Genomic DNA, 57,671 nt, shown 5'->3' on the forward strand with positions numbered 1-57,671 from the left:
GACGCAAGCTGTCCACCGTGCCTAGCGCGGGGGCGCCGCATTTTTCAGCGCTTTTTACCATAAAAAAAGACCCGGCATGCCGGGTCTGTTGCTTTTATCGACAGATTAAAACGAGGTGCGTTTGTAACTGCGGTACTGCGGGCGCCAGAAGTTGTGTTCGATGGCTTTGGACAGCGCCTCTTCGGAGGTGACTACCGCCACGCCCTGCAATTGTGCCGCCTTGCCCACTTCCATGGCGATGCACTTGGAGACGCCTTGAATATCATCGATATCCGGCAGCAATGCGCCATGGCCATCGGTGGCCAGCGGTGAACAATCAGCCAATGCCCGGCTGGCGGCCATCAGCATGGCGTCGGTGACGCGCGCCGCGCCGGATGCCAGCACGCCCAGGCCAATGCCAGGGAAGATATAGGAGTTGTTGCACTGGGCAATCGGGAACTGCCGTTCCTTGTAATTCACCGGGGCGAACGGGCTGCCGGTAGCCACCAGTGCGGCGCCGTCGGTCCAGTGGATAATGTCTTCCGGACGAGCTTCCACGCGCGACGTCGGGTTGGACAGCGGCATCACTATCGGCCGTGGGCAATGCCGATGCATTTCGCGGATCAACTCTTCGGTGAACAGGCCTGGCTGGCCGGAAACGCCGATCAGAATGCTTGGCTTGGCGTTGCGTACCACGTCCAGCAGCGAAATCGCATCGTTGGAGACGTCCCACGCGGTCAGGTTTTCGCTTTTTTGCACCAGCTTGCTCTGGAAATCGAGCAGGTTCGGCAGCTTGTCGGTCAGCAGACCGAAACGGTCAACCATAAAGACGCGGGCGCGGGCTTCGTCTTCGCTCAGGCCTTCCGACTTCATTTGCGCGATGATCTGCTCTGCGATACCGCAACCGGCGGAGCCGGCGCCGAGGAAGGTGACGGTCTGGTCGCGCAATTGACTGCCGGCGGCGCGGCTGGCGGCGATCAGGCTGCCGAGCGTGACTGCAGCGGTGCCCTGGATGTCGTCGTTAAAGCAGCAGATTTCGTCACGGTAGCGGTTTAACAGCGGCGTAGCGTTGTTTTGCGCAAAGTCTTCGAACTGCAACAGTACATTTGGCCAGCGACGCTTGACCGCCTGAATGAATTCTTCGACAAACGCGTGATATTCGTCACCGGAGATACGCGGATGACGCCAGCCCATGTACAGCGGATCGTTCAGGCGTTGCGGGTTGTTGGTGCCGACGTCCAGCACTACCGGCAGCGTATAGGCCGGGCTGATACCGCCGCAGGCGGTGTACAGCGACAGCTTGCCGATAGGGATCCCCATGCCGCCAATGCCCTGATCGCCCAGGCCGAGAATGCGCTCGCCGTCGGTAACCACAATCACCTTAACGTTCTGCTTGGTGGCGTTTTGCAGCATATCGTCGATGCGGTCGCGATTCGGATAGGAAATGAACAGACCGCGTGCCCGGCGATAAATGTCCGAGAAGTGCTCGCAGGCTTCACCGACCGTCGGCGTGTAGATGATCGGCATCATTTCGCTCAGGTGGGCATCGAGCAGGCGGTAGAACAGCGTTTCGTTGGTGTCCTGAATGTTGCGCAGATAAATATGCTTGTCGTTGTCGTTTTTGAAGTCCTGGTATTGACGATAGGCACGTTCAACCTGTTCTTCAATGGTTTCTACCGCCTCCGGCAGCAGGCCGTGCAGATTGAAATGGCTACGCTCGTCTTCTGTAAATGCACTGCCTTTGTTGAGCAGCGGGAATTCCAACAGAATTGGACCGGCATAGGGGATATACAGCGGGCGTTTGCTTTCGTATTCAAGTTCCATCAGTTTACTCTTAACGTATCAGATAATTTTTATAACTGGTGATCCTAAAAGATAAGGAAAATATGTACAGCAATTGTTATCGGATCATGAGGCAAATTGATGAAATTATCGACGTTCAAATCATTTTTTAACTAAAAAAAGTGTTTTAGAAGATGAATGGCATTGTATTTGGCCGGCGGGACTGGTAGCTGCGGAGCCGAACGGCCCCGCGTCCAAGGCGTCAGAAGGTGATACGGCTGACCGCGTCGCAACCCAATGCCGCCAGCGTGGCGCGGGTGGCATCCCATTGGCTGAGTATGGCGCTCTGCGGCTCCGCCAACACCGCGCGGCGGATTTGCCGGCAATCGCCGCCGGAGAGGTTTAACAGTACCAGTGCCGCTTGCAACGGCGGCAGGCTTGGGTTGAAGGCGGCGTTTTCGGCATAGCGACCCGCATGGATTTTACCTTCGGCGGTTTCCAGCGCTACGCCGCTGTGGGCGTTGCTGTAGGGCGCATGGCTGCGGTTGGCGGCGTTCAGCGCCGCCTGGTCCAGTGGGTCGTTCAGCGGCAGTTGGAAACCATGATCCACCGGGTCCATCAACAGGGTGCTGATAGCCAGATCGCGCGGGCCAAATGCATCCGGCAGATAATCTGCCAGCGTGGCCGCGTCGCGCCCCGGCAGGCGAATTTGCAGTTCACCACCGCTGTTCAACTCGTTCATAAACTGGCGGCAGTGGCCGCACGGCGTGTAGTTGACGGTGATGGAGGCCAGTGAGCGTTCGCCACGCAGCCAGGCGTGGGTCACTGCACATTGTTCGGCATGGATGGTTTGTTGCATCGGCGCGCCGTGAAATTCCATATTGGCGCCAAAATACAGATTGCCGCTGACGCCGCGGGCGATGGCACCGACGTTGAAATGTGAGATCGGGGTTAAGGAACAGGTTGCCGCCAGCGGCAGCAGGGCAAATGCCAGGGCATCATCATCCAGCCCGCAGCGCTGCTTGATTGCCTCAACCTGGCTGAGGTCGAACATCGCCGGGAAATCAGGTGTGTCCATATAAGGCTGCAGGGCGCTTTGCAAGGAAGCGGGCAATTGGCTGAAAGCGGTGTGAAAACGCGTATGCATGGTAGGTCTCTCTATTGATTAACGGGGAGGCCGCTGTTACCGATTCACATCGTTGGCGGTTTGCGCCACGCCTGACGTATCAGGCTTTTGCAGGCAGCCGCCGCAATGCAATCTCGAATTAATTGGATAGGGCATTCTAGGCAGCCCGCCATCAATAAAGTGTGATTAAGATCTCCTTATTGGTGAAATTCATGTAATAGAAATCATTATTGCGAGATGTATCGCAAGTTTTGGCCTTAGGCAAACAGATGCAACAGCAGCGGGAACAATAACGGCGCCAATAACGAGGTAATAATCCCGCAGACAACCAGAGCCAGTGAGCTGAATGCGCCCTCCTGATAGTCCAGTTCTACGCTACGCGCGGTCCCCAGGGCGTGTGATGCGCTGCCCATCGCCAGACCACGTGCAGATTTGGTGTTTATCCTCATCAGGTTGAAGAGGGGGTGGGCGAAAATAGCGCCGAAAATCCCGACAAAAATCACGCAGACGGCGCTGATGGCCGGAATGCCGCCGATCGATTCCGCCGTTGCCATGGCGATCGGCGTGGTGACCGATTTTGGCAGGATTGACGCGACGATTTCTGGCGTAGCGCCCATCCACAGCGCGATGGCGCCGCCGCTGATCATCGCGGTCAGACTGCCAATAAAGCACACGGTAATGATCGACTTCCAGCGTGCGCGGATCTGGTGTATCTGTTCATACAGCGGAAAGGCCAGCGCCACCACCGCAGGTTGTAAAAAGTCGTTCAGTATCTTGCTGCCCTGGAAGTAGCGTTGGTAAGGAATACCGGTGAACAGCAGAAAAGGAATGATGATGGCCATCGACACCAGCAGCGGGTTGAGCAGTGGCATTTTCAGTCGCTGCGACAACGCCCGTGCCGCGTAAAACACCACCAGCGTTAACGGTAACGACCACCAGATGTTATCCATCATTTGTCCTCCTTGGCATCGCGCTTGCCAGCGGCCAGGCTACGGTCGCGGTGAAAATAGTGGGAGGAATAACCCACCACCACCAGTACCAGCACGGTACTGACCAGGCAGGACACCAGCAGCGGCGCCAGATGATCGACAATCTGCCGATAATATTGCATGACACCGACGCCAATCGGCACAAACAGCAATACCATGTAACGGATGAAGACGTTGCAGCCCGGACGCACCCATTTGGCTGGCAGCAGTTGCGATGACAGCAGCGCAAACAGCAGCAACATGCCGATGATGCTGCCGGGGATGGTGATGGGTAAAAGGGCGGAAATCGCATTGCCGGCAAACAGGCAGAGATAAATTAAAGCGAAGGCCCGCAGGTATTTCCAACACAGTGCGAATAGGTTGGTCATGATTCTTTCCTGTTTAACTGATGTATTCATCATACAATTAAACTGTGAGCTTGGCCACAAAACACGCCATGAATCCTGTCTATGCATACGATGCCATTAGGCGCTATTGACGGCATGGAACAAGTGTAGGTTACGCCTCCTGTGCCAGCCGCTGTCGTTGCGCCAGCCGATGTCCGAGAAAGAAAAACAGCAGGCTGAACAGTGCGGCAGCAATCAGCATGACGAACATCAGCGCCGGTGCGGCATAGCTCAGCAACAGGCCGCACAGTACCGGATTGATGGCCCCTCCCAGATTGCTGAGGTTTTGCACGCCATAGTAACTGCCTTTTAAATGCCCGGGAGCAATGAAATCGATGAACATGTATTCCACCGGGATGACAATGATTTCGCCGAGGGTGAAAACCGCCATGGCCGTCGCCCACAGCCACAGCGACTGGCCGGCAAACAGAAAGCCCAGCAGGCCGATAATGAAAAACAGCGTGCCCAGCGTCAGCCAGCGCAGAATGTTGTCCTGCCGCATGCCGCGGCTCAGCAGATACTGTAACGCAATCACGATACAGGCGTTGACGATCATCACCAGCCCAATCACCCGGTAGGCGAAGTCGGCACTGGAGACGGTGATCAGGTACTGCGACAGATAACCGGTGAACTGGCCGAACACTACCGCGCCCAGCGTGCTGCCCAGGGTAAAGTAGATCAGCCGGCGATCCTGACGCAGGATTTTTGCCGTCTGGCGGAAGCTGGGCATCACCGTGGGCGCGTCCGATTGGCGGGTAACCTGCGGCTGCGCCTGTTGCTGGCGCAGCCGCAGGTTCACCATCACTACCGTCAGCAGTGCCAGGCCGCCGGAAAGGTAGAACGGCAGCAAGGGGCTAAAGCCGGCCACCAGTACGCCGAGCGATGAGCCGATCGCCCAGCCGACGTTCACCAGGGTGTAATTGATCGAAAACGCCTTGATGCGCTGCGCTACCGGCAGCCATTCGGCGAAACAGGCTTTAATGGTAATGCCAAGCACGGCATATGCGGTATGCAGCACCGCCAGCACGATGACTATGCTGCCCGGTTGCGCAATCCAGGGAATAATGAAAAAGCTCAGCGCGAACAACAGTATGGAAAGCGCAATCAGGGTGGTTTTGTTGAACTTGTCCACCAGATAGCCGCCATACAGGCTGCTGAGAATGCCGATCGTCAGGCTGAGACCAAGGATGATGCCGACGCTTTTAGGCAACAGATGGAAATGTTCGGTGAGATAAATGGTAATGAATGGCAGCGTAACGCCGCGGCCAATGGTCAGCAGTAACGAACTGGCCAACAAGGTATTGATTTGCGCCGGGAATCCCTTCATGACAATGCCTGTCTATGCATACAGTTATTAACACAGTGTTGATAACATAGCGCATTTTGGCAAACAGGAAAGGGGCTGATGGAAAATAAGCACAAAAAAGGGGCAACCGCTGTCGCCCCCGCTTAAAACAGCTTATTTGCCTGCCTGTGACTGTAGCGTGGCAAACCATGGCTGGACGAAATCGTCACTGCTGCCCCAGCCGGGAATGATTTTGCCCAGGCTGGCCACGTTTACCGGCCCCGGTTGGCTGACCAGTAGCGCCTGCGGAATGGCGGCGGCCTTGAATTGGTAGCTTGCCGGCGTAGTTTCACCGGCAATTTTGTTGGCGATAAGCCGCAGGTTTACCGCGCCGATCAGTTTGGTGTCTACCGCGACGCTGACTTTCCATGGGCTGCCGGCTTCACGCATCAGCTGCAGGTCCTGATTGGAGATATCAATGCTGTACAGCTTGATTTCGCTGCGACCATTTTCCTGCAATGCCTTATAGGCACCTTGCGTAAAGGCATCCCAGGTTCCCCAAATGGCGTCAATCTTGCCTTTCGGGTATTTGGCCAGTACCGCGCCGACTTTGTTGGCGGTATCGCCCTGCACGTCGGAAGACACCGCGCCGATCGATTCCAGCTCATGGATGCCGGGGTGTTGCTTGAGCAATTGTTGATAGGCGGCCTGACGCCGTTCCATCGGCGGAAAACCGGCCACCCACAGTTTGATGATGTTGGCACGTCCGTTGAAGTCTTTCACCAACTGGCCGAAGGATTCATTGGCCAGCGAGGCGTCATCCTGCTGGGAAACGGTCACGCCGGGAATAATGCCGCTGACGTCGGTATCAAAGGCGGACACGGCAATACCCGCGGCGGCAATACGCTTCACCAGATCGGTGGAGTAGGGGGCACGCCCCTGCGAAAGAATAATGCCATCGTATTTCTGGCTGATGGCCTGATTGACGAAATCCTGGAAGCGGGCATCGTCGCCATTGCTGAGGAACGTATCCACCTTGAACCCCAGTTTGCGGCCTTCCTGAATGGCGCCGGCCAGGAACTGAGTGGTGTTGTCATCGGACCCCAGATTGCGGATCACCGCCACGCGGATTGGCCCCTGATGATTGGCGATGGCGGCCGGTACCGCTGCCAGCGTTGCGTCTGGCGCGGCGTATAACGGCAGCGCGCTAAACAGGCCCAGCGCAAGCAAAGAGATTTTTATCGTTTTCATTATCAACTCCGAAGCAGGTAAGTCTGGCCGATTAAAAGGTAAATAGCAGTCTTGCTATCCAGACGTCTATTTTGTCTGGCTAGCATCATAACCAGAAGGGTTTTGATAGGGAATTGTCTTCGTTATGACTTTTTGGCTGGCGTTATAGCGAAATGTTTGACTGGCAGGCGACGGGCATAAAAAAGCCGGGCAAGCCCGGCTCTCACTAGCACGTTGATGATTATTTTACTTGCATACCCGGCTGGGCGCCGCTGTCAGGGCTCAGCAGGAAGATTTCCTTTCCGCCAGGACCGGCGGCCATCACCATGCCCTCGGAAATACCAAAGCGCATCTTACGTGGTGCCAGGTTAGCCACCATGATGGTCAGCCGGCCTTCGAGCAACTTGGGATCCGGATAGGCGGAACGGATGCCGGAGAAAATCTGCCGGCTCTCACCGCCCAGATCCAGCTGCAGCTTCAGCAACTTGTCGGAACCGTCGACCAAATCGGCGCTTTTGATCAGCGCGATACGCATGTCCACTTTGGCAAAATCATCAAAGGTAATGGTTTCCTGAATCGGATCGTCCGCCAGCGGGCCGCTAACCGGGGCCTGGCTGGCAGCCATGTCTTCCTTGGATGCGTTGACCATGTCATTTACCTTGTCGAGATCGATACGATTGAACAGCGCCTTGAACGGGTTGACCGTGTGATCCAGCAGCGGTTGCTGGATGCCTTCCCAGCTCAGTTCACCGTTGAGGAACGCTTCGGCGCGCTCGGTCAGTGACGGCAGCACCGGCTTCAGGTAGGTCATCAGTACGCGGAACAGGTTGATGCCCATCGAGCAGATGGCTTGCAGATCGGCGTCGCGGCCTTCCTGCTTGGCCACCACCCACGGTGCCTGCTCGTCCACATAACGGTTGGCCAGATCCGCCAGCGCCATGATTTCACGGATGGCGCGGCCGGATTCACGGCTGGCGTAAGCCTCGGCAATACTGTCTGCGGCATCGGTGAAGGTTTGGTACAGCGCCGGATCGGCCAGGCTGGCTGCCAGCTTGCCGCCAAAGCGCTTGTTGATAAAGCCGGCGTTGCGCGAGGCCAGGTTCACCACTTTGTTGACGATATCGGCATTGACGCGCTGCACGAAGTCTTCCAGATTCAGGTCGATGTCATCGATGCGCGAGGACAGCTTGGCCGCGTAATAATAGCGCAGACAGTCGGCGTCCAGGTGCTGCAGGTAGGTGCCGGCCTTGATAAAGGTGCCGCGTGACTTGGACATTTTGGCGCCGTTGACCGTGACGTAGCCGTGTACGAACAGATTGGTCGGTTTACGGAAGTTGCTGCCCTCCAGCATTGCCGGCCAGAACAGGCTGTGGAAATAGACGATGTCCTTGCCGATAAAGTGATACAGCTCGGTGGTGGAGTCCTTGCGCCAGAACTCATCGAAGTCCAGATCGCCGCGCTTGTCGCACAGGTTCTTGAACGAACCCATATAGCCGATTGGCGCATCCAGCCAAACGTAGAAATATTTGCCTGGCGCATCCGGGATTTCAAAGCCGAAGTACGGTGCGTCACGCGAGATGTCCCACTGCTGCAGCCCCGACTCGAACCATTCCTGCATCTTGTTGGCCACCTGCTCCTGCAATGCGCCGGAGCGTGTCCAGGCCTGCAGCATTTCGCTAAAGGACGGCAGATCAAAGAAGAAGTGTTCGGAATCGCGCATCACCGGCGTGGCGCCGGATACCGCCGATTTAGGATCGATAAGCTCGGTCGGGCTGTAGGTAGCGCCGCACACTTCGCAGTTGTCGCCGTACTGATCCGGTGATTTGCATTTCGGGCAGGTACCTTTCACGAAGCGATCCGGCAGGAACATGCCTTTTTCCGGATCGTACAGCTGAGAAATGGTGCGGTTCTTGATAAAACCGTTTTCCTTCAGGCGGCCATAAATCAGGCTCGACAGCTCACGGTTTTCATCGCTATGGGTTGAATGATAGTTGTCATAGCTGATGCCAAAACCGGCGAAATCCTGTTGGTGCTCCTGGCTCATTTCGGCAATCATTTCTTCCGGCTTGATACCCATTTGCTGTGCTTTCAGCATGATAGGGGTACCGTGCGCGTCGTCTGCACAAATGAAATGAACTTCGTTGCCGCGCATTCGTTGGTAACGAACCCAGATATCTGCCTGGATATGCTCGAGCATGTGGCCGAGATGGATGGAACCATTTGCGTACGGTAGCGCGCACGTCACCAATAATTTTTTCGCGACTTGAGCCATAGTGAGAACTTGCTTTCTGTTATGTATAAAAGGGGCTTTGATGTTAACCGATCGCACGCGTCGCGGCTAGGGCGGTTTCTTTTGTCTTGTACGCGCCAGCCGTGGTGCAGTTCTGATATGCTTGAGCATAACGCCATTTATTCGCTATCTATTAAAATCAAGGAGCCGGGATGAACGCAAAATCCCCCGAGCAGAGCAATCCCGAAGTTCTGCGTGCCCTGGTGACCGGTGTACTGGCCGCCTTTGAACACCCGACGCTAAAAAACAACCTGACGGCGCTGAAAGCGATTCATCACTGTGCGTTGCTGGATGATGTACTGCATATCGAACTGACCATGCCTTTTGCCTGGTACAGCGGTTTTGAAGCGCTGAAGAGCGGCGTGAGCGACGAACTGCTGCGCGTCACCGGCGCCCGTGCCATCGACTGGAAGCTGAAGCACGATATCAGCACCTTGAAACGCGCCAACGATCAGGCGGGCGTCAAGGGCGTACGCAATATTATTGCCGTCAGTTCCGGCAAGGGCGGGGTGGGAAAATCCAGCACGGCAGTCAATCTGGCGCTGGCGCTGGTGGCGGAAGGTGCAAAGGTCGGCATTCTTGACGCCGATATTTACGGGCCGTCGATCCCCAACATGCTGGGTACCGAAAACCAGCGGCCAACCTCGCCGGACGGCCAGCATATGGCACCGATCATGGCGCACGGGTTGGCGACCAATTCAATCGGCTATCTGGTGACCGACGACAATGCCATGGTGTGGCGTGGCCCGATGGCCAGCAAGGCGCTGATGCAACTGTTGCAGGATACGCTGTGGCCGGATCTGGATTATCTGGTGTTGGACATGCCGCCGGGCACCGGCGACATTCAGCTGACGCTGTCGCAGAACATTCCGGTGACCGGCGCGCTGGTGGTGACTACGCCGCAGGACATCGCTCTGCTGGATGCGGCAAAAGGCATTGTGATGTTTGAAAAGGTGCATGTGCCGGTGTTGGGCATCGTCGAGAACATGAGCGTGCATATTTGCAGCAATTGCGGTCACCATGAGCCGATCTTCGGCACCGGTGGCGCCGAGAAACTGGTACAGAAATACCACAGCCGCCTGCTGGGGCAGATGCCGTTGCACATATCGCTGCGTGAAGATCTGGACCGTGGCCAACCGACGGTAATTAGCCGGCCGGACAGTGAGTTCGCCGAGATGTACCGCCAACTGGCCGGGCGCGTGGCCGCGCAGATGTACTGGCAGGGCGAAGCGATCCCGACGGAAATCGCCTTCAGAGCGCTGTAATGGTCGGCAACGCCCAGGCATGAAAAGCAAAACCCCGGACAGTGTCCGGGGTTTTTTACTTGGGCTGCGCTGACCATTGCCGCTCGCCTCGCGGGCAGGAACGGCCGCTGGCCGCCGTGGCATGGTTAGCGGGCATCAGGTGACACCGACGCCGGCGATACCGGCTTGCGGTGCAAATCGGCACGGGTAAACGGCTTGCTGGCAGGGGAAATGGTCACCGCTATCTGTTCAAGCAGCCCCTGGGTCGGCGCGGCTTTGCCGCTATTGACCAACAACAGTGGCAAAGCCAATGCCGCCACGCTTCTGCGCAGCGACAGCCGCGGAGGTTCGACGCCGCGCTGCAAGAACAGGAAGGTAGCGCTGACTATCACACCTAACGCCAGACCGGTCACCACTTCCGAAGTGGAGTGTACATGGATCATCAAGCGGGAATAGCCAACGGCGAATGCCAGCAGGTAACCGACGATAATGGCTAATCGGCGCACCGTTGTCGGGAAGCGCCCGGTCAACAGCCACAGCATCACCGGCCAGATACTGGCCGATAGCGCGGAGTGGCCGCTGAAGCCGGTGAAGTCAAATTCGCGGCTGCCGATGCCCCAGCCCATAAATGCCAGTTTTGAAATGCACACCACGCCACCGACGGCGCCAAACAGCATTACCCATTGCCAGGTGCGTTTGCTGCTGGCGGGTGACAGTAGCAGCAGAATAAACACGATCGCTGCGCTTGGCAGTAGCAAGGTGCTATCACCAAAGAAGGTAAGAAAATGCCAGTTCATCAAGGTTGCTTCGGAATCCGTCAATAAAGCAGGCGATGGTTGAGACGCATAACCAGCCTGAATAAAAATCTGTGAAAATGTTCAACAATTCTACTTTAGCTTGGGGTAATGCCCTAGCGTAAATGTTCTGAAAACGGCATTTGGCCTTTGATCATCTGACAATATTGGCCTGGTTTGCCGCCGTGTCCGCTAAGTGCTGGCGCAAAGCCCGGTAACTCCCTATAATTGTCGCGTTTTATATCCCCCTCCTCACATTACGAATTCAGGTCTTTAATTTTATGACTGACAAGCCGCATCAGTGCGTCATTATTGGTATAGCTGGCGCATCTGCCTCTGGGAAAAGCCTTATTGCCAGCACCTTGTATCGCGAACTGCGCGATCAGGTTGGCGATGAACACATTGGCGTGATCCCTGAAGACAGTTATTACAAAGACCAGACTCACCTGACCATGGAAGAACGGGTCAAGACCAACTACGATCATCCTAGCGCCATGGATCACAGCCTGCTGATTCAGCACCTGCAGGCGTTGAAGGCCGGCAAGGCCATTGAGCTGCCGTTGTACAGTTACACCGAGCACACGCGCAAAACCGAAACGGTGCACCTGGAGCCGAAAAAGGTCATTATTCTGGAAGGGATACTCTTGTTGACCGATATTCGCCTGCGCCAGGAAATGAACTTCTCGATCTTCGTTGATACGCCGCTGGATATTTGCCTGATGCGTCGCATGAAGCGTGACGTGAACGAACGTGGGCGCTCGATGGACTCGGTGATGGCGCAATACCAGAAAACCGTCCGCCCGATGTTCTTGCAGTTTATTGAACCTTCCAAGCAATACGCTGACATCATTGTGCCGCGCGGCGGCAAGAACCGCATCGCGATTGACATTCTGAAAGCCAAAATCAGCCAGTTCTTTGAATGATGCAGCCCCGGGCCGGGAGTGCCAATTCCGGCCTGTAGTCAACTATTTACGTCCTGACGTAGACCTTTTGCCCGTTGTATGGCAATTTTTGTGGTAGTTAATGCGCCCTGATGGAGAAACAAAGATGAGACTGTGCGACCGTGATATTGAAGCCTGGCTGGATAGCGAAAAACTGGTTATTTCGCCGCGCCCGCCGGTAGAGCGGATTAACGGGGCCACAGTGGATGTCCGTTTGGGCAATCAGTTCCGCGTATTTCGTGGACATACCGCGGCATTTATCGATCTCAGCGGGCCGAAGGATGAAGTCAGCGCCGCGCTGGATCGCGTGATGAGCGACGAAATCGTGTTGCCGGAAGGCGAGGCCTTCTTTCTGCACCCCGGCGAACTGGCGCTGGCGGTAACGCTGGAATCCGTGACGTTGCCCAATGATTTGGTCGGCTGGCTGGACGGGCGTTCCTCACTGGCGCGACTTGGCCTGATGGTACACGTCACTGCGCACCGTATCGACCCCGGCTGGCAGGGGCGAATCGTTCTGGAGTTCTATAATTCAGGTAAGCTGCCGTTGGCTCTGCGCCCCGGTATGCTGATCGGCGCATTGAGCTTTGAACCCTTGTCCGGCCCGGCTGCTCGGCCGTACAACAGCCGTCAAGATGCGAAGTACAAGGACCAGCAAGGCGCTGTGGCCAGCCGTATAGACAAGGACTAACCGCGGCGGGTGCCGCGCGGACGCGCGCTGACAAGAGGAAAGCATGAGACGATTATTGACGACGTTGGTGATTTTACTGGTGGTGCTGGTGGCAGGAATGTCCGCCTTGGTGCTGTTGGTCAATCCAAATGATTTCCGTAGTTACATGGTCAAAAAGGTCGAACAGCGCAGTGGCTACCAGCTGACGCTGGAGGGCGATCTGCGCTGGCACGTCTGGCCGCAGCTGAGCATTCTGGCCGGCCGCATGACCCTGACCGCCCCGGGAGCCAAGGCGCCGGTGGTCAGCGCGGAAAATATGCGTCTTGACGTCAAGCTGTTGCCGCTGCTGTCGCATCAGCTGTTCGTCAAACAGGTGATGCTGAAAAACGCGGTGATTCGTCTCACGCCGGACAGTGAACAACAAAGCCGAACGGATGCGCCGATCGCGCCCGGTGGCAGTAGCGTCGAATCGGTAGATACGCCGTGGAAATTCGATATTGATAACCTGCGCGTCGCCGACAGTCTGTTGATCTGGCAACGTGCCAACAATGAACAGATCAACGTACGCGATCTTAATCTGACGATGCAGCGCAGCGGTGACCGACAGGCGGAAATGGAACTGTCCAGTCGGGTTAACCGCGATCAGCGCGATTTGACCTTCAATCTGTCGGCGGACCTGGACTTGCAGCAATTCCCGCGTCAGTTCAGCACCACGGTAAATCAGTTCAACTATCAGCTCGAAGGGGTTGATATCCCGACCGGCGGCATCAAGGGGCAGGGCTCGGTACGGGCGGTGTACCAGCAGGATCCACGGCAGTTGACGCTCAATGACCTGATGCTTGGCGTCAATGACAGCCAACTGAAGGGCCGAGCCGATATCAGCCTTGGCGATGTGCCAAACTACGTGGTTGAACTCTCGTCGCCGCACCTGGATATGGATGCACTTTCCGGTTGGCGTAGTAATGCCGGTCAGGGTGAGCAGCCAATGCAGGCGATGGCCGGTGCGCCGGTGATTGCCAGCGCCGGTGAAGAGCAGCAAAAAAACATGCAGGCGCTGCGTGATTTCGACGCGCGCTTCCATCTCAGCGCTGACCAACTGACCTACCGCGGGATGGATATCACCCGGCTTGATCTCCAGGCGGAAAACCAGCGTGGCCTGCTGGCGGTGAAAACCCTGTCCGGTCACGTGGCCGGCGGTGATTTTTCCCTGCCTGGCTCACTGGACGCCCGTGGACAAAAGCCGATTATCGGCGTTCAGCCACAGCTGACGTCGGTTGAGCTGGGAACGGTATTGAAGGCTTTCGCATTGCCGCAGGTGATGACCGGGCAATTGACCATGCGCGGCGAGCTCACTGGCGACCGGTTGACCGCACAGTCGTTCGAGCATCACTGGCAGGGCAGCGCCCAGTTGGCAATGAGTAATGCTCAACTGCACGGCCTGAATATTCAGCAGTTGATCCAACAGGCGGTGGCACGCAACGACAGCAGCGTGCGCGGTCTGGATCAGTACCAGCGTAATACCGAAGTGCGTCAACTCGGTGCCAATGCCAAGCTGGATAATGGCGATATTACCATTAGCGATCTGAATGCCGATTCGACGATGCTGAACATTACCGGCGGCGGCAAGCTGGATATGCCGGGCAAGCAGTGCGACATGCGGCTGAATGTACGCGTCACCGGCGGCTGGCAAGGGCGCAGCGAACTGATTGAACAACTGCAAAAAACGCCGATTCCACTGCGCGTTTATGGTCCATGGCAGCAGCTGAACTATCAGTTGCAGGTCGACCAGGTGTTGCGCAAAACGCTGCAAAACCGGGCCAAGGATGCACTCAATAAATGGGCCGATAAAAACAAAGAGTCGCGTGAAGGGCAGGATCTGAAGAAATTGCTCGATAAGCTGTAAGTCTGTTCGGCGCGGGGTCTGCTACCCGCGCCGCTTTTCTGATGGTAAATCGCACTCTCCCACTGTTTTCCTTTTTCCCCTTTGACAAAGGTCATGTTCCCTTATACTGAATTTGGGCACAGTGAGGCTCGATTCTGTCGGCTCTGACGGACAATTCGCATAAAAAGAGATAGGGGAAATATGATAGAGCTTCTGATTGGGGTGATCGTGGCGGTGGGGGTGGGGCGTTACATCATCAAGGGCTATTCTGCCACCGGTGTGTTGATGGTCGGCGGCTTGCTGTTGTTGGCGATCAGCGTGGCGATGGGGAAAAACGTGTTGCCGGCCAGCGCCACCGCGACCGGCTGGGGCGCGACTGATATTCTCGAATACGTCAAAATCCTGTTGATGAGCCGCGGTGGCGACCTTGGCATGATGATCATGATGCTGTGTGGCTTTGCCGCCTACATGACCCACATCGGCGCTAACGATATGGTGGTCAAGCTGGCGTCACGTCCATTGCAAATGATCAACTCGCCGTATTTGCTGATGGTTGCCGCCTATATTGTCGCCTGTCTGATGTCGCTGGCGGTGTCTTCTGCCACCGGCCTGGGGGTGTTGCTGATGGCGACGCTGTTCCCACTGATGGTTAACGTCGGTATCAGTCGCGGCGCGGCCGCGGCCATTTGCGCCTCACCGGCGGCGATCATTCTGGCGCCGACCTCCGGTGACGTGGTATTGGCGGCCAAAGCGGCTGAAATGCCGCTGGTGGACTTTGCTTTCAAAACCACGCTGCCGATTTCGATTGCCGCCATTGCCTGTATGGCGGTGGCACATTACTTTTGGCAACGCTATCTCGACAACAAAAGCAATGAGCAGCATCACATCATGGACGTCAGCGAAATTACCACCCACGCGCCGGGCTTTTACGCTGTACTGCCGTTTACGCCGATCCTCGGCGTGCTGGTATTTGACGGCAAGTGGGGGCCGGAACTGCACATTATTACCGTATTGGTGCTGTGCATGTTGCTGGCGGCGGTGATCGAGTTTGTACGCAGCTTTGATGCCAAAACGGTGTTCAGCGGTTTGGAGGTGGCCTACCGCGGCATGGCGGATGCCTTTGCCAGCGTGGTGATGCTGTTGGTGGCTGCCGGGGTGTTTGCCCAGGGGCTGAGCACCATTGGCTTTATCAGCGGCCTGATAGGCATGGCGCAGTCGTTCGGTACCGGAGGCATCATCATGATGCTGGTATTGGTGGTGATCACCATGCTGGCGGCGATGACCACCGGCTCCGGCAATGCGCCGTTTTATGCCTTTGTTGAACTGATCCCGAAACTGGCAGCGCAGATGGGCGTCAACCCGGCGTATCTGGTGATTCCGATGTTACAGGCCTCCAACCTGGGGCGTACGCTGTCACCGGTTTCAGGGGTGGTAGTCGCGGTTGCCGGCATGGCCAAAATTTCGCCGTTTGAAGTGGTTAAACGCACCTCGGTGCCGGTGATTGTCGGACTGATCGTGGTGGTGGTGGCCACCGAGCTGTTGGTGCCGGTGCATCTTTAACCGTCAGAGCCCGGGCGCGGGAGGATGCGCGCCCGGCAAGGTTCAGACCTCATAATCCGGGTCGGGAGGATTCAGCGGCGTGATTTTCACCCGCATGATGCGATGACTGTTGATTTCCAATGGTACAAACAGATAGTCGCCGATCGTCAAGCGTTCGCCCTCCTGTGGAATGCGCTGACAATGCTCCATCAGTAACCCTGCCAAGGTGTGGTATTCGCGTTTTTCCTCCAGCGGCAGCGGCAGATAAATCACCAAATCTTCCAGCGGCATAAAACCGTTAGCAATCCAGCCGCCGTCATCAGTTTGCTGAATGTCATGGCGCGGATCCAGCTCGCCGTCGGCTTCCGGCAGGTTGCCAGCGATGGTTTCCATCACGTCAGTCAAAGTAACGATACCTTCCAGCGAACCAAATTCGTCGACCACAAAGGCAAAGTGGGTCTGCGCCAGCCGAAATTGTTCCAGCGCGCCAAGCAGCGTCAGTTGCTCGGGGAAAATCAGCGGTTGGCGGATTAGGCTGCGCAGATCCAGCGTCTGCTGCGTCAACTGCTGTTTCAGCACGTCGATGGTGTGTATCACGCCGAGCGGTTCGTCGCTGGCGCTGTCTTCGGTTACCACGATGCGCGTATGCTGGTTTTTTTCCAGCAGCTGTCTGAGTTTCTGTTGCGGATCGTTAAGCTCAAGGTATTCAACGTCATGGCGTGATGTCATGATGCTGCTGACCGTACGTTGTGCCATGCCGAGCACCCGTTCGATCATATGCCGTTCCTGCTGATTAAAGATCTCTTCGCCTTCGCTGTCGGCCAGCAGGTCGGCCGACTCCCGGTCGACTTCGGCGTCTTCGTGCCTGCCGCTCAGCATCCGCAGCACCGCCTCGGCGGTACGTTCACGTAGCGGTCGAACCTTGGACAAGAAACGCCGACGATTAAACTGCGCTAGCTGGTTGAGCGCCTCAATCATTACCGAGAAGCCAATCGCCGCATACAGGTATCCTTTGGGAATATGGTAGCCAAACCCTTCGGCCACCAGGCTGAAGCCGATCATCAGCAGGAAACTCAGGCACAGGATAACGATGGTCGGGTGGGCGTTGACAAAGCGCGTAAGCGGCTTGCTGGCCAACAGCATCAAGCCGATGGCGATACAGACTGCCAGCATCATAACCGCCAGATGATCGACCATCCCCACCGCGGTAATGACCGAATCCAGCGAGAACACGGCATCGAGCACCACGATCTGCGCCACCACGGGCCAGAACCGCGCGCCTTTACGCTGCCCCTGCTGTTCTTCGTCTTTACCTTCCAGCCGTTCGTTCAGCTCCATCGTCGCTTTGAACAGCAGAAATACCCCGCCGGTAAGCATGATCAGATCGCGACCGCTAAACGGTTGATCCAGCAGGCTAAACAGAGGTTTGGTCAGCGTTGACAGCCAGGATATGGAGGCCAGCAACACCAGGCGCATCAGCAGCGCCAGCAGTAGGCCGACGACACGCGCCTTGTCTCGCTGCTGCCGGGGCAGCTTTTCTGCCAGGATGGCAATGAAAATGAGATTGTCGATTCCCAGGACGATTTCCAGCACCACCAGCGTGGCCAAACCCGCCCAGATTGTTGGATCAGCGATCCATTCCATACGCCCGTTTGCACCTTATTTGTTCAACGGCTTATGCCGTAAAAACAATGATGAGTGCTGTGATGAGAAAATTCAAATCAAGATCTGATGGGGTGATTATCGATTGGTGGTTTTTTATGCGTTTTACTTGCGTATAAAACCGCCCGCAAAAGTGAGGCATAGTCTGAATTTTACGAAAAAAAAGACGTTTCAGTGCGCAGAATTGGACTTTTTTCCACAGTGATTTTGACAATTCATTTAAAATAGTCGCCGTAAAAAAATCATAAAATCAATTGGTTATGTTGTTATTCTGTGACGAAAAACCGTTGAATATTTCTGTTTTGGTAGTCTTATTCTGAAAAGGCTATCCATAGGCCATGTTTGGCTTGTATCGATACCGCAATAGTATAAGAATCTTAGCCACATAAACGTTAACAAGTATCATCGTTTACTTATAAGGACATACTTCTTTTTTAGTTTTCTGTGAGCTGCATACCACTTACAGCACACAGTGACGGAATACCAGGCGAGTCCGGGAACAACAAAGCCGGCCGCAGGACATCGATGACAGTGCATTGGTAGCTGAAAGCCAAGGGCGGTAGCGTGTCTGAACGCTGCTGATATGCGGGCAAATCAAACCAGAGTGGTGTGATTGAGCTACATTTATAAGTTATTTGATTGTAGGTAAATAAGATGCAAAAGAGACTGAAAGCTGTAATCCCCGTGGCGGGTTTGGGAACCCGAATGCTGCCTGCAACAAAAGCCATTCCTAAAGAAATGTTGCCGGTGGTCGATAAGCCATTGATTCAGTACATTGTTAATGAATGTGTGGCCGCAGGCATTAAAGACATCGTGCTGGTGACCCATTCGTCCAAAAATGCCATCGAAAACCACTTCGACACCTCTTTTGAGCTGGAAGCCGTACTGGAATCACGCGTTAAGCGCCAACTGCTGGAAGAAGTACAAAGCATTTGCCCGCCGGACGTGACCGTCATGCAGGTACGCCAGGGGCAGGCGAAGGGACTGGGGCATGCGGTACTGTGTGCCAAGCCGATGGTGGGTGATGAGCCGTTTGTGGTGTTGTTGCCGGACGTATTGCTTGATGACGCCACCGCCGATTTGCATAAGGAAAACCTGGCCAAGATGATCGAGCGCTTTACCGAAACCGGTTATAGCCAGATTATGGTAGAGCCGGTGCCAGAAGAAGACGTGTCGAAATACGGCGTGGTTGACTGTGGCGGTGTGGCGCTTGCGGCGGGGGAAAGTACCCCGATGACCGCAGTGGTTGAAAAACCGGCGCGTGACGAGGCGCCGTCTAACCTGGCAGTGGTTGGCCGTTATGTGCTGTCGGCGGATATCTGGCCGCTGCTGGAGAAAACACCACCGGGTGCGGGTAACGAAATTCAGTTGACCGATTCCATCGCCATGCTGATGGGGCAGGAAACCGTTGAAGCTTTTCATATGAGCGGTAAATCACATGACTGTGGCGATAAACTGGGATATATGAAAGCATTTGTACAATATGGTTTGCGTCATAAAACCGAAGGCGAAGGTTTTAGCCAGTGGCTAAAACAGGCGTTGAAGCAACCCTGAGTGACGCTTTTACGATCACAATATTTGAAGAGGATTACCATGACCAAGTTGAAAGCCGTTATTCCTGTTGCTGGTCTGGGTATGCGCATGCTGCCGGCTACCAAGGCGATTCCGAAGGAAATGTTGCCGATCGTTGATAAACCATTAATTCAATATATCGTGAATGAATGCGTGGCCGCCGGCATCAAAGAGATCATTCTGGTTACGCATTCGTCTAAAAATGCCATCGAAAATCACTTCGATACTTCTTTTGAACTGGAAGCGATGCTTGAGGCGCGGGTGAAGCGTCAACTTCTGGACGAGGTGCAATCCATCTGCCCGAAAGGCGTGACCCTGATGCATATTCGCCAGGGGCAGCCGAAAGGGCTGGGACACGCGGTTCTCTGTGCCAAACCGCTGGTAGGTGATTCACCGTTCGTGGTGTTGCTGCCGGATATTTTGCTGGACGATGCCAAGGCCGACTTGAGCAAAGACAATCTGCCGCACATGATTGCGCGCTTTGAACAGACCGGTCTCAGCCAGGTTTTGGTGCAGGCAGCGGACGAAAACGTGTTGCATGACTATTCGGTCGTCGAGTGCGAGACCAATTCGCTGCAACCGGGTGAAAGCGCCCGTATGACCTCGATTATCGAAAAGCCGGGGCGTGAGATCCAACTGCGTTCAAACTATTCTGCCGTCGGCCGTTACGTGCTGTCAGCCGATATCTGGCCGATACTCGAGCAGACCGAACCCGGTGCCTGGGGCCGTATTCAACTGACTGATGCCATCGCGTCATTGTTGAAAAACAAGCCGGTCGAGGCGATGGAGCTGGTGGGGGAATCGTTTAACTGTGGCGAGAAGCTCGGCTACCTGAAAGCGTTTGTCACCTATGGCCTGCGCCACCCGACTCAGGGTAAGGCATTCCAGGCATGGGCCAATCAACTGACGCTGTAATTTGACCTGCGATCCGCGTTTAATCAGTATTTATTGACGGGGATCCTGCCGCGCCAGTTAATTTTTAGGAAAAGTCACTGTTTCATTTTGTATAATGGTATACATTCTGTTACTGAGTATTGGACCGTAAGCCGTAAGGGGTATCTGGCCTGGGCGTTGTGCCAGCGCCAATACGCGGTGGTCGGTTACAAATAAGGCAACAGATAATGTGCTCAACAGCGAAGGTGGCGTGCTGCTGGTGTTTTTTTGTACGTTGCGCTTGTTAATAACAATACCGTTATCTAATTCAATAACAGATAAACGCTGTAAGTTTTATTGCAGGTTTTCCTCATACGCGCTGGGGAAATATACCGAGGCATATTGGTAAAGCTACAGCGACGAGGCCAAGGCTGGCTAGTATTGTAGCTTTGCAGATACATTTACTTTGAAGTGATGAAAATTTGATGGCAAAACGACAATTGAAAATGATATCGCTACTGGTATCACTCAGCATACTCAGTGGTTGCACCATATTCCCGGGGACCCACCTCTCTACATCAGGCAAGGATGTTGTCAAACAGGAAGATGCGGACTTCGATATTGACAAGCTGGTCAATGTATACCCGATGACGCCGAAACTGCTTGACCGCATGCGCCCTGACAAAGTGGTTGCCCAGCCCAACAACGAGTTAGACGCATCGCTGCGTAATTATGAATACCGTATCGGCGTTGGCGACGTGTTGAACGTTACCGTCTGGGATCACCCGGAACTGACCACCCCGGCGGGGCAGTACCGTAGCGCCAGCGATACCGGTAACTGGGTACATTCCGATGGCAGCATCTTCTATCCGTATATCGGCAAGGTGAACGTGGTCGGTAAAACGGTTTCGCAGATCCGCGATCAAATTGCCAACCGTCTGGCCCAGTTTATCGAAAGCCCTCAGGTTGACGTCAATATTGCCGCATTCCGTTCGCAAAAAGCCTATGTTACCGGCGAGGTCGCCAAATCCGGCCAACAACCGATCACCAACGTCCCGCTGACGGTGATGGATGCCATCAACGCCGCCGGCGGCCTGACGGAAAATGCCGATTGGCGCAATATCGTGCTGACCCATAACGGTAAAGAACAGACCCTGTCTTTACAGCGGCTGATGCAAAATGGCGATCTGACGCAAAACCGTCTGCTCTATCCTGGCGACATCCTGTATATCCCGCGCAACGACGATCTGAAAGTGTTCGTGATGGGGGAAGTGAAAACCCCGGCAACGCTGAAAATGGATCGCAGCGGTATGACCTTGACCGAAGCCCTGGGCTCCTCGCAAGGCATTTCCCAGGCCAGTGCCGACGCGACCGGGATATTTGTTATCCGTCCGCTGCACGGTACCGAAGGGAACAAACTGGCGAATATCTATCAGCTGAATATGGCGGATGCGACAGCGCTGGTGATGGGGGCTGAATTCCACCTTAAACCTTACGATATCGTTTATGTGACCGCCGCGCCTGTGGCCCGCTGGAACCGTTTGATCACGCAGTTGGTGCCGACAATCGATGGTTTCAACAACCTGACGGAAGGTACTTTGCGTATTCGTAACTGGCCGTAGAGGACGCTGTAATGTTTGATTCTATTTTGGTTGTCTGCGTCGGCAATATTTGCCGCTCACCAACGGGTGAGCGGTTGCTAAGGCAGCATTTGCCACAGAAGGACATTGCGTCCGCGGGAATTAGCGCGCTGGTGGGTAAACCTGCAGATAAAAGTGCTACGGCCGTTGCACAGCAACATAATCTGTCGCTGGACGATCATGTCGCTCGGCAGTTAACAAAAGAAATGTGCCGTGAGTATTCGCTGATTCTGGTGATGGAAAAGGGGCACGTTGATGCCGTCTGCCGGCTGGCGCCGGAGGTCAGAGGTAAAACGATGCTTTTTGCCCACTGGTTAGGGCAGAAGGAAGTCCCCGATCCCTACAGAAAAAGCGCTGAAGCGTTTGAATTCGTTTACCGCCTTCTTGATGAAGCCGCTCAAAAATGGGCGCAGGCACTAAATCGTTAACCAGAGATGACAATGACTGATAATACAAAACCAGGCTTATCGACGGCCAATAATCACGACGAGATCGACCTGAGTCGTTTGCTGGGTACTTTACTTGACCATAGATGGTTGATTATCGGTATCACCACGCTGTTTACCGTTAGCGGTATCATTTATTCACTGTTTGCCACGCCGATTTATCAGGCTGATGCCATGGTGCAGGTCGAGCAAAACGTGGGTAATTCTCTTGTCAACGATCTGTCGCAAATGTTGCCGAACAGTCAGCCAGGTTCCTCTACCGAAATCGAGCTGATCAAGTCGCGGATGGTTACAGGCAAAACCGTTGACGATTTGCATTTGGATACCGTTGCACAGCAGCAATATTTCCCTGTATTTGGCCGTGGCTGGGCACGATTGACCGGGCAAGAGCCAGGTCGTATCGCGTTATCTCGCCTGACGGTGCCTGAAACCGATGCCGATCTTGAACTGGAACTGACGGTAGTAGATAAAAGTCACTATGTTCTGAGCAAGAACGGGACGGAAGTGATTAAAGGCCAGGTCGGCAAAATGGAAAGCGGCGGCGGTATATCACTGTTGGTCAGCGAAATTATCGCGGAGCCTGATACGGTATTCGACGTTGCCAAATTACCGCGTCTGGTGGCTACCAATAACCTGCTTGATGCGTTAACCGTCGAAGATAAGGGCAAAGATACCGGCGTGCTGGCGCTGAGCCTGGTGGGCGATGACCCGCTGCTGGTGCGCAAGATCCTGGACAGCATCAGCAAAAACTATCTGTTGCAAAACGTCGAGCGTAAATCCGAAGAGGCCGCCAAAAGCCTGGATTTCCTGAAAGAGCAATTGCCGGAAGTACGCAATTCTCTGGATCTGGCAGAGGACAAACTCAATCGTTTCCGTCAGGAAAACGATTCTGTTGATTTATCGCTGGAAGCCAAATCGGTGCTGGATACCATCGTTGGCGTTGAAGCTCAACTCAACGAGTTGACCTTCAAGGAAGCGGAAATTTCCAAGCTGTACACCAAAGAACACCCGGCTTACCGTGCCTTGATGGAAAAACGCGCTACGTTGGAGCAGGAAAAGAACAAGCTCAACAAACGCGTCAGCGGCATGCCTAAAACTCAGCAAGAAATCCTGCGTCTGACGCGCGACGTACAGGCCGGCCAGGAAATCTACATGCAGCTGTTGAACAAACAGCAAGAGCTGGGCATCACCAAAGCCAGTACCGTCGGTAACGTACGTATCGTTGACCCTGCGGTAACGCAACCACGGCCGGTCAAACCGCAAAAAACCCTGATCGTGCTGATCGTTACCCTGTTGGGTGGCCTGTTCTCTACCGGTTTTGTGTTGCTGAAAACCATGTTGCACCGTGGTATTGAAAGCCCGGAACAGCTGGAACAGCAAGGCATCAACGTATACGCCAGCATTCCGCTGTCGGAATGGCAACAGAAAAGCGACCGTGAAACCATGCTGTCCGGGCGTAGAAGCAGCCAACGAAACTATACGTTATTGGCGGTGGGCAACCCTGCCGATCTGGCGATCGAAGCGGTTCGCAGTCTGCGTACCAGCCTGCATTTCGCCTCGCTTGAAGCCAAGAACAATGTGCTGATGATTTCAGGCGCCAGTCCAAGCATTGGTAAAACCTTCGTCAGTATCAACCTGGCGGCGGTGATTGCCCAGGCGGGTCAGCGGATCCTGGTGGTCGATGCGGATATGCGTAAAGGTTATGCCCATTCATTGCTGAACTGTGAACTGGGTACCGGTCTGTCTGACGTACTTTCTGGTCAGGCTTCTGCGCAGCAGGCCATCAAGAAAACGGCGATTGAGAATCTGAGCTTCCTGTCGCGCGGGAAAATCCCGCCGAACCCTTCCGAACTGCTGATGCATAACCGTTTGACGGAGTTCCTGGAGTGGGCAGGCAAAGAGTACGATATCGTTCTGGTGGATACACCGCCAATTCTTGCGGTAACCGACGCGGCGATTGTGGCGCGTAATGTGGGCACCACACTGCTGGTAGCCCGTTACGGCGTGAACTCGTTGAAAGAGATCGAAGTCAGTATTCGTCGCTTTGAACAGAATGGCATGGAAATCAAAGGTATTATCCTCAACGCCGTCGAGAATAAATCCGGCAGCGCATACGGCTATTACGCTTACGAATATAAATAATCAATCAGTTACAATGGCTCCTCCGTTCGGGGGAGCTATCTTCTGGCAAATTTCAGAATTTCCATTCGCGGAGATATTATATGAGTAATCTTGCAATTATTCCGGCAAGGGGTGGGTCAAAGGGTATACCTAAAAAAAATATCAAAGATATTGCAGGGAAGCCTTTAATTGCATGGAGTATCGAGCAAGCATTGAACTCCAAGGAAATCGATCGCGTTATTGTTACCACTGATTGTGAAGACATTGCCGCCGTCGCCAGAGAACATGGCGCTGAAGTTCCTTTTATGCGACCGGCACATCTGGCGGTTGATACTGCGGCAACTGAGCCTGCCTTGTTGCATACTCTGGAGTGGCTGGCCGAGCATGAAGGTTATCACCCAGAATATACCGTCCTGCTACAGGCGACGTCGCCTGTACGTAAAGACGATGCCATCGATCTGGCCGTGCGCAAGATTATCGACAAGCAGGCAGATTCACTGCTGAGCGTGTGCGAGTTTTGGCATTTCTTATGGGAAAACGAAGATAATCCCAAAGCACATTATGATTATCTGAATCGTCCTCGCCGTCAGGATATCAAGCCTGAAAATATTAAATTGAAAGAGAACGGCTCAATTTACGTTACCAAAAGCGATATTTTGCTGTCCAGCGGCAACCGGTTAGGCGGTAAGGTCGTTGCACACAAAATGTCTGAAGAAGAAAGTTTTGAAATTGACACCATGCTCGATTGGGCAGTGGTAGAAGTTATTTTGAAGAATTGGAATGGGAGATAATATATGTTAATTCAGAAAAAGATTTCTGATTTTTTAGTGTTTGAAACAGAGACAATTATTAAAGCACTGGAAAAAATCAACTCGAACAAAAAACGCATTATTTTTATCGTTACCGAAGATGGTAAACTGTGTGGTTCATTTTCTGACGGCGATTTCCGTCGCTGGATCACCCAAGGTGACTTCGACCTGAACCGTGAAATGTCGGAAGTGATGAACCAGAACGTGCGCTACAAAAAAGTGGATGCGCCACGTGCTGAAATCGACACCCTGTTTACCAACGGCGTTGACGTTATTCCTTTGGTTGACGATTATCGCCGCCTGGTTGCCGTTGCGCTTGAAAGCGAAAAAGGACTGACCATCGGTAAACATACCATTACCGAAACCTCACCGACCTACATCATCGCCGAGATTGGCAACAACCATAACGGTGATATCAATCTGGCCAAGCAACTGGTTGATCTGGCCGTTGACGCCGGTGCCGACTGCGTCAAATTCCAGATGCGTGATTTGAGCTCGTTGTACAAGGGCGGTAATGATAAAGACAAATCAGCCGACCTGGGTGCGCAATACACCATCGACCTGCTGCGTAAGTTCCAGCTGTCGAACGAGCAACTGTTGGAAGTGTTCGACTATTGCAAAGACAAGGGGCTGACGCCGATGTGTACCCCTTGGGATCTGAAGAGCCTTGAAGTGCTTGAAGATTACGGTATGGAAGCCTACAAAGTGGCTTCTGCCGACTTTACCAACCATGAAATGCTGGGGGCTTTGGCGGCAACCGGTAAGCCACTGATCTGTTCAACTGGCATGTGCAGCGAAGCGGAAATTAAAAGTTCGGTTGATTTCCTCAAGTCGAAGGGCGCCGAGTTTGTCATCTTACACTGCAACTCCACCTACCCAACGCCGTTTAAAGACGTAAATCTGGCTTATATCAAGCGATTGCAGCAGGTGACCGGCTGCCTGGTCGGCTATTCCGGCCATGAGCGCGGTATCTCGGTGCCGATCGCCGTAACCGCATTGGGCGCGCGCGTTATCGAGAAGCACTTCACCATCGATAAAAGCATGGAAGGTAATGACCACAAGGTTTCCTTGCTGCCGCCAGAATTCAAGGAAATGGTGATCCGCATTCGTGAAGTTGAAGAATCAATGGGTCAGGGCGGTGAGCGTGCGATTACTCAGGGCGAGATGATCAACCGTGAAACCCTGGCGAAAAGCCTGATCATCAACCGCGATCTGAAAAAAGGCGAAATCATCACCCGCGAAATGGTAGAAGTGAAAAGCCCGGGCCAAGGCCTACAGCCGCTCTATCTTGAGCAGCTGGTGGGTAAAAAAGCCAATCGCGATCACGAAAAAGGCGGCTATTTCTACGAGTCCGATCTGAACGAAATCGCTATCGAAGCCAAGGACTACGATTTTGATCGTCCGTTTGGCATTCCGGTTCGTTACCACGATTACAGCAAACTGAAGCACAAATCCAATCTGGACTTTGTTGAGTTCCACCTGAGCTATCAGGATATGGAACTGGATCTGACGGAATTCTTCTCCGGTCCTGAAGATATCGGTTTTGCGGTACACAGCCCGGAACTGTTTGCCAACGACCATATTCTGGATTTGGCTACCGAAGATGACGCCTACCGTGCACATTCGATCAAACAGATGCAACGCGTGTGTGACGTTACCCGTGCGCTGAAGCAGTACTTCCCGAAAACCGAACGTCCGGTGATTGTGGTGAACGCAGGCGGTTTCAACACCACCGGTTTCCTGCCGAAGGAAGCGCGTCAGGCGATGTACGATCGTATTGCCGAATCGCTGAAAGAGGTAAATCAGGATGGTGTGGAAATCATTATCCAGACCATGCCTCCGTTCCCATGGCACTTTGGCGGTCAGAGCTACCACAACCTGTTTGTTGATCCAGATGAAATCCAGTCCTTCTGCCAACAGCACGGTTACCGTATCTGTTATGACACCTCGCACTCGATGATGGCATGTAACTACTATCAATGGGATCTGCACGAGTTTACCCAGAAAGTGGGCGCTTATACCGCACACATGCACATTGTCGATGCGTTGGGCGTTGATGGCGAAGGCGTGCAGATTGGCAAGGGCGACGTCAACTTCGATGAACTGGCGGACGATCTGCTGCGTTATGCGCCGGGCGCCCAGTTTATTCCTGAAGTGTGGCAGGGCCACAAGAACCAGGGCGAAGGTTTCTGGCACGCCCTGAACTTCCTGGAAAAGTATCTGTAAATGAGCAGAGTCATTATTGGGGCTGCGGCCTTGTCGATTGGGGATATTCTCGGCAAGGTCATCGGCTTCATTATTCTGCCTTATTTAACAGCACACCTTGGCGCGTCGGGATACGGCGCGCTAACTCTTTATCTTTCCGTCATTCAGATCCTGATCATCTTTATCTCATTCAGTGGTCAGGGTTTGTTGCCGGTCAAATATATGCAAGAGGGGGAAGGGAGTTCCCTGGTGTTCCGTCGGGATAACATCACGCTGGCTGTCGCTTCAAGCGTGCTGTTGGTGGCGATTTACTTTGTCGCTACGCGTGTGGCCAGCATACCGGTCAGCTTCACTGACGGTAGCCTGGTGATTTTGGCATCCTTGGCGCAAGCGTTGAATTTCATCAACCTTTCACATCTGCGTATCAGTCAGACATATAAGGTTGCTGCGATTGGGCAGTTTTTGCTGTCGGCGTTTAACGTCCTGTTTACCATTGCATTGTTTGAAATGATCGCCGCAACGCCAGGGCAGCGCCTGATAGCCATTGCCGCATCGTTCTTCTGCATCCAACTGGCGTACGAGTTCATCATCTATCGCAAGCGCAGCAAAGATATCAAGTCAGATGCGCCGTTGGGCAAGCGATACAAAGAGATTGTCAGCTACGGTATTTCGCTGTTGCCGCATCATGGCAGTTACTGGATTAAATCGTCGATCGATCGCTTCTTTATTGCTCACTATATGAGTACCGCCGTGGTGGGTATCTATGGGCTGGCGTTCCAGTTGACATCGATAGTGATGTTATTCTTTAGCGTGATAAACCAGGCGTTCCAGCCGTTTATCTACCGTAAGCTGAAGGACAAAGACTTTAAAGGCGTAGAGCTCATACAGTATGGTTATACTGGTCTGGTGGTAGTAGCGTGTTTAATCTATTTCCTGATCATGCCATTTGTTTTCCCATATCTATTCAAGCCCGAATTTAACCGCGCAATTTATTATTTTAATATCTTGCTGCCGGGCACTGCCTTTATGTCGATCTATTATATTTTTACCCACTCGCTGTTTTACTATCGTAAAAATAAAATGATCTCGATAATCACCATGGGATCAATGTTAACGCATTTGCTGGGTATTGTGATTATTACCATGACCTCGATAAAGGTGGAATATTTTTGCCTGGTGTATGCCATTTCAAGCTTGTTCTCGTGCGTGGTGACATTTATCTATGGCAAACGACAGATTCGGATTGAGAGGAAAAGATGATAGCGAGCATGAAGCGTTGGCTGCGTAACCGTCGTAAAGGGCGTTACACCGCGAAGGTCATCAAGACGGCAGCCAAATGTGGTCGTGAACCCAAAATTAACTTCCCGACGTTAGTGAATAATAAAACCCGCCTGGGTGACAACTTCAACTCTAACGGTCTGACGATCGTCGGTAAAGGGGCGGTAACCGTCGGTGATAATTTTCACTGTGGTTTTGGCTGTGTACTGATCACGGAAAATCATAACCATAACGGTAACGCTATTCCTTATGACAATACTTACGTTATCAAGGACATCACCATCGGCGACAACGTCTGGTTGGGAATCAACGTCATCATTTTACCCGGTGTGACCCTCGGTGAAGGCGCCATTATCCAGGCGGGCAGCGTGGTGGTGAAGGACATTGAGCCGTATGCCATTGCCGGAGGCCATCCGGCAAAAGCGTTCGCCCAGCGCGATGTGGAGCATTATCTGCGGCTAAAGGCTGAAGGCAAGTTCCATTAATTGACACGGAAACGTTGAGTGGTTATAGGGTAATAAGAAATGAGTAAGTACATCGCGTATATAGAGTCACCGCTGCAAGCGTTTAATCTGATCGAATACCTTGATGCAAAAGAGATTGTTCTTGATCTGCTGATTGTCAACAAGCGTACCGCCAATTCGCCGTTGAATCATGGACAGATCAGTTATTTGCTCAATATGATACAGCACCGTTCCCTGATGACGATTGACGTTGAAGGAACGCTGGGCAAGGTGATGGAGATCCGCAAACAACTTAGCGGCATCACGGACAGCGTGGCACGCAATCAGTCGGTAACCCTGATTGCGGGTGAATATCGCGCCCGGGTGTTTTGGATGTTGGCCAATAAGTATCCCAAGCGCAATATCGTTTTGCTGGACGACGGCACCGCAACGCTGCGCATCAAGCGCCATGGCAAACTGACGCCGCGCGGCGTGGCCAAGAGCCTGTTCCTCAAGTCGTTGGGTATGACCAACAACGAATTTGAAAAAATAACTTTTTTCACCGTTTATAATATCGAAGACAACGTATCCGGGCGCGATGAGGTTATACGGCATAATTATCAGAACTATAAAACCAAGCTGGAAACCCTGCCACAAAGTAATAATAAAACCTTTATTATTGGGACGCCGCTGTACGAGGCGGGGGTGACCAAGGTTGATGACATCGAACTGACCTTGAAGATGATTGAGGATCTTAAGCTAAACAATAGCGATATTGAGCTTATTTACATCCCACACCGTCGGGAACGTGACGAAAAAATCACCGCGATTAAAAATGTCGTCACCGTACAGCGCCTGGATTTTCCTTTCGAAGTCTACCCTATCGTGGCGGGTGAGAATGTGGTTTCAATTGCGGGTTTCTATTCTTCTTTATATGACAACCTGATAAAGATTTATGATGATAAAATTAAAATTACCGCATATGTTCTTGACGAAAAAAGTCTGGCGCCGGATTGGCTAGGGTTTGTCAACTCTATTTATAAGAACTATGAGGGTTATGGCGAGGCTAATATAACTTTGCTTAGAGATAAGTTTTAATTTTAAACACTTTTGGTGGCCTGTAAATGAAGATTGTTATAATAAATACACTGTATGCTCCTTACAAGATAGGTGGCGCTGAAGTTTCTGTGCAAATGCTTGCGGAAAGTCTGGTAAAATTAGGGCATCAAGTTTGTGTATTTTGTCTTCATGAAGGTGATGAAATCAAGAAAGACACCATTAATGGGGTGCAGGTAAGCTACTTCCCATTATTGAACCTATATTGGCCATTCAAGAGTGAGTCGCCGTCAAAATATAAGAAAGCACTCTGGCATCTTCTTGATATACACAATCCCTTCATGGCCAAGCGCGTGAGTCAGGCTTTGGCGGAAATCCGCCCGGACGTGGTTCATACCAATAACCTGAGCGGATTTTCGGTGGCGGTCTGGCAAAGCGCCAAAAAACTGGGTGCGCGGGTGGTGCATACGACACGTGACTATTATCTGTTTCATCCGAACGGCACGCTGTTTAAAAACGGACAGAATATGGACGTCAACGGCAGGTCGGTACGCGTCACCTCTTGGCTGAAAAAAGCGGCTAGCCAGAAAGTCGATGCGTTTGTCGGTATCAGCCAGTACATTTCCAATTTGCATAAAGATAATGGCTTCGCCAGCCAGGCGCAACATGCCTATGTTTACAACTCCGTTGAGCCGATTGATTATACGCCGACTACGAGTGATAACATCCGCATCGGCTTTGTCGGCCGGTTGACGGAAGACAAGGGCTTTGATGAGTTTTGCGCGTTGGCAAAAGCGGCAAAACAGGATCCGCGCGCCGAGTTCTATGCGGCGGGGCGCTTTAACAATGGCGTCTCCGGCGAGGAAATGGCTGCGATGGCACGGGATGCCGGTGTGATCCTGCTCGGCTTTATCAAAGTGGATGCGTTCATGGCGCAGGTGGACGCCGTGGTGCTGCCAACCCGCTGGAATGAGCCCTTTGGCCGTGCGGTTGCGGAATCCGCCATCTCTGGTAAGGTTGTTTATACTACCTTCAGCGGCGGCGTAACCGAAATTGCCAATTTCTACGATAATATATTTGAAATCAAAAACTTCACTATCGAAGGTGCGATTGACGCCGTGAAAGCCAACCAAAACAGGCTGCGAACCTCTTGTTTTGAAAAAGAAAAAATTGCCAGCAGTTACGAAGGTTTGTACAGAGGATAATAATGAGAGTTTCTACAAAATCGCTGGTCGTTTTCATTTTGTTGGCATATATAGCTCTGCTGTCGATTAATGGTGTCGTTACCGTCGCAGCCTATATGACAACACGCAATATTCTGCTTTATAAGGATTTTTTTGCTCTTGTTGTTCCGGTTTTCGTGCTGATACTGTTGTATGCGCGCAATCCCAGAGTCACACCACAATGCCGTAGCGTGCTGGTTTTCTTTATTTCGATGGTGTTGTGTTCGTTGATTTTTATGCTGTTAAGCATGATGACTGGTCAGTTTGACTTCTTTCGTTCCATCGTGCAATTCCGTCTGGAATTGCTGACGTTTGGCTCATTCTTCTTTGCCGCCGTCCTGATGCTGTTCGAATATGAAGAGCGGGTTGAGATCCTCAACAAAATCATCAAGTTCTATATTGTTTGTGCTGTGATCAATGCGCTATTTGCCATTGCGGAATCCACGCTGGCCGGGGCGCTGTATGCGGTTGTCGGTTTTGACCCGGGTCCTCAGTTGACCGAGTTCGGCAAACAATACGGTCTGCTGCTGCGTACGGTTCAGGGGCAGCTACGCGCCTTTGGTTTGCTGACCGGACCATTTAGCCTCAGTGAATATCTATTCTTTGCCCTGGTATTATCTCCTTTTGTCAGCGACAAAAATCGCAAAAAATATATCATCCTGATTCTTGTCGCGATTGTGTTTTCAACCTCCAAGACGGCGATCATCATGGCGTTGCTGTATATCATGTATCTGATGATGCGACGGGTGCTGTCTCTACGCTCCAGCCTGAATATCGTCACGATGGTTACGTTGGTTCTGTCGCTGTTCTTCTATGTGACCACCACTAACTACAGCATTTACGAGATGATCTTCCCGGAGGAAAATACCTACGCTGAAAACAGCATATTGCTGAGAACCGTAAATATTGAGGCGGTAAAAAACGACAGCGAATACTCACCGTTTATCGGCGCGGGTTACGCTGTGAATGGTAACGCCGTGGTTGGGGACGATAACTCCAATACCGTTCCATTAGACAGCCTTTATATTTACATGCTTTCCAGTTACGGCAATGTCGGGATTATTCTTCTGGTGCTGGTGTCGGTGGTGATATTGAGCATGCTCTATTCGCGGACATTGAATGGGCTCACCGCCAGCGTATACCTTTACTGGATGATCTCGTTATCAATGAACTTTGTTTATAACAACCCGATCAGTAATTACCCTGGGTATATTTTTGCCATCATCGTATCCATATTGCTGATGTCGATTAGAAAATCCCCACAGCGGGAAAGGGCGCAAACCAGCGCTAAACTGGCAAGAACATCCACGACACATTGACAGTAAAATTATTTAAATGGAATGGAGTAAGCGAATGATTTATGTCAATGCGCGCTTTTTGACACAAGAATTGACCGGGGTTCAGCGCTTTGCTCAAGAGATCAGTTTGGCGATTGCTCAATTGAGAGATGATGTGGTGTTTGTTTCTCCAGCCAATATCCTGCATCAGGATATTGCCGCCAGGCTTAACGTTCAGATTGTAGGCACACGTCAGGGGCACCTTTGGGAACAATGGGATCTGCCAAACTACTTGCGCCAGCAAGGGAATCCTTTGCTGATCAACTTGTGCAATACGGCGCCGGTGTCATATAAAAATAAGCTGGTCACCCATCACGACGTCATTTATAAACGTTATCCGCAGAGTTTCTCGGCGAAGTTCCGGTTGGTTTATAACGCTCTGGTGCCGCTGATGTTGAAATCAAGTCGGGGTTTGCTGACGGTCAGTGAGTTCTCAAAAAAAGAGCTGCATGCCGTATTTGACTATCCGTTGGAAAATATACATGTGATTTATAACGCTGTTGCATCGCAGTTCCAGCCGAGCGGCGATCGGCACACGCAGGCCAAGCCATACTTGTTGGCGGTGTCATCGCCAAACTACCACAAGAATTTTCATGGTTTGATAGCCGCTTTCTCCAGGATGAAAGGCGCTGATAACATTGTGCTTAAAATCATTGGTTCGGCGAATAAAAACTTCTCGGGCGTTGATTTTTCTCAAGGTAGTGCCAATGCGGAACGCATACAGTTTGTCGGCCGGGTGTCTGACCAGGAATTGATTGCGTTATATTCAAACGCCAAGGCGTTTGTTTTCCCCTCCCTGTATGAAGGTTTTGGCATTCCACCGCTAGAAGCGCAGGCTTGTGGCTGCGCCGTTATTTCATCCAACCGAGCATCGTTGCCAGAAGTGTTGGCTCAGAGCGTGATCTATTTTGATCCGGAAAATACCGAGGAAATGACACAAACGCTGGAGCGAATTGTGACAGATGAAAACCTGCGTCAAGAACTGGTCGAGGCAGGCTATGAGAATGTTAAGCGTTTTGACTGGGCAAAATCCGCACAAGAATTAAACAGAATCATAATGAGTGTCAACCGATGAAAAAAAAGGTATTACATGTAGCTGAAACCGTTAAAGGTGGGGTAGCGACGGTGATTCGGCAATTGGTCAAACCCAATGATGATTTTGATTTTTACTGTTTACTCCCTGATAGCCAATATAAAGAAATCGGCGCTTTCCCGACGGAGAAGCTGACGCTGTTTTCCCGCAGTGGAAGAAATATCAAGTCATTTATTTCTTTGGCAAGGCAATATATAGCGCTGGTGAAACGTGAGAAACCTGACGTTATTCATATCCACAGTACCTTCGCCGGTGTTATTTGTCGCGTACTGACGCCTGTTGTGCGGTTGAGTTATAAGCCAAAGATTATTTATTGTCCGCATGCTTTTTCATTTTTGATGGATACATCAACGATGAAGAAGCGTGTTTATACCGCCATCGAACGGCTGTTGCAAAAACAAACCGATGTCATTGTCTGCACCAGCGAATATGAGAAGGCAGCGGCGTTGAATGTCGGCGTCAAGGCGCACAACATGGTGGTGGTCTATAACGGTGTGGAAGCACCGACCACGGGAGCGGATTCAGGCGATCCCTATCCGCAGGACAAAACCAATATCCTGTTTGTTGGCCGCTTCGACTACCAAAAAGGTTTTGACCTGGTATTGAAGATTGCCGATAGGTTAAATGATAACTTCCGTATTACCGTGGTGGGTGGCAACGTGCATGCTACCGAGGCGCCACAGCAACATCCGCGCATCGACTATAAAGGCTGGCTGTCGTCAACGGAAATTGCGCCTTATTTTTCCCATGCTGATGTACTGCTCATGCCGAGCCGTTGGGAATCCTTCGGGCTGGTTGCGGTAGAAGCCGAAAGCTATGGTTTACCGGTGGTGGCCAGCCGCTGCAGTTCACTACCCGAGGTGGTTGACGAGGGCAAGACCGGATATTTGTTCACCACCAACCAGTCTGATGAGGCGGTGAATATTTTGAATTCCTATAACAAAGAACATTGGGCTACGATGCATCAGGCCTGTATTGATTTTTATTCTGCTAATTTTACATCCGAAAAAATGATACATAACACTTATAGTCTTTATCGCTAATCCAGTGGTGTGTATCCCTATAGCCTAACTGCGTATCATGCTCCGTAATTGTTCGAGCTTTTATTTATATATTTGATCGGTGAGAGTGAAAATGAGTAACCTTTATCCTGTTATTATGGCTGGCGGAACAGGCAGCCGACTATGGCCACTTTCTCGCGAGCTGTTTCCGAAGCAGTTTTTAGCGTTATGCAATGAATTTTCGATGTTGCAATCGACCGTTATGCGCCTTCAGGGTCTGGAAATTATGAGCCCTTTGGTGATCTGTAATGAAGAGCACCGTTTTATCGTTGCTGAGCAACTGCGTCAGATCACACAGTTGTCGCACAATATCATTCTTGAGCCCGTAGGGCGCAATACGGCGCCGGCAATCGCGCTTGCAGCATTGCAGGCGGTGTCAAATGGCGACGATCCGATCCTGCTGGTATTGGCCGCCGATCACGTCATTCAGGATGAAGCCATTTTCCGAGATGCCGTCAATCAAGCCATTCCTTATGCCGAGGCTGGCAAACTGGCGACATTTGGCATTGTGCCAACCGGGCCGGAAACTGGCTACGGCTATATCCAGCAGGGCGCACGCATCGACGAGTCTGCCATTTCCGGCGTTGCGCGTTTCGTTGAAAAACCCGATCTGGAAACGGCTCAGCAATACCTCGACAGCGGCGAATATCTGTGGAACAGCGGCATGTTCCTGTTCAAGGCCAGCCGTTATCTTGAGGAACTGGAGCGCTTCCGCCCCGACATTCTTGAGGCATGTCAAAAATCCCTGGCGCACCTGACGCCGGACATGGATTTTGTTCGCGTCGATCGCGAAGCCTTTATCGCTTGCCCGGATGAATCCGTCGATTATGCGGTGATGGAAAAAACCGCCGATGCGGTGGTGGTGCCACTCGACGCCGGCTGGAACGATGTTGGTTCGTGGTCTGCGCTGTGGGAAATCAGTGAAAAAGACGTCAAAGGCAATTCTACCTTTGGCGACGTATTGGAGCACAATTGCTCGAACAACTATATTCGTGCAGATCATAAACTGGTTGCCACCGTCGGCGTTGATAATCTGGTGGTGGTTGAGACCAAAGATGCGGTGCTGATCGCCAATAAGGATTGCGTGCAAGACGTTAAAGAGATCGTTAATCAGCTGAAACGCCAGAAACGCCCGGAAAGCAAGCAGCATCGGGAAGTTTACCGCCCATGGGGCAAGCATGACGCCATTGCCCAGGGCGAGCGTTTTCAGGTTCGGCGCATTACCGTCAAACCAGGCGAAAAGTTATCCTTGCAGATGCACCATCATCGTTCAGAGCACTGGGTTGTGGTGTCAGGCACGGCAAAAGTGCATACCGACGGCAAAACGCAGTTAATCAGTGAAAACGAATCGATTTATATTCCGTTAGGGGTTGTACATGCTCTTGAAAATCCAGGTAAAATAAATCTGGATCTGATTGAGATACAGTCAGGTACCTATCTGGGCGAAGACGATATTATTCGTGTTGAGAGCGTAGATCAGCACAAGTGAATTTAGCGGCGCGACATTTGCGCAACGCTGCAATATTTATTGGTAAGGACGTCAACATGTCACAATCATTGAACTGTTTTAAAGCTTACGATATTCGTGGGAAATTGGGCGAAGAACTGAATAGCGATATTGCCTATCGCATCGGGCGAGCATATGGGGAATTCCTCAAGCCGAAAACCGTGGTGGTCGGTGGGGACGTTCGCCTGACCAGCGAAGAGTTGAAGCTGGCTCTGGCGGATGGCCTGCGTGATTCCGGCGTGGATATTCTCGATATCGGCGTCAGCGGCACGGAAGAAGTCTATTTTGCCACCTTCCACCTGGGTGTTGACGGCGGCGTTGAAGTTACCGCCAGCCACAACCCGATGGATTATAACGGCATGAAGCTGGTTCGCAGCAAAGCGCAGCCTATTAGCGGTGATACCGGGCTGCGTGATATCCAGCATCTGGCGGAACAAAACAATTTCGCCCCGGTAGATCCGTCAAAACGCGGCGAATACAAGCAGATCTCCATCGAGCAAGACTATATCGATCACCTGTTGGGCTATGTTGACACCGCGAACTTTTCCCCGTTGAAACTGGTGGTGAACTCGGGTAACGGCGCGGCCGGCCATGTGATCGACGCCATCGAGCGCAAATTGCAGCAAAAAGGCGTGCCGATCGAGTTTATCAAGGTGCACCATCAGCCGGACGGCAATTTCCCGAACGGTATTCCCAACCCGCTGCTGCCTGAATGCCGGGAAGATACCGCGCAGGCGGTGCGTGAGCACCAGGCCGATATGGGCATCGCGTTCGACGGTGACTTTGACCGCTGCTTCCTGTTTGATGAGCAGGGTGGGTTTATCGAAGGCTACTATATCGTTGGCCTGTTGGCCGAAGCCTTCCTCGAGAAAGAGGCTGGCGCCAAGATTATCCATGATCCGCGCTTGAGCTGGAATACCATTGATGTAGTCACTCAGGCTGGCGGCGTCCCGGTGATGTCCAAAACCGGTCATGCGTTCATTAAAGAACGCATGCGCAAAGAGGATGCGGTGTATGGCGGGGAAATGAGCGCTCACCATTACTTCCGTGAATTCTCCTATTGCGACAGCGGCATGATTCCATGGCTGTTGATTGCCGAACTGTTGTGCACCAAAAAACAGTCGCTCGGTCAGCTGGTGAAAGACCGCATGGCAGCCTATCCGGCGTCGGGCGAAATCAACAGTAAATTGGCTGACCCGGCGAAGGCCATTGATCGCGTGTTGAAGCGTTATCAGCCAGAAGCGCTGGTTTACGATACGACCGATGGCATCAGTCTGGAATTTGCCGACTGGCGTTTCAATCTGCGTAGTTCCAACACGGAACCGGTGGTGCGTTTGAATGTAGAATCAAGAGCTAACCCTGCGTTGATGCAAGAAAAAACAGAAGAAATACTCGCCTTGCTGCGCAGTTAATCTCTGCGTTTCCGCTATATTCTTTAGCTGGGTCCGGTAGATGCCGGCCCAGCAAAATGAAGTGATATAGGTACCAAAGGAAACTAACAAAAGGCATCTATACTATGATAGTGAATAGGCAGTTATCTATGAACGGCTTCCGTCGAGGCGCATTGCATACCAATGCTTCATTGACCTCAATGATTCAGCGCTTTTCAGATATTTTCATCATCTTTGCAGGCCTCTATTTATCCTGTTTGCTCTCTGGCGCAGATTTTATTATGCAGCACTGGGTCATGGTGCTGATTTCGATCGTTATTTTCCAGATGATCGGTGGAATAACGGATTTCTATCGTTCCTGGCGTGGCGTTCGCGCGGGTCTGGAAGTGCAGCTTATTTTGCAAAACTGGACCCTGAGTCTGTTATTGACCTCCGGGGTGGTGGCGCTGCTGAGTCCGTTCCACAATGAGTATATTGTTTATATCCAGTGGTATTTAATCGTTAGCTGCGGTCTGGTAATTACTCGAAGCATTATTCGCCTTGGCTTGAGCTATATGCGCAATATCGGCTTCAATACCCGTAACGTTGCCATCATGGGCTCGATGCCGGTCGGTATTCGCCTGGCTGAAACGTTGCGCGATGCCCACTGGATGGGATTCAAAGTCCTTGGCATCTACGACAATAGCAGTGCGCCAATCGAGACATCGGTAGAAAAACGGGGCGATCTGAATCAACTGGTGGAAGACGCCAAGTGTGGGCGTATTGACCGTATTTATATCGCCATGTCCATGGAGCAGGAAAAGCTGATCAAAGATACCGTGGCTGAACTGTCGGATACCACCTGTTCCGTCATGCTGATCCCCGATATCTTCACCTTTAATATTCTGCAATCACGCTCTGAAGAAATTAATGGCGTGCCGGTGGTGTCGCTGTTTGATACGCCAATGAGTGGGATTAACCAGTTAATTAAACGCGTTGAGGATATTTTGCTTTCGGTGTTTATCCTGCTGTTTATTTCTCCGGTGTTGCTGCTGTTGGCGGCGATGGTCAAATTCACCTCTGCCGGGCCGATTATCTTTAAACAGCGTCGTTACGGTATGGACGGCAAAGCGATTGAAGTGTGGAAGTTCCGCTCGATGACGGTAATGGAAGACGGCGACAAGGTGGTGCAGGCAACCAAGGGCGATTCACGCTTGACGCCGGTAGGGGCATTTTTACGTCGTACTTCCCTCGACGAGTTACCGCAGTTCGTTAACGTGCTGAAGGGTGACATGTCGATCGTTGGGCCACGCCCGCACGCCGTTGCACATAATGAGCAGTATCGTAAATTGATCAAGGGTTACATGCTGCGACATAAAATGAAACCGGGGATTACCGGCTGGGCGCAAATCAACGGCTGGCGCGGTGAAACCGACACCCTGGAAAAAATGCAAAAGCGCGTTGAGTTCGATCTGGACTATATCCGTAACTGGAGCGTCTGGCTGGATATCAAAATCGTGTTTTTGACGATATTCAAAGGCTTTATTAATAAATCAGCGTATTGATCATATTGGCTCTATTTTTACATACGGCGAAATAAACTCCTGTCTTTTGGGTTCTCAGGCAGTTAACTCTTTATCTACAGCTGGAGGTCAGATGCTGACGATTGCAAGCCGTAAGCTAAAAACCAATCATGGTAAGAGAGCGCTATCCGTTGTCGGTTTTACGCTCTTGTCACTTTTTTACAGCAGCAGCGCGGCTGCTTTTGAAGTCGGAGTCCATACACATTTTCGCTGGTATCCGAAGGATCCGGACAATTATCTGGAACTGGTAAAGCGTTATGGCTTTACTTCCTATCGTGCTGATTTTCCCTGGAGCGGTTTAGAGCAAAAGAAAGGTCAGTACGTGGTGACAGGGAATATGCAAAAGTCTGATAAGGCTTTTAATGACGGCCATGCAAAATATGGTCTGAATGGATTGCTGGTATTGGCTTACGGCAACAAGCTGTACGATCCGTCAGGTTATCCGACCACGCCTGAGGCGATGGACGCTTTCGCCAACTACGCCTATTGGACGGCGAGTAAATATAAAGGGAAGATCAAATATTACGAAATATGGAACGAATGGACCAATGCGACGGCGATAAAACCGAAGCCGCGTAATCCGCCAGCGCCGGAAGTATTTGTGGCGCTGGTGAAAAAAACGGCGGCGGCAATTCGCAAAGCCGACCCGGACGCCATCATCATGACCGGTTCGGCGAATCCAACCGGGACGCGCGATCCGGCCTGGTTCAACAAGATCCTCAAGCTTGACGTATTAAAATACGTTGATGGCGTCTCCATTCACCCTTATTCATACGGTAACGACAATTACGCCTGGCGCACCCCCGAGGGGAACCTTGGCGTCGTGGACAAGTTCCAGGCGGTACTGGCAAAAGCGGCCGGACGTCCGGTGCCGATCTACATTACCGAAATTGGCGTGCCGACCTATTCAGGGAAGGGCGGGATATCGAAAGATGCTGCTGCGCAATACATAGTCAAGTACACCTTCCTGGCCAAGTCGCGCCCGTATATCAAAGGTGTCTGGTGGTACGATCTGCTGGACGATGGCGATAATCCCAAGATTAACGAACATCGTTTTGGCTTGTTAACGCGCAATGGCCAGCCGAAACCGTCGATGTTGGCGTTTAAGCGTGTCTCGGACGTTGTGCGTTCATATTCGGTTGATAAATACCAGGTTTCGCAGGACGGAAAAATCACCATCCAGCTCAAAAACAATCAGCAACATGCAATGCTGTTTTGGCAAGAGAAACCGGTAAAGCAGCCTGATGAGGGCATTGCCTCGACGTTGCGCAGCCTCGTCAGCAGTGACCAGTCGCAGCAGGCGCCGGTAACGCCGCTCAAAGAAGTAAGGGGCAATAAGGCGACACCGGAGGGAGATGTGCCGGTCATGGTGCGTTCAGATTCCCCAATCGCCTCACCTTGGTAACGGTAACCTAGTTAAATTGCATGACCTAAGAAAAAGCCCGGGCAATGATTGTCCGGGCTTTTTTATTGACGTCAATCGGCTGATTGGCGTCTTGATTGTCGATAGCAGATTACGCGGCTACCAGGTCAGCACTGGCACCGGCATCGGCGATGCCGTTCAGTGCAACCTGTGGTGCGTAGTGCAGCGTATCAAGCAGGTTCTGGTGATTCTGGTCGGTCAGGTAGATTACCGAGTCAGCATTATCCAGCGTACCGTTATCGTTGTTGTCGACGATCAGATAGGAATCGGTATTCAAGCCATCAAATACCACCGACGCCACACCCACTTTCGCGGTCAACGAGTTGCTGTTGCCCAGCCCGAGGATGCCGCCCAGCAGGCCGGCCGCAGAACCCACCACCCCACCCAGCAATGTCCCCAGAATACCATCCAGCACGTCGGACGAACGTGTGCCGTAGTCCGCAATTGCGGTGCCAGACTCATCATTGGAGATTTTCAGGCCGGACAGCCCGTCAACGATGTTGTCCTTCGCACTGCTGAAGTCATTGATGGTCACACCTGCGGCTGAAGTACTGGATTTCAGTTCATAGGTGTTGGCGCCGGCACCACCGGTAACGCTGGTGTTGGCAGCAATGTCGAAGCTGTCTGCAGTCCCGGTACCCGTTACGTTCAACTGATAACCGTTCAAGCCCAGCGCTGTCAGTACTGGCGCCAACAATGTGGTGGTGACCGCGCTCAATGGCAGGGCGTTCAACAGCTGCACGATCAGGCCGTCACCGGTACCGCCGTGTGCCGAATCAAGGTTCAGCCCGCCGGTGTTGGTAGAAGCGTTGATGGTACGTACGTCGGTAAAGCCACTGCCCAGGTTCAAATCAAGCGTATGATCGCCAGACACGTTGATGGTTTGTACCTGATCGTTGGTGCCCGTCAGTGCCAGAACGTTGTCAAAATCACCGGTCCCGCCGGAAGAAATATTCACCGTACGCAGGGCGGTACCAGCCAGCAGGGAACTGCTGCTGCTCAGGCTCAGCGAACCGGCATTGATGTCGGTATTGCTTTCAGCGGTGAAGTTGACGTTAAAGTGATCGGTAGCGTTCTGGCGGAAGGCGATCGCCACATCGCTGGCAGAGGTAGCGTTACCGGTGACTTCCAACTGCGCGGAGTTACCGCCAGCGGCGTTGATCACCTTGACCTGATCGGCCAGACCGGAGAGCACGAAGCCCTGTGAACCGACGGTTGAGGTCGCCGCCTGGTTGGTGGTCGAAACAGAGGTGCTGGACTCGGTAGTGGCATTACCGGTCAGTACGCCGAAGTCGAAGGTATGGTTTGCCGCGGTAGAAGTGCCGCCGGTAACCGTTGCCTTGCCGATATAACCGGCCAGATCTACTTTTTCAAAGTTGCTGAACTGCGAAGAGTTGGACGTAATGGTTGCGGTGCGCAGTAGGGTGCCGGTGATGGCGACGTTCTTGGTGATAAAGTTGGCAGAAATGGTGTCGATACCGTCACCACCGTTAGCGCTAATGCCGCTACCGACGGTGTTGGCTGCACCGGTGGCGGCGTTGCCTGCCCATTTCAACGATTCGTTGCCTGCGCCAAGGTTAAAGTCACCGGTGCCACTAGCCACGTTGGCTTCGCTGGTGAGCAGCACATGATCCTCGCCAGAGCTACCGTTAAGGATTACGTTGCCGTTATTCACGGTGACGGCGACCCCTGCGCTTACGCCATTATCGGACAGGCTGACGGTGGCGGCGCTGCTGCCGTTGATGGTCAGGTTAGCCAGATTATCGGCGAACTTCAGGTTAACCGCGCTGGCGGCGTTGGCGTTTAACACTACGTCAGTCAAAACGGCAGTTTCAGCGTTGCTCAGCACATGGCTGGCACCGGTATTTACCGTGCCGGTCGCGTTGCCGCCGGCAGTGGTTGCCGACAGCGCTGCCGCAGTTTTGTACAGCAGGCTGGCACCGATATCCGCTTCAAACGCATGCTGCTGGGTCACGGTGGTGGCATCGGTGGCGGTCGAGGTACGCAGATCGTTGATGATGGCCTGAGTGATCGCGGTTTTATCGCCCAGACCACTGTATTGTGCCAACTGGGTAGCATTGGCCGCAGTACCATGCACCAGCGTGTAAACGTGCTGGACAAAATCATCCCCGGTCAGCTGTGCGCCTTTCTTCTGCGATTCGGCAGAATTGAGCAGCGTAGTGATCATTTGTGCAAACGTATCGCCGCTGTACAGCGTTTTACTCCAGGTATCCAGACCTGCAGCGTCAACGCCGCGGCCAGGAATACTCAGGAACGCGGCTGCGACCTGCTCCTGGAAGTTCAACGCTGGCAATTCACCCGGCTGCCATACGTGCGTCGCCGCCTGGAAGTGTTGCTGAGCTACGGTATCACCGGCGGCTACGGTATCTTTCAGTGCACCGATTACCTGCGCCACCACGTCACCGCGGCTAGCGCCACCGTTAATTGTCTCTTGATAAGAGGCCAGCTCGGCGCTGGTTGGGGCACGTTCATAGGCATTCTGGAACAGCGCGGTGATGAATGCGCTATCGGACACGCCATTAAGCGGACTGTTGTTGACGAAACTTTGCGCGATGTCAGCCAGCGTTTTAGCGCCGTTCGCCAGCACGGTACCCCAGTAGTTGACGCCTTCCTGGGTTTGCGTCAGACCGACAACGTGGAAGATCCCCTGAACGTCAGCGGCACCAGCGGAAGCCGCTGCGCTGGCAACCGGGAACAGAGACTGCTCAACTTTGGTTTCAAAGGCGCTTTGCTGAGCCAGTGTGGTGGCGTCAAAGCCCTGATAGCCAATTAAATCACCGATGATGGAACTTACCGCAGAGGCGGATGTTGCACCGTTAGCCAACAGTTCGGCCAGCACGGTGCCGCTTGGTGCACTGCCGTGAACGTTGGTGTAAATGGAGGTCACAATCTCGCTGGTGCTGCGCCCGGCATAGGCAGCCGTACCGGCAATGAATTTCTGAGCAAGTTGCTCTAAAGAAAGTGCATTGGTTTCAACCTTTTGCGAAAAATAGTCTAACCCTGCTTTATCAATATTCTTCCCGGAAATCGCCAGGAAAAAGGCAGCAGTTGTTTGCTGTGTGACTAATGTGGCCATACGTTACCCCTTTAGATATAACCAGAGCTGAAAAACCTAAGCATATTAAGCAGCAGGCCTGTTTAATAAATCACAGGACCCGCAATCCAAATAAATGTGCATGCACGCGAAAACGGCCAAATGTTAAAAAAGACGCATTAATGGCAATTCTGTTTTCACCGTTTAAGCAAAGGAGTGAAAGCGATTTTTGTCAAGATGGTCGGATTATTTTTATTTTTTTAATTATTCGATGGAGAGCTAAGCTTTTTTATTCGGCGGAAATGGCGCTGACCAGAGAAAGGCAAAAATCTTTTTAACAGAGTTATTATAGGGTTATATTTCCAAAAATTATTGTTTATTATTAGTATTCTAATGATTCAATTTGGTGACATTAGGCAAAGTGAACGATTCTTCACCGCACTAACCCTACAGTAACTGATGTTATGCTTTTTGCCTGTCTGTTTACCTAAGAAACCCTATAAGATTCATGTTGTTATTTATTCTCTCTGCGATGATTTTTTTTTCGTTGGTATCTTGCCGAAACTCGGATTGTCTAACTATAGTTAATGAAAAAGCCGCTGTAGTCTTGAGCAGGGTTGGGATGATGAGCGTATTAAGATTTTCCTTAGTACGTATCACTGTGGATTTGACTGGCAGCGTAGGTGAAGTAAGGATAAAAAGTGAACCAATTCATACCGCGCAATGAGATTGCGGATGTTATACGCACACGCAGTAAAGTTTTTTGGACCGTTGGTATATTTACTGCATTTATAAATTTATTAATGCTCGTTCCTTCTGTTTACATGCTTCAGGTATATGACAGGGTTCTTCCTTCGCGTAATGAAATCACTTTGCTGATGTTAACGCTGATCATGCTGGGGTTGTTCGGCATGATGGCCATGCTGGAATACGTGCGCAGCATGGTGGTGATCCGCATCGGCAGCCAACTGGATATGCGCCTCAATACGCGTATCTACACCGCAGCATACGAATCAAATCTTAAAAACGGCTCGTCCGACGCCGGGCAAATGCTGGGCGATCTGACTACGTTGCGTCAATTTCTCACCGGTAGCGCCTTATTTGCGTTTTTTGATGCGCCCTGGTTTCCGATTTACCTGCTGGTGATTTTCCTCTTCAATCCGTGGTTGGGACTTTTTGCCCTGGTCGGATCGCTGCTGTTGATCGCGCTGGCGGTGATTAACGAAATGGTGTCGAAAAAGCCGTTGGGGGAGGCCAGCAAACTGTCCATCATGTCCGGCAGTCTGGCGAGCACCAATTTGCGCAATGCGGAAGTGATCGAAGCGTTGGGCATGTTGCCGAATTTAAAGCGTCGTTGGTTTGGTCTGCATCAGCGGTTCCTCAATAGTCAACGTGTGGCCAGCGAACGCGCTGCCAGAGTGACCTCGGTAACCAAATTCGTCCGTCTTTCGTTGCAGTCGCTGGTGCTGGGGCTCGGGGGATGGTTGGCGATCGACGGTCACATCACGCCGGGGATGATGATCGCCGGTTCGATTCTGATGGGGCGAACCCTGGCGCCGATTGAACAGGTGATTAACGTCTGGAAGAGCTGGAGCGCCGCCAAACTGTCCTATGGCCGTCTGGTCAAGTTGCTGGATGAGCATCCGCAGCGCGGAACCGGCATGTCGCTGCCGCGTCCGGAAGGGGTACTGTCGGTCGAGGGCGTTACCGCCGCTCCGCCGGGATCCAAGGTCGAAGCGGTGTTGCACAACGTGAGCTTTGCGCTGCAGCCCGGCGACGTGTTGGGGATTATCGGCCCGAGTGCATCGGGCAAGTCGACGCTGGCGCGTTTGCTGGTCGGTATCTGGCCGGTCAGCGAAGGTATTGTCCGCCTGGACAATGCCGACATTTATCAATGGAACAAGGACGAACTGGGGCCGTACATCGGCTATCTGCCACAGGATATCGAGCTGTTCGCCGGCACCATTGCCGAGAACATCGCCCGCTTTAACGAAGTGGACTCCGAAAAGGTCATCGAGGCGGCCAAACTGGCCGGCGTGCATGAACTCATTTTGCGCTTCCCGAAAGGCTATGACTCGATTATCGGTAACGGCGGAGCCGGCCTGTCCGGCGGCCAGAAACAGCGTATCGGGCTGGCGCGGGCCTTATATGGCGATCCGTCGCTGGTGGTGCTCGACGAGCCGAACTCCAATCTGGACGACGCCGGCGAGAAAGCCTTGAACCAGGCAATTCTGTTCCTCAAACAGCGCAATAAAACCGTGATCCTGATTACGCACCGCACCAATTTACTGTCGATGACCAGCAAACTGTTACTGCTGACCAATGGCGTGGTCAATGCGTTTGGTCCAACGCAACAGGTATTGCAGGCGTTGACCAATGCGCAGAAAGCCCAGGCTAGCCAACAGGCGGTGCGCGCGGTGAATACACCGACGGATGAAGGCAACTTCCCAAAAACTCAAACAAATTAGTTGTGAACTTGCCTGGCGGTGCTGTCATGGCCGCCTGCAGTCAAAGGAGTTGGTATGTCTATGCAAATTGGCGAGCCGCAGGACTCGTATTCACAGCAGATCCCGCAGGATGAACGTCGTTTTACCCGCATGGGGTGGCTGGTGGTGGGCGTGGGGCTGTTTGGCTTCTTCGCCTGGGCGGCCTTCGCGCCGTTGGACAAAGGCGTGGCGTCACCAGGCTCGGTGATCGTGTCCGGTAACCGCAAAACGGTGCAGGCGCCGGCCAGCGGTATCATCAAAAACATCGCGGTAAAAGAAGGCGACAAGGTCAAGGCCGGCGAAGTATTGGTACAGCTGAGCCAGGTACAGGCGCAGGCGCAGGTTGATTCACTGCGCGATCAGTATTACACCACCCTGGCGACGGAGGGCAGACTGCTGGCCGAACGCGATGGGCTGGATAAAGTCACCTTTTCACCGGTACTGCTGCAGTTGCAAACGCAGCCGCGGGTAGCGGAAATCATTGCGCTGCAAAACCAGCTGTTCCATTCACGTCGCCTCGGCCTGCAAAGCGAAATTGATGGTTATAAACAATCGATGGATGGCATGCGCTTCCAGTTGAAAGGGTTGCAGGATTCCAAGGTCAATAAAAACATCCAGCTTGCCAGCCTGCGCGAGCAGATGAACAGCATGAAACAGCTGGCGGCAGACGGCTATCTGCCGCGCAACCGCTATCTGGAAGTGCAGCGCCAGTTTGCCGAAGTCAATGGCAGCATCGATGAGACCTTGGGACGCATTGGTCAACTGCAGAAACAGCTGCAAGAGTCGCAACAGAAAGTGGATCAACGTTTTGCCGATTATCAACGGGAGGTTCGAACCCAGCTGGCGCAAACGCAGATGGACGCCAGTGAATTTAGAAACAAGCTGGAAATGGCGAACTTCGATCTGGGCAATACCGCAATCACCTCACCGGTCGACGGCACGGTGGTCGGTTTGACCATCTTCACTCAGGGGGGCGTCGTGGGAGCGGGGGATCACCTGATGGATGTGGTGCCAAGCCAGGCCAATCTGGTGGTGGATGCGCGCTTGAAGGTAGACATGATCGACAAGGTCTATCATGGCTTGCCGGTCGATCTGATGTTTACCGCCTTCAATCAGAACAAAACCCCGAAAATAGAAGGCTCGGTGACGCTGATTTCCGCCGACAGACTGGTGGATAAGGCCAACGGCGAACCTTATTACCAGATGCAGGTAACGGTGACGCCGGAAGGGATGAAAAAGCTCAACGCGGAAGAAATCAAGCCAGGTATGCCGGTTGAGGTGTTTGTTAAAACCGGTTCGCGTTCGCTGCTCAGTTACCTGTTTAAACCTATTTTGGATCGCGCTCATACTTCATTGACTGAGGAATAATTTTGAATCGATTTAAACGGCGGGCGACTGGCCTGGTGGCCAGCGCCTGTATGTTTGCGATGTCTGCGCCGGTTTATTCGATAGGGATTTTGGACGCATACTCGCTGGCACTTGATAAGGATCCGACCTTCCAGGCGGCATTAAAAGAGAAACAGGCAGGGGACGAAAACAAAAATATCGGTCGAGCCGGCTTGCTGCCAAAAGTGGCATTCAACTACCAGAACGCCCCCAAGAACTGGCAAACGGTGAAACAACCGCAGAGCAATATATTTACCGGCGAAACGATCCAGACCACCAACAGTCAGCAATATCGCAGTTATTCCGGCTCGGTGACGCTGACCCAGCCGGTGTTCGATTACGAGGCCTATGCGCGATATAAAGCCGGCGTGGCACAGACGCTGATGTCTGATGAGCGTTACCGTGCCAAATTTATGGATCTGGCGGTGCGCGTGGTTGGCGCTTACGTCGAAGTCGCGTATGCCAAAGATCAGATTGCCTTGGCAGAAGCGCAAAAGGCGGCCTATAAAGAACAGCTGGCGCTCAACGATCGTTTGCTGACTGCCGGTGAGGGGACGGTCACCGACCTGTCCGAAACGCAGGCGCGTTATAGCCTGGCCGAAGCGCAGGAGATCGAAGCACGCGACGCGCTGGACGCGGCGCAGCGGGAACTGGAAGTGATCATCGGCATGCCGCTCAGCCAGTTTGACGAGTTACAGGTATTGCGGCCGGGCAAATTCCAGATCGCGCCGTTGATCCCCTCCAAGTTTGAGGAGTGGCAGAAAATTGCCATGCAGAACAACCCGGAACTGGCGGCTTCGCGTCATGGGGTGGATGCAGCCAAGTACGATGTGGAACGCAGTCGTGCCGGCTTTATGCCGCAGGTACAGATTTACGCCAGCCATTCCGAGAATGACTCCAGCAGCGATAACACCGTCAACCAGAAATACCGCACCGACAGCATTGGCGTGCAGGTCAGCATGCCGATCTATTCGGGCGGCGGTGTCGCCGCCTCGACCCGCCAGGCGGCGGCACGCTATGGTCAGGCGATGTACGAGATGGATGCGCAGGTAGGCACCACGCTCAACGATTTGCGTAAACAGTTTAATTTGTGCATCAGTAGTCGCGCCAAGCTGGCGGCCTATGAGCTGGCGGTCAAATCGGCCACCACGCAGGTGGAGGCCACGCGTAAAAGCGTGCTGGCCGGGCAGCGTGTCAACGTTGACGTGCTCAACGCCGAGCAGCAACTGTACAGTGCGCAACGCGATCTGGCGTCGGCCAAATACACCTACATAAAATCCTGGATCACCTTGCTGAGCGATTCCGGCACCCTTGATGAGAACGATGTGAAACGCGTAGCGCAGTATTTCGCGCGGGCGAAGTAGGCATTTCCCCGGCCTGACGGTGTCTTACCGTCGGGCCTTTTCAGTTCTTTCTGACAGATCTCGGCGCGGCCTCGTTTTACTCTCATCCAGCCTTATGACCTCGGACGTGAAGGTTGACCGCAGCAACCCGCGGTTTTTTTGTCCATTTCTACTTTGATGACGGTGACAGTTAGCACACAGAAAGATAATTAAGGAGTAGAATAAGGCAGCTGAGTTCGAACTATATCGTGCCATCGGGCACAAATGAGGAGAAGTTATGGCGATTTTGGTCACCGGCGGTGCCGGCTATATTGGGTCACATACCGTATTGGCGCTGTTAGAGCGTGGTGAAAATGTCGTAGTACTGGATAACTTGTCGAACGCATCCGAGGTATCTCTGCACCGGGTCGAACAATTAACCGGCAAGGCCGCGGTGTTCTATCAGGGCGATATCCAGGATCGCGTATGCCTAAAGCGCATTTTTGACGCGCATGACATCTCCTCGGTGATTCATTTTGCCGGTCTGAAGGCGGTCGGTGAGTCTACCCGCAAGCCGTTAGAATATTACCAGAACAACGTTGCCGGCACCCTGGTTCTGCTGCAGGCGATGCGCGAGGCCGGCGTACACCAGTTTATCTTCAGTTCTTCTGCCACCGTCTATGGCGCCAATGCGCCGGTACCGTACGTAGAAACCACGCCGATCGGCGGCACAACCAGCCCTTACGGCACCTCAAAGCTGATGGTCGAGCAGATTCTGCAGGATTTCGCCAAGGCCGAGCCGGCGTTTTCCATTATCGCGCTGCGCTACTTCAACCCGGTGGGAGCGCATCCTTCGGGGCTTATCGGTGAAGATCCGAACGGTATTCCTAACAACCTGTTGCCGTACATTGCGCAAGTGGCCATCGGCAAACTGGAGAAGCTCGGTATCTTTGGCGGCGACTATCCGACCAAGGATGGCACCGGGGTGCGTGATTACATTCACGTTATGGATCTGGCCGAAGGGCATCTGATGGCGATGGATCATTTAAACGGCAACAGCGGCTGCAAAGCCTACAATCTCGGCGCCGGGGTCGGTTACTCGGTGCTGGAGATGGTTCATGCCTTTGAAAAAGCCGCTGGGGTAACGATCCCCTATCAAATTCTGCCACGCCGAGACGGCGACCTGCCGGCGTTCTGGGCCGATGCCGCGTTGGCCAAGCGGGAGCTGGGTTGGGAAGTCAAACGCGGCATTGATGAAATGATGCGTGATACCTGGAACTGGCAGAGCAACAATCCCCAGGGATATAAAAAGTAAAGTCAACCCGTTGCTGGCAAGCGGATCCGCTGCGGAATAAGCTTTGCCGGTAAGGTAATAACGTGCGTTATTATCCGCTGGTGCATCAGATCGCTATTTGACTCGGCCAACTGAGGCGCAAATTAAATATGCGGTTCCGGCGTCGGGCAGGGCAAGCGCTAAGATATGTCTTAGCGGAGGCAAATCAGGCAATCGGTTTTTTTTAAATCATTTGTATTTGCTGGCGAGGGGAAAACGGCCTACTATCGCTGGCCAGCGGCGCTGTTGGTGTTTCAGTCGCTATGGTAACATTGGCCAAATTTGTTTAGTAAATGTATTAACAGCGGTTATCTAATTGACACGCGCTGGCAGAAACTGGACGTCAAGCCGGGCGTTTTTGGTCGATGAACGCCGTTTATGAAATCCCCAGTGCATTGGTAGCTGCAAGCCAAGGGCGGTAGCGTGCATAAAATCGGCGCTGTCGAGGCGTGTTGCAGGTTTAAACCCCGATGTTATTTCCGAACCAAACAAGTCGCCGGCGTATAATGTAAACGGTTTTCATTACGCAGTACGGCTATCTGTTAAATTTTCTTCATTGTTTGCTGGCGAGTTAAGCCAGAAATAATGCCATTTTCGTCAAACCGTGGCCTTCTGAAACAGGTTTGAGTAATAAACAAGCGCATGGCTGAGTAGTAAAATGATTAAAGAAATATTATCAGATGGTTTTTATTCGCTGATTAATAAAATATGTTATTTCAGTCTTAAAACGCTGGCCATTATCCTTATTACCCGTTCTTTAGGTATCGAAAACGGCGGGGACTTTGTGCTGCTGGTCGGTATCATCGAAATCATGCGGATCGTGGTTGATTTCGGTGTCGATGTATTTGTTATCCGTCGTTATACCGAATTACAGCAGCAAGAAAGAACGCGGTTGCTTGAGTTGGTGTGTTTACAAAAGATCAGCGTTGGTGTGATCGTCAGCCTGGTGGTTTTTTCCGTGTTGATTTTCCAAGGCTATGAGGCAGGTTTCCTGCTGCCATTAGCGCTGGTGTTGCCTTTCTCGTTATTATTTAATCTGGCAGTCAGTTATTTTCAGTCGCAGAACAATAACCGCATGCTGTTGGATCGGGTTATTTTGGCCACGTTGTTACTGGGGGTGTTTTTTGCCATCAGTTATTTTTCGGCCATGGCGTTATCACCCTGGGTATATCTGTGCGTTGAGGTGATCTTCTCGTTGCTGGTGGTGAGTAAACTGATGTTCGCCACCGATTTTTCCTGGCTGCGGGTATTGCGCCTCAGCCGGTTAAAAGAGATTGCGCCGCTCTATCGACATACCTACAGCATTGGGCTTACTGCGGTTATCGTCATATTTTACAGCCGTCTGGATAACTTCTACATCAAGCATTTCTCGCCGGAAAACCTGGCTGCCTATGGGCAGGTTTTCCGCATGGTCGATCCGCTGGTGATGGTGTCATCGGTGCTGTCGACGGTGGCATATGCCAAGTTCTGCGGTATTCCGCTCGGTTTCAATCGTAATTGCTCGGCGTTGTTAACCAAGTTTTTCGGCTTGATTATTGGCTACACCCTATTTTCGACGCTCGCTTATTACCTGTTGATACTGCTGTTTGGCAAGTATTTCCTGCTGGATAATGCGTATACCCAAAGCCTGATCGTGATTTTCTTAATGATTGCCGCGGTCAAGTGCGTTAACGGCGCGCTGACGGCAATGCTGCAATCGCAAGGGTTATTCAAGGTCGGTCTGTTTACCTCCATTCTGTGCTTTATCGTCGCATTGCCGGCGATGTACTATGCCACCACCCGTTGGGGGGTGACTGGCACCGCAGGCTCTATTCTGCTGGTAGAGTCGATCAGTTTTGTCTGCTTATTACTCTTCCTGTTTATCTATATGAAAAAAGACAAGCCTACTTTATGAGCCAAACCTATTCCCCCCTGCAGATAGACATGAGGAAGCAAAATGTCGTTTTGACATTTTCTCTTGCCGCGCTGTTTGCGGTTTTCATGGCGATAACCTCGGCGCTGAACCTGCTCGACAGTAACAGAAATATTACCTTTGCCATCGTCAGTATCCTCTTCTTCAGCGTGTTGGCGTTTTTCTACTTTAACCGGATACGTTACTTCTCGCTGGCGCTGATGTTCTGCTTTATGTTTTCGCTGATACTGGGCATACCGGCGGTCTATCTTATCTATACGACCACGGACGCCAATTTTCAGCTTTTTTTACTGTCGGTTATCTGGGTCAACCTGTTCCTGTTTGCCTGCTGTCCTCTGTTTGAGGTCAAGGCCACGACCTGGCGCAACGAGTATCAGTTAAGCCAGATTTTCTATCTGGTGTTTCTGCTGGTGGCGGTTTGCCAGTTTTATAAAATATTTGTCTACGCATCATTCCTGATTTCTTCCGGGCTGGGTCACTTGGCGATTTATACCGAGGGCGATGAGTTGCACGCCTCGGTGCCGTTTATCATTCGTTCGATCAGCGGGTTCTCCAATGTGCTCGGTCTGGCGGTGTTCCTGTTCCCCAGCTCTAAAAAGGTGAAGTTCATTGGCTTGTTGATGATTGCCTCGGATCTGGTGATCGGCGTCAGGAACAAGTTTTTCTTCTCATTGATGGCGCTGTTCATTTTGGTGGCAATACAAAACAGACAACGGGGTTACCAGCTGTTTAAGCGTATGACCGGGGTGGTACCGGTGATCGCGGTGTTTGTGTTGCTCAGCGTGGTGTCATACGTGCGTGAAGGTTTTACCATCGATTTCACCAGCTACCTGCTGATCGTGCTGGATTCGCTTTCTTCGACCGTGTTTGGCATCAAGGACGTACTGCAAATGTCGAGCGGGCCGGAGGTGTTGGCCGGCGTCGACCCGGCCCTGGTGTTCAGACAGTTCTTCGATCTGATTGGCATCGGTAGCGGTGACGCAACGGTTGCACAGGCCTATACCCATGTGGCGCTCTCCGGTGCCAGCGAGGGGATTGCCCTGTCATCGTCGATTCTGCTTGAGTCGATGATTGTCTCCACGGTGCTGTTCCCGCTGGTGCTGTTCGGCTATTGCATCCTGTTTATCGTGGTGATTGATAAATTATTACAAACGCGCAATCCAATCCTGAACCTGTGCGGTATCGCCATGCTGCCGTTCCTGTTCTATACGACCCGCGCGGAGATGGTTCAACCCTTCGTCTCGTTGTTTAAAGCGTTGCCCGTTATTTTGATTTCCTATCTTTTTTTTGTAAGGCCACAGCAATCTGATGAAAAAAATCTTGATTAACAATTTTTTCTCTGGCTACCTGCATCGAGGTATCCCGGTATACTGTGACAATCTTGCGTTTGCCCTGAATAAACTGGGCTATGAGTGTGTCCAGCTGCGCATGCCTCGTTTATGGTACAAGCTGCCACGCGGGCTGATTAATATTCTCTTTGTACTGTTCGAGCAATGCTACGTACCGCTTTACGCCTGGTTTTCACGGGCGACAGTCACCATTTATCCTTATAATTCGATCGCCCTGTTGGGGGCGCTCTCGCCAAAGTCGGTGATGGTGGTGCATGACTTTATCCCGAATAAAAAAACCAGCTTTGCGGCGTTGTATATTCGTATCAGTCAGCAGTTTGCCTGCGCCTTGAAGCGCAAGGTGTTTTTTGTTTCCCAGGCGATCTTGCGGCAGGCCAATATCTATAACTGCTTCCCGGCGTGTGAAAAGCGCGTTTTACTCAACGGTTTTTATCGCTTCGAGAGCCTGATTGCCAAAACCAGCCCTTCGGATGAAAAGTTCATCCTGCTGTGTTCCGGACGCGGCGAAAACAAAGATTTCCACGGCGCGCTGATGCTTTACCTGCAAAGCGGGTTATACCGCCAGCTGCCGCTGCGGGTGATTGGCATGAGCGGCGATCGTTCGATGCTCGCACGGCCCGAGTTCGCGGCTATTCAGCAGCACGTGACCATCTATCCGCAGATTGCCGATGAAGACATTGTCGCACTGTATCACTCTTGTTCGTTTGTCTGGGCGCATTCGCTTAACGAAGGGTACGGGCGTACCATTGCCGAAGGTAAACTGGCCGGTAAACTGGTCCTGGCGTCCGACATTGCTACCTTCAAAGAGCAGCGTGACGAATTTGTCTGGCTGTACCGCGACGGCCATGACTTCAAGCAAGGGCTGGCCGCCATGGAGCGTTTCTTGGGGCAAGGGTTTGGCGACGCGTTTTATTCGCCGCGTGCGCCGCAAGAGCATCATCAAATAGAAAGTGAATTAAACCGTCTACTGAAGAGAGGGAACGGTGAATAAAATTTTGATAGTCACCCCGCGGTTTCCATATCCGGTAATTGGCGGTGACCGTTTGAGAATATTTAATATTTGCAAAGAACTCGCCAAAAAGTATGAATTGATTCTGGTCTCTCTCTGTGAAACGCCAAGCGAATTAAACTATCCGGTGCCGCAGGACGGCGTATTTTCAGAAGTGCATCGCGTCATGTTGCCCACCTGGAAATCCCGACTGAACACACTGCTGACAATGGTAAACGTTTTTAAACGTACGCCATTGCAGATTGCCTACTACCGTTCGGACGAGTTTCAACAGCTGGTCAATAGCAAGGCCAGAGAGTGTCAGCTGTTATTGGCGCACCTGGTGCGCACCAGCGAATACATCGTTAATCTTCCCCAACCTAAAGTGGTAGAGATGACCGACGCCATCTCGATGAATTACGAACGGGTGCGTCAGGTCGCGGGTAAGGCGGGGTTAAAAAACTTCATTTACTCGCTCGAGCAAAATCGCTTGAACTGTTATGAAAGACAATTAATCGAAAAAATTGATTTGGCAGTATTTGTTTCTAAAGTAGACAAAGAATATTTATATAAAAATAACTACGATAATAAAGTTTTGGTGTGTTCTAACGGCGTAGATATGTCGTCCTACACTAACAGCGAAAAGAATGATTCAAAACGTTTGGTCTTTATCGGCAATATGAATTCCGTGCAGAACATGGATGCCGCCCTGTGGTTTGCCAGTAAAGTGATGCCGGTATTACGCCAGCATGGCGATTATACCTTCGTGGTGATTGGCCGTATCCAAGAAAGCAGCATCAAGAGCCTGCTGCAGTACCCAGGCGTTGAAGTGACGGGGGAGATCGAAGACATCGGTCATTATACGGTGCCGGCACTGGCCGGTATCTGTTCCGTGCGCCTTGGCGCCGGCGTGCAAAACAAAGTGCTGGAATATATGGCGCATGGCATTCCGGCGATTGTTTCTTCCGTCGGTTATGAAGGCATCCATGCGCAGCCGGATCGGGATCTGATCATTGCCGAAAGCGTAGACGACTACGTACAGGCAGTTTTGAAACTGAACAGCAATCAAGACTACTATCAACGCATTTCGCTAAACGGCAAGGCCTTCATTGCACGCAATCAAAGCTGGGCCACGCAATTACAACCGTTTGTCGAGCAGATTGATAAATTAATCGAAGGTTAACTCATGTCCAAGTTAATTCCTGTCATCATGGCAGGTGGTACCGGCAGCCGTCTGTGGCCTCTGTCGCGCGAAGCTTTTCCCAAGCAGTTTTTATCGATTGATAATACGGGCTTCAGTTTATTGCAGCAAACCCTGCAGCGCCTGACCGGTCTGCAAGGCATCGAGGTCGCGGATCCGTTGGTGATTTGCAATGAACAGCATCGCTTCCTGGTTGCCGAGCAACTGCGCGAAATCGAACGTCTGGGTAGCAATATCATCTTGGAGCCAAGTGGCCGTAACACCGCGCCGGCAGTGGCGCTGGCTGCGCATTTGGCAGCGGAAAGCAGCCCGGGTGATACGCTGTTGGTACTGGCCGCTGACCATTTGATCAAGAACGTGGATGTTTTCCACCGCGCAATTAACCTGGCAATGGAATACGCTGCCAAACGGCAGTTGGTCACCTTCGGCATCATCCCTGAACATCCGGAAACCGGTTACGGTTACATCAAACGCGGTAGTGCGTTCTGCGATGCGTGCTTCGAGGTTGATGCCTTCGTGGAAAAACCTTGCCTTGAAAAGGCGCGGGAATATTTGGCCAGCGGAGAATATAGCTGGAACAGCGGCATGTTTATGTTCAAGGCGGAGACCTTCCTGGCCGAATTGAAAACCCTCAGCCCGGAAATTTATCAAATCACGCAACGCTCGATTCAGCAAAGCCACCGTGATATGAACTTTATTCGCGTCGATGAGCAGATTTTCAATCATTGTCCAAGCGACTCGATCGACTACGCGGTGATGGAAAAAACCCAGGCGGCGGTGGTGATCCCGATCGATGCCGGCTGGAGCGACGTGGGTTCCTGGTCTTCGTTGTGGGATGTGTCCGATAAAGATGCGCAGGGTAACGTGACGGACGGCGAAATCATCTCCATCGACTCGAGCAATAACTATATTTCTTCAGAGAACGCTTTGGTCGCTACTATTGGCCTAGAAAATATAGTTGTCATCAATACCAACGATGCATTGCTCATTTCGGTAAAAGACCGGGTGCAGGAAGTGAAAAAAGTGGTCGATGAACTGAAAAAACGCAACCTCCACCACTTCCGCCAGCATTCATCGGCCTACCGCCCGTGGGGGAAAATCAGCGATATTGACCGCGGCGAACACTTCGAAGTGAAGAAAATCATCGTTCGTCCGGGGGAGGGCCTGTCGGTGCAGCGCCACCTGCATCGTGCCGAGCACTGGGTGGTGGTCAGCGGGATGGCAAAAGTAAACGTTGATGGTAACGAGTTTTATCTGGCGGAAAACCAGTCGACCTTCATCGCCGCCGGTAGCGTTCATACGCTTGAAAACCCGGGTAAAATCGATTTGGAAATGATTGAGGTCAGGTCCGGACACTATCTGGGTGAAGATGACATCGAGCGTTTGCACGATCGCTACGGGCGGATTTAAGGCAACGGTGTCGAAAATACGTTGAGGTGTTTATCGCCGAGCAGGCGCGAGGCAAGCTTGCCAGTGGAGATGCGCTCGCATTGCGGCCGAAGGTCGAGTTGTCGGCTAACGGGCAATTAATGAAAGAAAAAACAGAAGAAATTCTCGCGGTGCTGACGCGTTAAGAATTCATGTCATTTGCAGATGTGTGGAATAAAAATGAGCAATTACGAGGAGTTACTGCGTGTTTTTCTTACTTTTATTGCCTATCACATCAATTGCTATCCTCTTTCCTTGTACCTGAGTTAACATGCTTGATACATAGCTGAGGCACGAGTTGTAGCCTCAGACGTCCTACTTCAGACAGGAGTTAGTAATGTCCAAACAACAAATCGGCGTTGTCGGCATGGCGGT

44 protein-coding genes (1 of these 44 only partly in view) are annotated in these 57,671 nt (G+C 52.3%); 34 read left to right on the top strand and 10 right to left on the bottom strand.

The features are described 5' to 3' along the window. Positions 1-105: 105 nt before the first annotated feature. The 7 genes from AC2AXP_RS03075 to metG all read right to left on the bottom strand — a co-directional run bounded on the left by AC2AXP_RS03075 (position 106) and on the right by metG (position 9,049). Positions 106-1,803 carry an NAD-dependent malic enzyme gene (locus AC2AXP_RS03075; protein ID WP_004965310.1) on the bottom strand — a complete coding sequence of 566 codons (1,698 nt, stop codon included), beginning with the start codon at positions 1,801-1,803 and terminating at the stop codon, positions 106-108. Positions 1,804-2,023: 220 nt separating this feature from the next. Then, entirely contained in the window at positions 2,024-2,908 is an 885-nt protein-coding gene (gene cdd / locus AC2AXP_RS03080) for a cytidine deaminase (RefSeq protein ID WP_484381408.1), read from the bottom strand. Between the two features lie 236 nt (positions 2,909-3,144). After that, on the bottom strand, positions 3,145-3,840 hold the full coding sequence (locus AC2AXP_RS03085; protein ID WP_088499631.1) for a CidB/LrgB family autolysis modulator: 696 nt from the start codon (positions 3,838-3,840) through the stop codon (positions 3,145-3,147). After that, on the bottom strand, positions 3,837-4,244 hold the full coding sequence (locus AC2AXP_RS03090; RefSeq protein ID WP_273867191.1) for a CidA/LrgA family protein: 408 nt from the start codon (positions 4,242-4,244) through the stop codon (positions 3,837-3,839). The genes AC2AXP_RS03085 and AC2AXP_RS03090 overlap by 4 nt, the downstream gene beginning before the upstream one ends. A 130-nt stretch (positions 4,245-4,374) precedes the next feature. Beyond that, positions 4,375-5,589: an MFS transporter gene (locus AC2AXP_RS03095; protein WP_198772795.1), complete on the bottom strand. Its 1,215-nt coding sequence runs from the start codon at positions 5,587-5,589 to the stop codon at positions 4,375-4,377. Positions 5,590-5,721: 132 nt separating this feature from the next. Then, entirely contained in the window at positions 5,722-6,798 is a 1,077-nt protein-coding gene (locus tag AC2AXP_RS03100; RefSeq protein WP_004965301.1) for a sugar ABC transporter substrate-binding protein, read from the bottom strand. Positions 6,799-7,018: 220 nt separating this feature from the next. Continuing rightward, a complete protein-coding gene (gene metG / locus AC2AXP_RS03105) occupies positions 7,019-9,049 on the bottom strand; it encodes a methionine--tRNA ligase (RefSeq protein WP_004965300.1) in 2,031 nt (676 codons plus the stop codon). Between the two features lie 170 nt (positions 9,050-9,219). Between metG and apbC the strand changes: the two genes are divergently transcribed. After that, positions 9,220-10,332 carry an iron-sulfur cluster carrier protein ApbC gene (apbC, locus tag AC2AXP_RS03110; protein ID WP_004965299.1) on the top strand — a complete coding sequence of 371 codons (1,113 nt, stop codon included), beginning with the start codon at positions 9,220-9,222 and terminating at the stop codon, positions 10,330-10,332. 125 nt (positions 10,333-10,457) lie between these two features. On the opposite strand, the gene AC2AXP_RS03115 is transcribed toward apbC, so the two are convergent. After that, positions 10,458-11,108 (bottom strand): phosphatase PAP2 family protein, encoded by a 651-nt coding sequence (locus tag AC2AXP_RS03115; RefSeq protein WP_443096490.1) that lies wholly within the window; start codon positions 11,106-11,108, stop codon positions 10,458-10,460. Positions 11,109-11,386: 278 nt separating this feature from the next. Between AC2AXP_RS03115 and udk the strand changes: the two genes are divergently transcribed. The 4 genes from udk (at position 11,387) to dcuC (ending at position 16,155) form a co-directional block, all read left to right on the top strand. Beyond that, positions 11,387-12,028 carry a uridine kinase gene (udk, locus tag AC2AXP_RS03120; RefSeq protein WP_004965297.1) on the top strand — a complete coding sequence of 214 codons (642 nt, stop codon included), beginning with the start codon at positions 11,387-11,389 and terminating at the stop codon, positions 12,026-12,028. A 124-nt stretch (positions 12,029-12,152) separates the two neighbouring features. Then, positions 12,153-12,734 (top strand): dCTP deaminase, encoded by a 582-nt coding sequence (dcd, locus tag AC2AXP_RS03125; RefSeq protein ID WP_039992300.1) that lies wholly within the window; start codon positions 12,153-12,155, stop codon positions 12,732-12,734. A gap of 43 nt (positions 12,735-12,777) precedes the next feature. Next, positions 12,778-14,616, top strand: a complete 1,839-nt coding sequence (gene asmA / locus AC2AXP_RS03130) for an outer membrane assembly protein AsmA (RefSeq protein WP_004965295.1) — start codon at positions 12,778-12,780, stop codon at positions 14,614-14,616. A 180-nt stretch (positions 14,617-14,796) separates the two neighbouring features. Next, positions 14,797-16,155, top strand: coding sequence for an anaerobic C4-dicarboxylate transporter DcuC (gene dcuC / locus AC2AXP_RS03135; protein ID WP_004965293.1), 1,359 nt, complete (start codon positions 14,797-14,799; stop codon positions 16,153-16,155). A 42-nt stretch (positions 16,156-16,197) separates the two neighbouring features. On the opposite strand, the gene AC2AXP_RS03140 is transcribed toward dcuC, so the two are convergent. Then, positions 16,198-17,778: a TerC family protein gene (locus AC2AXP_RS03140; protein WP_004965291.1), complete on the bottom strand. Its 1,581-nt coding sequence runs from the start codon at positions 17,776-17,778 to the stop codon at positions 16,198-16,200. Between the two features lie 672 nt (positions 17,779-18,450). Here AC2AXP_RS03140 and galU point away from each other — a divergent pair. The 18 genes from galU to AC2AXP_RS03230 all read left to right on the top strand — a co-directional run bounded on the left by galU (position 18,451) and on the right by AC2AXP_RS03230 (position 40,818). Then, the gene (gene galU, locus AC2AXP_RS03145) at positions 18,451-19,350 is read left to right on the top strand and encodes a UTP--glucose-1-phosphate uridylyltransferase GalU (protein WP_004965290.1); all 900 of its coding nucleotides are present in this window, start codon (positions 18,451-18,453) and stop codon (positions 19,348-19,350) included. Between the two features lie 39 nt (positions 19,351-19,389). Then, a complete protein-coding gene (locus AC2AXP_RS03150) occupies positions 19,390-20,283 on the top strand; it encodes a sugar phosphate nucleotidyltransferase (RefSeq protein ID WP_004965288.1) in 894 nt (297 codons plus the stop codon). A gap of 443 nt (positions 20,284-20,726) precedes the next feature. Then, the gene (locus AC2AXP_RS03155; protein WP_004965286.1) at positions 20,727-21,863 is read left to right on the top strand and encodes a polysaccharide export protein; all 1,137 of its coding nucleotides are present in this window, start codon (positions 20,727-20,729) and stop codon (positions 21,861-21,863) included. 11 nt (positions 21,864-21,874) lie between these two features. Next, on the top strand, positions 21,875-22,309 hold the full coding sequence (locus AC2AXP_RS03160) for an arsenate reductase/protein-tyrosine-phosphatase family protein (RefSeq protein WP_004965283.1): 435 nt from the start codon (positions 21,875-21,877) through the stop codon (positions 22,307-22,309). Positions 22,310-22,321: 12 nt separating this feature from the next. Further along, positions 22,322-24,469, top strand: a complete 2,148-nt coding sequence (wzc, locus tag AC2AXP_RS03165) for a tyrosine-protein kinase Wzc (RefSeq protein ID WP_039992299.1) — start codon at positions 22,322-22,324, stop codon at positions 24,467-24,469. An 80-nt stretch (positions 24,470-24,549) separates the two neighbouring features. Continuing rightward, complete coding sequence (locus tag AC2AXP_RS03170) at positions 24,550-25,239, top strand: acylneuraminate cytidylyltransferase family protein (protein WP_004965276.1); 690 nt, start codon at positions 24,550-24,552, stop codon at positions 25,237-25,239. A gap of 3 nt (positions 25,240-25,242) precedes the next feature. After that, positions 25,243-27,483 carry an N-acetylneuraminate synthase family protein gene (locus AC2AXP_RS03175; RefSeq protein WP_004965274.1) on the top strand — a complete coding sequence of 747 codons (2,241 nt, stop codon included), beginning with the start codon at positions 25,243-25,245 and terminating at the stop codon, positions 27,481-27,483. Beyond that, the gene (locus tag AC2AXP_RS03180; RefSeq protein ID WP_004965270.1) at positions 27,484-28,722 is read left to right on the top strand and encodes a lipopolysaccharide biosynthesis protein; all 1,239 of its coding nucleotides are present in this window, start codon (positions 27,484-27,486) and stop codon (positions 28,720-28,722) included. 8 nt (positions 28,723-28,730) lie between these two features. Further along, a complete protein-coding gene (locus AC2AXP_RS03185; RefSeq protein WP_227745684.1) occupies positions 28,731-29,225 on the top strand; it encodes an acyltransferase in 495 nt (164 codons plus the stop codon). Between the two features lie 39 nt (positions 29,226-29,264). After that, complete coding sequence (locus tag AC2AXP_RS03190) at positions 29,265-30,281, top strand: polysialyltransferase family glycosyltransferase (RefSeq protein WP_273867217.1); 1,017 nt, start codon at positions 29,265-29,267, stop codon at positions 30,279-30,281. Positions 30,282-30,307: 26 nt separating this feature from the next. Further along, on the top strand, positions 30,308-31,444 hold the full coding sequence (locus AC2AXP_RS03195) for a glycosyltransferase family 4 protein (protein WP_088499633.1): 1,137 nt from the start codon (positions 30,308-30,310) through the stop codon (positions 31,442-31,444). Between the two features lie 2 nt (positions 31,445-31,446). Next, a complete protein-coding gene (locus AC2AXP_RS03200) occupies positions 31,447-32,781 on the top strand; it encodes an O-antigen ligase family protein (protein ID WP_050763134.1) in 1,335 nt (444 codons plus the stop codon). 34 nt (positions 32,782-32,815) lie between these two features. Then, on the top strand, positions 32,816-33,874 hold the full coding sequence (locus tag AC2AXP_RS03205) for a glycosyltransferase family 4 protein (RefSeq protein ID WP_039992298.1): 1,059 nt from the start codon (positions 32,816-32,818) through the stop codon (positions 33,872-33,874). Further along, positions 33,871-34,935: a glycosyltransferase family 4 protein gene (locus AC2AXP_RS03210; RefSeq protein WP_088499634.1), complete on the top strand. Its 1,065-nt coding sequence runs from the start codon at positions 33,871-33,873 to the stop codon at positions 34,933-34,935. Before AC2AXP_RS03205 ends, AC2AXP_RS03210 begins: the two co-directional genes overlap by 4 nt. An 85-nt stretch (positions 34,936-35,020) precedes the next feature. Beyond that, on the top strand, positions 35,021-36,442 hold the full coding sequence (locus AC2AXP_RS03215) for a mannose-1-phosphate guanylyltransferase/mannose-6-phosphate isomerase (protein WP_088499635.1): 1,422 nt from the start codon (positions 35,021-35,023) through the stop codon (positions 36,440-36,442). Positions 36,443-36,498: 56 nt separating this feature from the next. After that, complete coding sequence (cpsG, locus tag AC2AXP_RS03220) at positions 36,499-37,872, top strand: phosphomannomutase CpsG (protein ID WP_039992296.1); 1,374 nt, start codon at positions 36,499-36,501, stop codon at positions 37,870-37,872. Positions 37,873-38,000: 128 nt separating this feature from the next. Beyond that, positions 38,001-39,395 (top strand): undecaprenyl-phosphate glucose phosphotransferase, encoded by a 1,395-nt coding sequence (gene wcaJ, locus AC2AXP_RS03225; protein WP_039992295.1) that lies wholly within the window; start codon positions 38,001-38,003, stop codon positions 39,393-39,395. Between the two features lie 91 nt (positions 39,396-39,486). Next, positions 39,487-40,818, top strand: coding sequence for a cellulase family glycosylhydrolase (locus AC2AXP_RS03230; protein WP_004965239.1), 1,332 nt, complete (start codon positions 39,487-39,489; stop codon positions 40,816-40,818). Positions 40,819-40,927: 109 nt separating this feature from the next. Here AC2AXP_RS03230 and AC2AXP_RS03235 read toward each other — a convergent pair whose 3' ends face one another. Continuing rightward, entirely contained in the window at positions 40,928-43,933 is a 3,006-nt protein-coding gene (locus tag AC2AXP_RS03235) for a DUF4214 domain-containing protein (RefSeq protein ID WP_004965237.1), read from the bottom strand. Between the two features lie 659 nt (positions 43,934-44,592). Here AC2AXP_RS03235 and AC2AXP_RS03240 point away from each other — a divergent pair. From AC2AXP_RS03240 to gndA, 11 genes are all read left to right on the top strand, one after another. Beyond that, positions 44,593-46,359 (top strand): type I secretion system permease/ATPase, encoded by a 1,767-nt coding sequence (locus AC2AXP_RS03240; RefSeq protein ID WP_039992294.1) that lies wholly within the window; start codon positions 44,593-44,595, stop codon positions 46,357-46,359. Positions 46,360-46,413: 54 nt separating this feature from the next. Then, positions 46,414-47,745, top strand: coding sequence for an HlyD family type I secretion periplasmic adaptor subunit (locus AC2AXP_RS03245; RefSeq protein ID WP_004965232.1), 1,332 nt, complete (start codon positions 46,414-46,416; stop codon positions 47,743-47,745). Between the two features lie 50 nt (positions 47,746-47,795). Further along, the gene (locus AC2AXP_RS03250; protein ID WP_198772852.1) at positions 47,796-49,127 is read left to right on the top strand and encodes a TolC family outer membrane protein; all 1,332 of its coding nucleotides are present in this window, start codon (positions 47,796-47,798) and stop codon (positions 49,125-49,127) included. A 256-nt stretch (positions 49,128-49,383) separates the two neighbouring features. Beyond that, positions 49,384-50,400 (top strand): UDP-glucose 4-epimerase GalE, encoded by a 1,017-nt coding sequence (galE, locus tag AC2AXP_RS03255; protein ID WP_004965229.1) that lies wholly within the window; start codon positions 49,384-49,386, stop codon positions 50,398-50,400. 676 nt (positions 50,401-51,076) lie between these two features. Beyond that, a complete protein-coding gene (locus AC2AXP_RS03260; RefSeq protein WP_004965226.1) occupies positions 51,077-52,312 on the top strand; it encodes a lipopolysaccharide biosynthesis protein in 1,236 nt (411 codons plus the stop codon). Between the two features lie 50 nt (positions 52,313-52,362). Next, positions 52,363-53,658: an O-antigen polysaccharide polymerase Wzy gene (wzy, locus tag AC2AXP_RS03265; protein ID WP_088499636.1), complete on the top strand. Its 1,296-nt coding sequence runs from the start codon at positions 52,363-52,365 to the stop codon at positions 53,656-53,658. Between the two features lie 100 nt (positions 53,659-53,758). Continuing rightward, on the top strand, positions 53,759-54,670 hold the full coding sequence (locus AC2AXP_RS03270) for a glycosyltransferase (RefSeq protein ID WP_167535638.1): 912 nt from the start codon (positions 53,759-53,761) through the stop codon (positions 54,668-54,670). Then, entirely contained in the window at positions 54,663-55,850 is a 1,188-nt protein-coding gene (locus AC2AXP_RS03275; protein WP_088499637.1) for a glycosyltransferase family 4 protein, read from the top strand. Before AC2AXP_RS03270 ends, AC2AXP_RS03275 begins: the two co-directional genes overlap by 8 nt. 3 nt (positions 55,851-55,853) lie before the next feature. Next, positions 55,854-57,278: a mannose-1-phosphate guanylyltransferase/mannose-6-phosphate isomerase gene (locus AC2AXP_RS03280; protein WP_273867248.1), complete on the top strand. Its 1,425-nt coding sequence runs from the start codon at positions 55,854-55,856 to the stop codon at positions 57,276-57,278. Positions 57,279-57,304: 26 nt separating this feature from the next. After that, complete coding sequence (locus AC2AXP_RS03285) at positions 57,305-57,442, top strand: hypothetical protein (protein ID WP_164844323.1); 138 nt, start codon at positions 57,305-57,307, stop codon at positions 57,440-57,442. A 191-nt stretch (positions 57,443-57,633) separates the two neighbouring features. Then, positions 57,634-57,671, top strand: partial view of an NADP-dependent phosphogluconate dehydrogenase gene (gene gndA / locus AC2AXP_RS03290; RefSeq protein WP_198772782.1) — the 5' end (the start) only. 1,369 nt of this gene lie beyond the right edge of the window; only the first 38 of its 1,407 coding nucleotides appear in the window; its start codon is at positions 57,634-57,636; the stop codon falls past the right edge of the window.

Source organism: Serratia sp. Sp408, from assembly GCF_057180665.1.

What these genes read in the sequence shown, in the direction of transcription:
- wzc (WP_039992299.1), top strand. Translation starts at nt 22,322, where the DNA reads ATGACTGATAATACAAAACCAGGCTTATCGACGGCCAATAATCACGAC.
- galU (WP_004965290.1), top strand. Translation starts at nt 18,451, where the DNA reads ATGCAAAAGAGACTGAAAGCTGTAATCCCCGTGGCGGGTTTGGGAACC.
- dcd (WP_039992300.1), top strand. Translation starts at nt 12,153, where the DNA reads ATGAGACTGTGCGACCGTGATATTGAAGCCTGGCTGGATAGCGAAAAA.
- AC2AXP_RS03085 (WP_088499631.1), bottom strand. Translation starts at nt 3,840, where the DNA reads ATGATGGATAACATCTGGTGGTCGTTACCGTTAACGCTGGTGGTGTTT.
- cpsG (WP_039992296.1), top strand. Translation starts at nt 36,499, where the DNA reads ATGTCACAATCATTGAACTGTTTTAAAGCTTACGATATTCGTGGGAAA.
- AC2AXP_RS03155 (WP_004965286.1), top strand. Translation starts at nt 20,727, where the DNA reads ATGGCAAAACGACAATTGAAAATGATATCGCTACTGGTATCACTCAGC.
- AC2AXP_RS03140 (WP_004965291.1), bottom strand. Translation starts at nt 17,778, where the DNA reads ATGGAATGGATCGCTGATCCAACAATCTGGGCGGGTTTGGCCACGCTG.
- AC2AXP_RS03075 (WP_004965310.1), bottom strand. Translation starts at nt 1,803, where the DNA reads ATGGAACTTGAATACGAAAGCAAACGCCCGCTGTATATCCCCTATGCC.
- udk (WP_004965297.1), top strand. Translation starts at nt 11,387, where the DNA reads ATGACTGACAAGCCGCATCAGTGCGTCATTATTGGTATAGCTGGCGCA.
- AC2AXP_RS03150 (WP_004965288.1), top strand. Translation starts at nt 19,390, where the DNA reads ATGACCAAGTTGAAAGCCGTTATTCCTGTTGCTGGTCTGGGTATGCGC.
- AC2AXP_RS03160 (WP_004965283.1), top strand. Translation starts at nt 21,875, where the DNA reads ATGTTTGATTCTATTTTGGTTGTCTGCGTCGGCAATATTTGCCGCTCA.
- AC2AXP_RS03210 (WP_088499634.1), top strand. Translation starts at nt 33,871, where the DNA reads ATGAAAAAAAAGGTATTACATGTAGCTGAAACCGTTAAAGGTGGGGTA.
- AC2AXP_RS03195 (WP_088499633.1), top strand. Translation starts at nt 30,308, where the DNA reads ATGAAGATTGTTATAATAAATACACTGTATGCTCCTTACAAGATAGGT.
- asmA (WP_004965295.1), top strand. Translation starts at nt 12,778, where the DNA reads ATGAGACGATTATTGACGACGTTGGTGATTTTACTGGTGGTGCTGGTG.
- AC2AXP_RS03205 (WP_039992298.1), top strand. Translation starts at nt 32,816, where the DNA reads ATGATTTATGTCAATGCGCGCTTTTTGACACAAGAATTGACCGGGGTT.
- AC2AXP_RS03230 (WP_004965239.1), top strand. Translation starts at nt 39,487, where the DNA reads ATGCTGACGATTGCAAGCCGTAAGCTAAAAACCAATCATGGTAAGAGA.
- metG (WP_004965300.1), bottom strand. Translation starts at nt 9,049, where the DNA reads ATGGCTCAAGTCGCGAAAAAATTATTGGTGACGTGCGCGCTACCGTAC.
- AC2AXP_RS03180 (WP_004965270.1), top strand. Translation starts at nt 27,484, where the DNA reads ATGAGCAGAGTCATTATTGGGGCTGCGGCCTTGTCGATTGGGGATATT.
- AC2AXP_RS03185 (WP_227745684.1), top strand. Translation starts at nt 28,731, where the DNA reads ATGAAGCGTTGGCTGCGTAACCGTCGTAAAGGGCGTTACACCGCGAAG.
- AC2AXP_RS03090 (WP_273867191.1), bottom strand. Translation starts at nt 4,244, where the DNA reads ATGACCAACCTATTCGCACTGTGTTGGAAATACCTGCGGGCCTTCGCT.
- AC2AXP_RS03190 (WP_273867217.1), top strand. Translation starts at nt 29,265, where the DNA reads ATGAGTAAGTACATCGCGTATATAGAGTCACCGCTGCAAGCGTTTAAT.
- apbC (WP_004965299.1), top strand. Translation starts at nt 9,220, where the DNA reads ATGAACGCAAAATCCCCCGAGCAGAGCAATCCCGAAGTTCTGCGTGCC.
- AC2AXP_RS03095 (WP_198772795.1), bottom strand. Translation starts at nt 5,589, where the DNA reads ATGAAGGGATTCCCGGCGCAAATCAATACCTTGTTGGCCAGTTCGTTA.
- AC2AXP_RS03100 (WP_004965301.1), bottom strand. Translation starts at nt 6,798, where the DNA reads ATGAAAACGATAAAAATCTCTTTGCTTGCGCTGGGCCTGTTTAGCGCG.
- AC2AXP_RS03270 (WP_167535638.1), top strand. Translation starts at nt 53,759, where the DNA reads ATGCCTCGTTTATGGTACAAGCTGCCACGCGGGCTGATTAATATTCTC.
- AC2AXP_RS03235 (WP_004965237.1), bottom strand. Translation starts at nt 43,933, where the DNA reads ATGGCCACATTAGTCACACAGCAAACAACTGCTGCCTTTTTCCTGGCG.
- AC2AXP_RS03250 (WP_198772852.1), top strand. Translation starts at nt 47,796, where the DNA reads ATGTTTGCGATGTCTGCGCCGGTTTATTCGATAGGGATTTTGGACGCA.
- AC2AXP_RS03115 (WP_443096490.1), bottom strand. Translation starts at nt 11,108, where the DNA reads ATGAACTGGCATTTTCTTACCTTCTTTGGTGATAGCACCTTGCTACTG.
- AC2AXP_RS03245 (WP_004965232.1), top strand. Translation starts at nt 46,414, where the DNA reads ATGTCTATGCAAATTGGCGAGCCGCAGGACTCGTATTCACAGCAGATC.
- AC2AXP_RS03260 (WP_004965226.1), top strand. Translation starts at nt 51,077, where the DNA reads ATGATTAAAGAAATATTATCAGATGGTTTTTATTCGCTGATTAATAAA.
- AC2AXP_RS03200 (WP_050763134.1), top strand. Translation starts at nt 31,447, where the DNA reads ATGAGAGTTTCTACAAAATCGCTGGTCGTTTTCATTTTGTTGGCATAT.
- cdd (WP_484381408.1), bottom strand. Translation starts at nt 2,908, where the DNA reads ATGCATACGCGTTTTCACACCGCTTTCAGCCAATTGCCCGCTTCCTTG.
- AC2AXP_RS03175 (WP_004965274.1), top strand. Translation starts at nt 25,243, where the DNA reads ATGTTAATTCAGAAAAAGATTTCTGATTTTTTAGTGTTTGAAACAGAG.
- AC2AXP_RS03280 (WP_273867248.1), top strand. Translation starts at nt 55,854, where the DNA reads ATGTCCAAGTTAATTCCTGTCATCATGGCAGGTGGTACCGGCAGCCGT.
- galE (WP_004965229.1), top strand. Translation starts at nt 49,384, where the DNA reads ATGGCGATTTTGGTCACCGGCGGTGCCGGCTATATTGGGTCACATACC.
- dcuC (WP_004965293.1), top strand. Translation starts at nt 14,797, where the DNA reads ATGATAGAGCTTCTGATTGGGGTGATCGTGGCGGTGGGGGTGGGGCGT.
- wcaJ (WP_039992295.1), top strand. Translation starts at nt 38,001, where the DNA reads ATGAACGGCTTCCGTCGAGGCGCATTGCATACCAATGCTTCATTGACC.
- AC2AXP_RS03170 (WP_004965276.1), top strand. Translation starts at nt 24,550, where the DNA reads ATGAGTAATCTTGCAATTATTCCGGCAAGGGGTGGGTCAAAGGGTATA.